The organism is Spirillospora sp. NPDC052269, from assembly GCF_040679435.1.
Classification (GTDB): Bacteria; Actinomycetota; Actinomycetes; order Streptosporangiales; family Streptosporangiaceae; genus Spirillospora.
The window spans coordinates 475,245-531,267 of the sequence record NZ_JBFAUU010000001.1 but is presented as its reverse complement, the minus strand read 5'-3'; the positions used below and the strand labels follow the sequence as shown (position 1 = coordinate 531,267).

The following is a 56,023-nucleotide window of genomic DNA, read 5'->3' as shown; positions in this document are numbered from 1 at the left end:
GGCCGCCACCACACCGGGTCGTCGGTGCGCCAGCCGTCCCGGGCCAGCGCACGTTTGAGGATCTTGTTGGACGGCGTGGCGGGCAGCTCCCGCGTCACCCGCACGTACCGCGGCGGCCATTTCGGGCCGAGGTCGTCCCGCTGTTGCAGGAACGCCGTGAAGGCGCCCGGATCGAACCCGCCGGTGTCGGTGACGAGCGCGGCCATGACCTGGTCGCCGGACGCCGCGTCCGGGACGCCGAACACCGCGAGCTGCCGGACGCCCGGGAACGCGGCGAGCACCCGCTCGACCTGGACGGCCCCGAAGTTCTCGCCGTCGACGCGGAGCCGGTCGGCGGCGCGTCCGGCGAAGAAGACGTAGCCGTCGGCGTCGCGGTAGACGTGGTCGCCGCTCCAGAACATGCCGTCGCGGAGCCGGTCGGGGGCGTCCTCCTTGTAGTAGCCGTCGAAGAGCCCGTCGCCGCTGGTGTTGACGAGTTCGCCGATCGCCTCGTCCGGGTTGGCGACGCGTCCGGCGGCGTCGAGGCGCGCGGGCGGGCACTCCTCGCCGGTCTCCGGGTCGAGGATCTTGATCCCCGGAGTGAGTTTCCCGAGCGCCCCGGACGGCCCGAACGGGTCGGGCGACAAGGAGATCGCCGTTTCCGTGGAGCCGTAGGCGTCGATGACGAAACAGCCGAAACGCTCGCTGAACGCCTTCTGCTCCAGTGGCGCGGCCTCGTTCCCGAACGCGACCTTCAGCGGGTTGTCGGCGTCGTCCGGCTTGCCCGCCGTCGCGACCACGTACGACAGGGCCTTGCCGACGTAGTGCAGGTACGTGCAGTCGTGCGCGCGCACGTCCGGCAGGAGCCCGGACGCGCTGAACCGCGACCGGACGACCAGCTCGGCCCCCGCGGCGAGCGCGGGCGCGAACGCCGCCATGATCGCGCCGGAGTGGAACAGCGGCATCGGGCAGTACACGACGTCCTCGGGCGTGAGCAGCCGCCCGGCCAGGTTCTCCCCCGGCAGGACGACCTTGCGGTGCGTCACCCGGACGGCGCGCGGCCGTCCCGACGTGCCCGAGGTGAAGATCAGCATCATCAGAGTGGCGTCGTCGATCCCGGCCGTGTCGGGCAGGTCCGCCCCGGCGTACCGGGCGATGGCACGCTCGTGCTCGGAGAGTTCGACGACCTCGCGGGTGCGGTCGGCGAACCCCTTGGTCCGGACGGCCGTCCCCTGCGCGAGGGTCGTGTACTCGGGTTGGTGGACGACCAGGTCGCAGTCCGCGCGGCACGCGTCGCCCGCGAGTTCGGCGGCGCCGCGGGTCGGGTTCAGCGCGACCAGGACGTTCCCGGACAGCGCGGCCCCGCCCAGCAGGAACACCAGTTCGGGCAGGTTGTCGAGGAGCACGCCCACGTGCAGCGGGCGCCCGCCATGGCGCCGGGCCGTCATCCACGCGGCGCGGGCGGCGGACTCGGCGACGACCTCGCGCCAGCTCCAGCGCCGCCCGTCGTCGGCGCACGAGAGTCCCGGACGGTCATCGGCGGCGCGGGCCGCGAGCAGTTCCGCGACGGTCACCGGCGTCACCTCCCGGCCGCAAAACTAGAACAGATTCTAGTCAGTGTCCATAGGTGCACTCACCCCCTCCCACCGCAGTGAGCCGCCGCCCGGAGATCGAACCGAATCGTGTTCAAGTAACACGTTCCTGTCTTGCCTGTAGGCTGGCCCGGTGAGCGCAGAACAGACCGTGAACGGCGACCAGCCGACCGAGGACCCCGCCGCCCTTCCGGGAGTGGACGACACCCCTCGCGGCGGGGCGCGGTCCCGCAGCCAGCACCAGCGGCGCCGCCGGATCGTCCAGGCCGCCGCCGCGCTCGCGTCCCGCGGCGGCGTCGAGGCGATGCAGATGCGCACGGTCGCCGAACGCGCCGGGGTCGCGCTCGGCACGCTCTACCGCTACTTCCCGTCCAAGATGGACCTGGTCGTCGCGGTCGTCAGCGAGGAGCTGGACCTGCTCGAAGGCAGCATCGAGCGCCGTCCGCCGCGCACCGAGGCCGCCCACCGGCGCGCCGTCGACGTCCTCATGCGCGCGACCCGCGGCCTCATGCGCGAGCCCGAACTCGCCGAGGCCCTGATCCGCTCGCTGCTGCTCTCGGACGTCAAGACCGACTTCGGCGACCGCATGACCGGGCTGCTGCTGCGCGCGTCCGTCGGCCGCGACGTCGCCGTCCCGCCGGGCGACCGCCGGTACGTCCTCGCGAAGGCCCTGGCCAGCGTCTGGACGATGGAGATGATCGAGATGCTGCGCGGCCACGCCACCGCCGACGAGATCCAGGCCCGCCTCGATGTCGCGGCCGCGCGCCTCCTGCACGACTTCTAGCCCATCGCGGCAGGTCTCCTAGCGGGGCAACTGCCCCGGCTTGTCCACGACCCCGGCACGGGTCCGGACGGATGCCGATATCACGGTGCCCGCCGGAAGAACGACCGTCCCGGTGTCGCGGTGCCGTGTCAGCGGCTTCTGGGCGACGCCCCGGGAGCCCAGGTAGGAGTAGGTGGACGGGTCGAGCAGGAGCTCATTGCGAACGAGTCCCCCGAAATCCCAGTTGAGCAGGAGGGCGGGCCTGCCCACCGGATCCTTCATGGCCGTGACCCTTGCGCCGGGCACTTTCTTCAGTGCCTTGTAGATCGCGCTCTGCAGCGCGGGCGGCGGCGTGCTCTCGAGGATGCCGTACAGGTACCCCAGGACCACCCCCCAGCGCACCTTGGGGGCGAGGTCGTGCGCCCCGGGCGGACGCTTTCCGGCCAACGCGATCAACGCGTCCGGGTCGGCGGGCAGCTCGGCGACCTTGTCGTAGGACCACCCCATCAGTCCCATCGGTCCCTGGCCGGTGGGAAACCGATGGATCCGCAGCTTCTTGGACGACGAGTCCCAGATGGCCTGCTGGGTGCCATCGGCCTTGAGCCAGGTCCGGGTGGTGTTCAGCAGGTCGGACTTTCCGCGGGTGAGCGTGACCTCGTCTTTGACGCCCTGTTCCTCGGTCATCACCCACTGGTCCGGGCGGGGTGCCTGGAACGGACGGCGTTCGGCGGCGAGCGCCGCCCGGTCCAGCACGGTGTTCGCGCTGACGAGCTGGACGCCTCCGCCGCTCCGGTGCCCGGACGACGGAACCGCCGCGAAGGCGGCCACAGCGGCGGCCGCTGCGCCCACCGCCACAAGCCCGAACGTCCAGCGGCGCCGTCCCCGGCGTGCGGGGCGGGCGGGCGTTTCGACCTCGGGGGCGGGGGCGGCGGTGGACGCGACGGTCATGCGGTCGATGAGGGCGGCGCGGGCGGCGGCGCGGGCCGAGGGCGACGGGGGGGCGGGGACGGGCCACGCCTCGTCGAGTGCCTTCAGGTCGTCTTGGTCGTTCATGCTGTCTCCTTGAAACTGGCGGGCAGCGCGGCGCGGACGCGGGTCCGGGCTCGGTGGAGGCGGGAGCGGATCGTCCCGGCGGGCAGGCCGAGCGCCTCGCCCACCTCCGTCGGGGTGAGGTCCGCCCAGGCGACGAGCAGCAGGACGTCCCGGTCGCCGTCGTTCAGGTCGGCCAGCGCGGCGGCGAGCGACCCCCGTGCGGCGCTCGCGTCGAGCCGGTCGGCGGCCCGCTCCTCGGGGCTCTCGGACGGCCCGTCCGGGCCGGTCCGGGAGAGCGCCCTGTACTGCCGCGCCTCGGCGCGGTGCCGGCGGGCGATGAGGTTGGACGCGATGCCGTACAGCCAGGGCCGGGCGTCCGGGCGCGCGAGGTCGTAGGTCCCGCGCCGGTCGAAGGCGATCAGGAACGTCTCGGCGGCCACGTCGTCGGCCGCGGCCGCGCCGAGCCGCCGCGCGGCGTACCCGTGGATCACGTCGTAGTAGCGGTCGAAGATCCCGGCGAAGCTCTCCGGCTCGCGCAGCGACCGCTCGATGACCGCGGCGTCCGCGTCGGATGCGGCGCCGCCCTCGGCGTCAGCGTCGGCACGCGCGTCGACCTGCGCTCGGATGGGCGTGGTGGTCACCGGGCGCGGTTCCTTGGTGCGGGGAGCATGGTCGGCCTTCCGTGGGAGAACGCGTGGACATCCTCTCTTCGCCGTCGCCGCCGTAGCGTTCGCGGGCCCACCGGAGGGCCGCGCGTTCTAGGCTGGGGGCGTCCGCGGACCGGCCTCGAAGGGGTGGCAGTGAACAACCAGGAACCGATCGTCACCGATGGCGTCATCATCGAGTTCATCGACGGCAAGGACGTCCCGGTGAACCACAAGGAGTTCGGTGAGCGTGCCGTCGTGATGCGTTCGGCCAAGGACGACGACGGCCCCGTCCTCTACTTCACCGAGGCCGAGTGGGACGCGTTCGTCGCGGGCGTCAAGGACGGCGAGTTCGACGACCTCCTGGAGGAGGAGCCCCCCGCCCAGCCCTGACCTCGGGGGATGGGTTGAACATGCGTTGAAGGGGCCGTCGTCCGGTTTGACCCGGGCGGCGGCCCTCCGCGAGGATGACGATCTCTACCGATCGCCAGGGAGAGTCGTCTCGTGACCGAACCGAACCGCGGGGGCACGGCGCACGACCACGAGTTCGCCCGGGGAGCGGCGGCGCTGCTCCGGCGGGAGCTCGCGCGCCCGAACGGCCCGGGATCCCCGGCCGACGTGACCGTCCGGACGAACACCCCCGCCGCCGCGTTCGGCGACTGGGACGCCGCCCGCACCCTGGCCGGGACGGCCGGCCGCGGGCACGCCGAGTTCAGCGCGGCCTACCGCCTGCTCTACACCGAGATCCTGGCCACCGCCGAAGCCCTGGAGCGCACGGCGGAGACCGTCCAGGACGCCGAGGACGACAACGTCGACCGGGTCGGACGCGTCCGCGAACTCCTGGACGGCGGCCCGCAGGAGACCCCATGACCGACCCCCGCCACGCTCCCATCCGCACCGGGAACCCCCCGGCCGACACCGCCGGCGGGCACGCCGACGCCGACAAGGTCCGCGACCTGCTGCGGGGCACCGACCCCGCCGACGTCGCCACCGCGGCCGCCTCCTACGAGGACGCGGCCCGCCGCCTGGCCGAGCTCCGCGACCTGCTCTTCCACCTCGTCCGGCGCCACGCGGAGGACCCGGAGGCCGCGTCGTCCCCGTCGCTGGCCGCGCTCCGCCGCCTGTTCACCGACTCCGAGCACCTGCTCGCGTCGGCCCGCGCCATGGGCGAGGCCCTGCGCGCCTACGGCGGCGAGATCCTGCCCTGGTACGTCGAGCACGCCCCCGACCACGGCACCGCCGCGGACGACGTCGACCAGTTCATGCGGCGCCTCAACGCCCGCATCGCCGAACTCTGGCACGTGTTCCCGGAGAAGATCGACGGCGCCGCCGACGCCCCGCCGCCACCCCGGCGCCGAGGCGTCCGGCTGGCCTCCGCCGATCCCGCCGCCACGCCGCCCTCCCCGGACGGCAAGGACGACAAGGACGAGAAGAAGGACGAGCACGGCGGCAACCAGTCGAACCAGACCGTCGTCCCCATGATCGGCATCCCGATGGGCGGCATGGGAGGCGGCGGACGCGGCGGCGGCCCGGGTGGCCGGGCGCGTTCCCGCAAGGGGGCGCGGCGCAAGATGGACCTCCCGCCGCCCGCGATCAAGCCCGCGCCGGGCCTCATCCCGGACCGCGAGCCCCGCATCCTGACCCCGGCGAACGACGCCAAGCCGAAGGCGGCCGCGGCGCCCCCGAAGCTCACGGCGCCGGTGAAGCCGTCCCTGCCGTCGATGCCTCCGGCTCCCGAGCCGGGCTGGGTGCCGCCGGTCTCGGTCGCCGAGTCGCTGACGCCCGAGGCGTCCAAGGCGTCCGAGTCCGCGCCGCAGGCACCGCCGCCCCCGCAGAGCCCGATCGCGGAGGCGCTCTCGGCCCCCAAGCAGAACGCCTCCAAGGACTGAGACCGAGCCACGACGCACGCGAAGGCCCCGCATCCGATCGGATGCGGGGCCTTGTCGTATGGCGCAGGTCACACGAGGAAACTGTCACGCGAGAAGGGGCGCCGGCATCTTCATGGCGAACCGTTCTTAGAGAGCCAGGGAGTACGAGATGCCTCGCGTGGATCTGTTTGGAAGCCCGGTCGCCGCCAAGGCGCTGAAGCACTTCGCGTCGGCGAGCATGGCCATTATCAAGGAGTCGACGGTTCCGGCCGCCACCCGCGACATGGTGATGCTGCGGGCCAGTCAGATCAATGGCTGCGGATACTGCACCGATGTGCATTCCAAGGACCTCGCGCACGGCGGCGAGGACGCCACGCGCATCAACCTGGTCGCGGCGTGGCGGGAGTCGAACGTCTTCACCGACGCCGAGCGCGCGGCGCTCGAGCTGGCCGAGGAGGGGACGCGGATCGCCGACGGCAAGGGCGTCCCGGACGAGGTGTGGGAGAACGCCGCCAAGCACTATGACGAGGCCGAACTCGCCGACCTGCTGGTGGTCGTCTCACTCATCAACGCCAGCAACCGGATGGGCGTCATCAACAAGCAGCTCGGGGGCGACTACAAGCCGGGGCAGTTCGGCTACTGATCCGCAGCGGGTATTGATCCGCAGCGGGACGCCCGGGCCGGGATCGGCTCGGGCGTCCGCTCAGGTCAGGGTCTCGTAGCGGTGCCGGACGGCCCGTTCCCCGGCCGGGGTGAGGGTTCCCGGGAGGCGGAGGCGGGCCAGGCCGCCGTCAGGGTGGACGTCGACCCGGGCGAAGGTCGCCTCGGCATCCGAATCGAGGCGGAAACGATGCCGCGTGTCGGGTTGGAGGCGCGTTCTCGGCAGGATCTCCCGCCATACGGAAGCGTCGGCGCTGATGGACAGGGAGACCTCGGCCGGGGCGTTGAATTTGAGGTTCGTCGTGTCGAATTCGGCGACGGCGATTCTGCCGGGCGCGGCCAGTCGCACGACGGCCCAGTCGTTTCCGCCGTCCCGGCGGCGGGCCGTTTCCCAGCCTTCGGCCTGGTTGCGGGCGAGGCCGGGGAAAAGCATGTTGTCGGGCGACGAATAGAACTCGTCGCTGCATTCGGTGACGCGCGCGCCGTTCTCCAGGGCGGCCAGGTCGACGGTGAGGCCGCTCAGGAGAGACGGGTCCGGGACCACCTCGCCGTGGACGCGCAGCCGGGCGATCCCGCCGTCCGGGAACATGTGCAGCCGGACGTGGGTGAAGCGGCGTTCGACGTCCACCGGGAACTCGTGGACCGTGTCGCCCTGCAGCGGACTCCTTGGGACGATCTCCGTCCAGTCGGCGTCCGCCAGTTCGGACGGGCCCGGGTAGCCGCCCAGCGCGCAGGCCTCGACCGAGGCGTGCGGCGGGTAGTTGCCCTTGAACCAGGCGGTGTCGATCACCACGCCGCGGATCACGCCGGGCAGGCCGAGCCGGACGACCGCCCAGTCGTGCCCGAGGTCCCCGTCCGGGCCGGGGCGGCGGCGCGCCGTCTCCCAGCCGTCGTACTCCTGGCCCTTCGCCCCGAACGTCTGCGGGGAGAACCCGGGCGGCCACGGGTTGATCAGGTTCTCCTTCGCGGTGAACGACTCGTCGCTCGCGGCGAGCACCGATCCGCCCAGCGTGCGCAGGGCGAGGTCCGGGAAGGCGGAGAAGTCGGTCACGTCACGGCTCCGTTCGACGGTCGGGGACGGCTCAGCAGGACACCCCGCGGGGAGTTCCGGGCGGCGCCGGTGACGGTCTCGCCGCGCAGCCAGGTCGCCTGGACGACCCCGGTGAGCGTGCGGTCCGCGTACGGCGTCACGGGGTGGCGGTGTTCGAGGTCGCCGGGGACGACCGTGAAGGACTCGTCGGGGGCGAAAGCGATCAGATCGGCGTCGTTGCCGACGGCGATGCGTCCCTTCCTGGACGTGAGCCCGACCAGCGCGGACGGCCCTTCGGCCATCCACCGGACGACGTCGCGCAGCGAGTGGCCGCGCTCGCGGGCGGCCGTCCAGACGGCGGGGAGGCCGAGTTGCAGGGACGAGACGCCGCCCCACGCCGTCGCGAAGTCGCCGCGTTTGAGTTCCGGCGTGCAGGGCGAGTGGTCGGTGACGACGCAGCCGATGACGCCGCCCGCCAGGCCCTCCCAGAGAGCGTCGCGGTTGGCGGCGTCGCGGATGGGCGGGCAGCACTTGTAAGACGTGGCGTCCGGGGAGGGGACGTCCGCCGCGCAGAGCGTGAGGTAGTGCGGGCAGGTCTCGGCGCTGATCGGGAGGCCGCGCGACCGGGCCTCGGCCAGCGGTTCCAGGCAGTCGGCCGCCGACAGGTGCAGGACGTGCGCGCGCACGCCCGTCCGCTCCACGAGCTGGATGACCTGCTCGACCGCTGACCGCTCGGCGGACGGCGGACGCGACGCCAGGAAGTCGGCGTACGCGCCCGAGGACGGCTCGGCCAGCACGGCCGGGTCCTCGGCGTGGACGATGACCAGGCCGTCCAGCGCGGCGATCTCACGGAACGCCTCGTCCATCCGCTCCGGCGACAGCGGCGGGAACTCCGGGACGCCCGAGTCGGCCGTGAAGCACTTGAACCCGAACACCCCGGCCGCGTGCAGGGGACGCAGGTCCGGAACGTTCCCGGGCACCGCGCCGCCCCAGAACCCGACGTCCACGTGGACGGCCCCGGAGGCCGCCGCGCGCTTCACCTCCAGCGCGGCGGCGTCGACCACCGGCGGCAGGGAGTTGAGCGGCATGTCGATCAGCGTCGTGACCCCGCCGCGCGCCGCCGCGCGGGTCGCCGTCGCGAAGCCCTCCCACTCCGTCCGGCCGGGTTCGTTGATGTGGACGTGGGTGTCGACGAGCCCGGGCAGCAGCGCGAGGTCGCCGAGGTCGACCTCCGCGCCGGCGCGCAGCGGCGCGTCGTGGGCCGCGACCGCGGTGATCCGCCCGTCCCGGACGGCGACGGCGGCGGGCCGCTCCCCGTCCGGCAGGACGGCGCGGCGCGAGCGGATCACCAGGTCATCGGGCACGTTCGCCTCTCCTCAGTCGGTCAGCCAGGCCGGGACGATCCGCTCGGCGACGAGGCGCTCGAGCAGCGGGCCGGCCTCCGCCATGCAGCGGACGGGGTCGGGTTCGATGTCGATGAGCGCGAACGCGTCCTGGATGCCGGCCTTGCGGAGCTGCTCGCCGGTCAGGGCGCGGTGCCCGGCGACGGCGATCGTGGCGACGCCCTCGCGCGCGGCGGCCCTCGCGACGCCGACCGGGGCCTTGCCGCGCAGCGACTGCCGGTCGAGCGAGCCCTCGCCCGTGACGACCAGCCGCGCGCCGCGCACCGCGTCCGTGAACCCGAGCAGGTCGAGCAGGAAGTCGATCCCGGGACGGACCGTCGCGCCGAGGAACGCCATCGCGCCGAACCCGACGCCGCCCGCCGCGCCCGCGCCCGCCCGCTCATGCACCGCGCCCTGCGGAAGAACGGACACCAGGCGCGCGAGCCCCTCCTCCAGCTCCCGGACCTGCGTCGCGGACGCGCCCTTCTGCGGGCCGAACACCATGGCGGCGCCGTCCTGGCCCAGCAGCGGGCTGTCGACGTCGCTCGCCACGATCACCTCGACGCCGGCGAGCCGGGACGGCAGCGACCCGATGTCGACCGACGCCAGCCGCCGCAGCGCGCCCCCGCCCGGAGGCAGGTCGACGCCGCGTTCGTCCAGGAACCGGACGCCCAGCGCCGCCGCCATCCCGGCTCCGCCGTCGGTGCATGCCGAGCCGCCGAGGCCGAGGACGATCCGCCGCGCGCCGCCGCGCAGCGCCGCGTCGACCAGCTGGCCCGTCCCCCGGCTGGACGCGGTGAGCGGCGCGAACTCGCCGGGCAGGCGGCGCAGCCCGGACGCCTCGGCCAGCTCGACCACGGCGGTCGTGCCGCGCACCGCGTAGGACGCGACGAGCGGTTCGCCGGTCGGCCCGGTCACCGCCGTCCGAACCCGGGAGAAACCGGACGCGACGGCGGCGTCCACGGTGCCGTCGCCGCCGTCCGCGACGGGCAGGAGGATGAACGGGATGCCCGGACGGGCGCGCCGCAGCCCGGCCGCCACGTGCCCGGCGACCTCGGCCGCCGTCAGCGACCCCTTGAACTTGTCGGGCGCGATCACGACATGGTCCCGCGTCATCGCCGTCCCTCCCTCACCAGCGGTTCTGCCTGGCGTCCCATCCTCGCCCATCGGTCACACCATGTTGTCCATCGGTCACGCCACGATGTGCTCCGGACGGACCGGCACGCGGTTCAGCCCCTTGCCGGTGGCGTCGCGGATGGCCGCGACGATGGCCGGGGTGGACGAGAGCGTCGGCGGTTCGCCCGCGCCGCGCAGCCCGTACGGCGCGGCGGGGTCGGGGTTCTCGAGGATGTCGAGCCGCATCGGCGGCATGTCGAGGATGGTCGGGATCAGGTAGTCGGTGAACGACGGGTTCCGGACGAGGCCGCCGGACACGACGATCTCCTCCATCAGCGCGAGGCCGAGCCCCTGCGCGGAGCCGCCGTGGATCTGGCCCTCCAGCGACAGCCGGTTCATGATCTTCCCGACGTCCTGGACGGCGGCCATCTCGACCACCTTGACCAGGCCGAGCTCGGTGTCGACGTCCACGACCGCGCGGTGCACGCACAGCGCGAGCTGCGTGTGGGAGTTCCCCTGGCCGGTGACCGGGTCCATCTTCTGCGTGGGCCGGTGGTGGAACTCGCGGACCTCCTCGATGACGGCGTCCCCGAGGGCCTCCTCGATGGTCGCCAGCACCCCCGCCTCCCGCGACACGACCTTCCCGCCGACCAGCGTCAGGTCGTGGTGGCCGAACCGGTCGGCGGCCCGCTCCAGCAGGACGCCCCGGACGGCCTCGCACGCGGCCTTCACCGCGCCGCCCGTCATGTACGACTGCCGGGACGCCGAGGACGACCCGGCGTCGCCGACCGCGGTGTCGGCGGGCGCGACCGTCACCCGCTGGACGCCCAGCTCCGTCCGCGCGATCTGCGTCTGGAGGGTCACCAGGCCCTGCCCGACCTCGGCGGCGGCGGTGTGGACGAGCGCGGTCGCCTCCCCGCCGATCACCTCCAGCCGGACGCGGGCGGTCGAGAGGTCGTCGAAGGCCTCGGAGAAGCAGATGTTCTTGATGCCCACGCCGTACCCGATGCCGCGCACGACGCCCTCGCCGTGCGTGGTCTGGGAGACGCCGCCCGGCAGGTTCCGGAGGTCGGAGGCGTCCGCGTCGGGCGGCAGCGGCATCCCTTCGAGTCGGGTCAGCATCTCGGCGAGCGGCGCGGGTGAGTCGATGACCTGCCCGGTCGCGAGCCTGGAGCCCTGGGAGACGGCGTTCCGGCGTCGCACCTCGAGCGGCGACAGCCCGCAGGCGGCGGCGACCTTGTCCATCATCGCCTCGTACGCGAAGCACGCCTGGACCGCGCCGAACCCGCGCATCGCCCCGCACGGCGGGTTGTTCGTGTAGACGCCGTAGGCGTCGATGCGGATGTTCGGGATCTCGTACGGCCCGACGCCGAGCGACGCCGCGTTGCCCGTGACGTTCAGCGTGGACGAGGTGTACGCGCCGCCGTCCAGGACGATCTCGACGTCGGCGTAGACGAGCGTGCCGTCCGCCGTCGCGCCGTACTCATAGCGCATCGTGGCCGGATGCCGGTGGACGTGCCCGAAGAACGACTCGTACCGGTTGTAGGACATCTTCACCGGACGGCCGGTGTGCAGCGCCAGCATGCCCGCGTGGATCTGCATCGACAGGTCCTCGCGTCCGCCGAACGCGCCGCCGACGCCCGCGAGCGTCATGTGGATCTCGTCCTCGGCGAGGCCGAGGCAGGGCGCGATCTGCTTGAGGTCGTTGTGCATCCACTGCGTGGACACGTACAGGTCGAGGCCGCCGTCCTCGGACGGCATCGCGAGGCCGGACTCCGGGCCGAGGAACGCCTGGTCCTGGATGCCGACCTCGTAGTCACCGGAGACGACGACCTCGGCCTGTGCGCGCGCCGCGTCCACGTCCCCGACGCGGACGGGCTGGTGCCGCGTGATGCCGCCGAGCGGCTGGACCTTGAGGTTCTCCGGGTCGGCGATCACCGCGCGGGCGTCGGTGATCGGCTCCAGCACCTCGAACTCGATCGCGATCGCCTTCAGGGCCCGCCGCGCCGTCTCCGGATGGTCGGCGGCGACCAGCGCGATCGGCTCGCCCTCGTGCCTGACCTGGTCGATCGCCAGGACCGGCTGGTCCTCCGCGTTGTCGATCCCGTAGAACTTGCTGCCCGGCACGTCCTCGTGGGTGAGGACGGCCCGGACGCCCGGCAGGGCCAGCGCGGGCCCGATGTCGAGCGACACGATCCGGGCGCGCGGGTGCGGGCTGCGGAGCGTCGCGCCCCACAGCATCCCGTCGATCCACAGGTCGGACGCGAACGCGAACTCGCCCGCGACCTTGAGCGTGCCGTCCGGCCGGACGGGGCTGTCTCCCACGCCTCCCTGGCCGTGGGCCGCCACGTGTCCGGGCGCTTTGACCGGCGTCGCCGTGCTCCTGGGCGGCATGGCTAGAGCACCTCCTCGGCGAGTTTCATGAGGCGGCGGTGGGCGGCGGCTCCGCGTCGTCCGACCTCGTCCTGCGGGACGGAGACGAGCGTGTCGTCGCGGACGACCGTCCGGCCGCCGACGAGCAGGCGCGCAAGCGGCGGCGTCCCGCCGTGGGCCAGCGCGACCACGGGATCCTCGACCGCCGCGTGGAAGCCGTCCACCCGCCACAGCGCGATGTCGGCGAGCTTGCCGGGTTCCAGCGACCCGATCTCGTCCTGGCGGCCGAGGCAGCGCGCGCCGCCCATGGTCGCCATCTCCAGCGCCTGCCGCGCGGTCAGCGCGGTCGGTCCGAACCTGGCGCGCTGCATGTACACGGCCTGCCGGATCTCCCCGGCCAGTGGGACCATCTCGGCCGACGCCGAGCCGTCCACGCCGAGCCCGACCGGCGCGCCCGCCTCCAGCAGCGCCGCCACCCGGGCGATGCCCGCGCCGAGCCGCGCGTTGGACGACGGGCAGTGCGCGGTGCCGGTGCCGGTCTCCGCGAGCCGTTTCACGTCGGTGTCGTGCAGGTGGACGCAGTGGGCGAGCCAGACGTCCGGGCCGAGCCAGCCGATCGCGTCCATGTACTCGGTCGGGGTCATGCCGAACTGCTCGCGGGTGTGCTCCTCCTCGTCCAGGGTCTCGGCGAGGTGGGTGTGCAGCCGGACGCCCTTCGCGCGGGCGAGTTCGGCCGACATGACCAGAAGCTCCCTGGACACCGAGAACGGCGAGCAGGGCGCGACGGCGATCCGCAGCATCGAGCCGGAGGACGCGTCGTGGTACCGGTCGATCGCGGCCTCGGTCTCGGCCATGATCGTGTCGAGGTCCTCGACGACCTCGTCCGGCGGGAGGCCGCCCCGCGAGACGCCCCGGTCCATCGAGCCCCGGCACGGATGGAAGCGGACCCCCAGCTCGCGCGCGGCCTCGATCTCGGCCGCGAACAGGTCGCCGCGTCCCTTGGGGAAGACATAGTGGTGGTCGGTGGACGTCGTGCAGCCCGACTTGGCGAGCCAGCCGAGCCCGGCGGACGCCGCGCCCGCGACGACCTCGGCGTCCATCCGCGCCCACACCGGATAGGACGCCACGAGCCACTCGAAGAGCGTGTGCTCGGGCGCGATCCCCTGGGACGCCCACTGGTACAGGTGGTGGTGGGCGTTGACCAGGCCGGGCGTCACGAGACAGCCCGTCCCATCGATCCGCTCGCCTCCGTCGACGGGCGCCGGGCCTGGGCCGACGGCGGTGATCCGGTCGTCCTCGATCACCAGGTGGCCGCCGGGGTACTCGTCCCCGGTGACGGTCACGACGTGCGCGTTCTCAATGACGATCACCGCCGCGCCTCGGCCTTCCGCCTCGCGGCCAGCCGCACCGCGTCCAGGATCTTCTCGTAGCCCGTGCAGCGGCACAGGTTCCCGGCGAGCGCCTCGCGGATCTCCGCGTCGGACGGGTCGGGCACCCGCTCCAGCAGGTCGTGCGACTGGACGACCAGGCCCGGCGTGCAGAAGCCGCACTGCACCGCGCCCGCCTCCAGGAACGCCTGCTGGACGGGGTCCAGTTCGTCCCGGTCCATTCCGTCTCGACCCGAGTCCGGCGCGAGGCCCTCGACGGTGCGGACCTCGCGGCCCTCGACCTGCCCGGCGGCGACCAGGCACGAACAGACCGGGAGGCCGTCCAGGTAGACCGTGCAGGAACCGCATTCGCCCTGCTCACAGGCGTTCTTCGAGCCCGGCAGGCCCATCCGCTCGCGCAGGACGTACAGCAGGGACTCGCCCTCCCACACGTCGTCCACGGCCTGCTCCACACCATTGACGGTGACGTTCACCCGCATCAGGACGCCTCCTCCCGGGTCGCGCGGTGGTCGTTCCAAGCCCAGGTCAGCGTGCGGCGCGCCATGACCGACAGGGCGTGCCTCCGGTAGTCGGCGGTGCCGCGGACGTCGTCGATCGGCGCGGCCGCCTCCTGGACGAGCTCCCCGAACCGCCGCGCGACCGAGATCGACAGCGGGCCTCGCCCGTCCCAGTCCAGTTCGCCGGACAGGAACTCCTCGGCGGCCGTCGCGCGGCGCGGCGTCGGCGCGGCCGACCCGACGCCCGTCCCGACCCGGCGCTCCTCCGGGTGCAGGGCGATCGCGAACGAGCAGACCGCGATCACCATCGCGTTCCGGGTGCCGATCTTGGCGAAGTACTGCGGCCCGGACGCCGGGGCGATCCGGATCGCGCGGATCAGCTCGTCCGGCTCCAGCGCGTTCCGCTTCACGCCGGTGTAGAACTCGGCGACCGGGATCAGCCGGGTGCCGCGCGCGGACGACTCGACCTCGACGACCGCGTCCGAGGCGAGCAGCGGCGGGTGGCAGTCCCCGGCGGGCGAGGCCGCGCCGAGGTTCCCGCCGGCCGTGCCCCGGTTGCGGATCTGCGGCGAGCCGACCGTCCGGGACGCCTGGGCGAGGCCGGGCAGCCGGTCCCCCAGCTCGGAGATCAGCCGGACGTACGGGACGCCCGCGCCGACGCGGAGCGTGCCGTCCGGCAGGGTCTCGTGCTCGGCCAGCTCCCGGACGGGGTTGAGGTCGAGCAGCGCGTCCGGACGGGCCGCGTCGAAGTTGATCTCGACCATGACGTCCGTGCCGCCCTGGACCGGCGTCGCACCGGGGTGCGCGGCCTGGGCGGCGAGCGCGTCCGCCCAGGTCAGAGGCCGCAAGAAGTCCATATTTCCCAGAATCTCACTTCCATGCCGTTTTCGAACCCGGAACGGCGTCGTCCAAGATCATTCCCTCGATCAACCCGTACGGGCGGTCGGCGGCGTGGAAGACCTCGTTGGGGTTGTCGAGCCCGAACGGGGAGAGATCGACGGCGAAATGGTGCTTGTTCGGCATCGCCAGCCGCACCTCGCAGACCTCCGGGCACTCGGTCAGCACGCGGCGGCCCATCGCGTACAGCGTCTGCTGGAGCGACAGCGAGTGCGTCCCGGCGAACGCCTCCAGCAGGCCCCTCCTGACCTGCCGGTGCGACTTCGCCCAGTCCGCATGGACGCCCCGGTGCCGCCACCGGGCGGTCACGGCCGTCGCGAGGATCCGGTCGTCGGTCTCGGGGAGGGTCGTGTACTCATCCTTGACGAATCCGTGGAACTCACTGCCCGTGCTGTTCAGGACGACCATGTCCTTCAGCCCCGAGACCACCGACTCCTCGGCGCCCGTCCCGTCGCTGTGCACGAGGCAGGTCCGCGTCTCGCCCCCGCTCCGGACGAACGAGTGCCGTTCGCCGGGCGGGCCGTCCACGACCGGGATGCGATCCCAGGCGTACTCGTCGATCTCGACCCGCGCGTGGTGGACCGTCGGCTGGGAGTCGACGAAGTGCCGGGCCAGCAGCAGCGCGAAGTCCTCGATCTCCCCGATGCCGTGCTTCTTGGCGAACGCGAACACCGTGTTCTTCTGCGCGTCCGTGGTGAGCACCGCCGCGTTGTCGCCGGACAGGTGGACGTCCTCCATGTCCCCGGACAGGGAGATGCTGACGTTCAGATCCTTGATCCGGTGGATCCCGCCGTCCCTGGTCACCCGGACGACGCGCACCTCCGCCTTCCCGTAGCGGTTCGGGCCGAGAACGATGGCCATCGGCTAGCTCCCTCGGTAGGTCGAGTAGGCGAACGGACTCAGCAGCAGCGGCACGTGGAAGTGCCGTCCGGGATCGTCGACCACGAACGCCACGGCGACCTCGGGATAGAAGTCGGACAGCCCTTCGGTCTCGAAGATCAGCCGGTAGGTCCCGGCGCCGATCTCCACGCCGCCCCAGTCGCGGATCCGGCCGTCGGCGTCCGTCCGGGCTTCGGCGATCTCGCGGTAGCGGCCGTCCTCGCGGCGTTCCAGCCGGACGGCGACACCCGCCGCCGGACGGCCCTTCGCGGCGTCCAGCACGTGCGTGGAGAGCGACATTCACGCCCCTTCGATCAGCTTGGCCAGCCGCAGCCCGGTGATCGCGGCGAGCTCGGCGCGGACGGCCGTCCGCTCGGTCCCGGAGTCGTTCCCCAGCCGGACGCGCAGGTCGGCGAGGATCTCCTCAGCACTCTTCCCGGTCGCGCAGATCAGGAACACGTGCCCGAACCGCTCCTCGTAGGCCCGGTTCCCCTCGACCAGGGCCCGCTTCGTGGCGTCCTCGGCGGTCGCGGCCCCGGACTGCTCGCCGCGCGACCAGCGCGCCTCGCGCTCGTCGCCCTTCGCCCGCTCGCCGATGCGCGGGTGCGCGCCCAGCGCCTCCAGGACGTCCGTCCAGGCGAGGTTCTCCAGCGCCTTCGCGGACGCGGCCATCAGCGCGGCACGACCGGCGTACGGCCGCCCGGCGGCGACCTCGGCGGCCCACCGCCGCGAGGCGCAGCAGGTCAGCAGCTCGGCCTCCGCCTCGTCCGCCGACAGCGCGTTCAACCGGTCCGGCACCCGGCCCCCCTTTTCTGTGGATCACCACGAGTACACACACCGGCACCCCGGCCGGTCGAGGCACAGGACGTCCGAAGTCCACCCCCACCTGCCGAACATTTTTCGTGGTTTGCTCCAACATCAGCCGATATCAGCCGGACGAGACCCGTGGGTTAGGTTCGCCCGTATGAGGTTGCGTTCCCTCCTGGCGATGCCGGAACTCCGGCTGGCGCTGATGACCGGCGACGACGAGCTGGACCGGGTGATCCGCTGGGTGGTGACGACCGACCTGCTGGACCCGTCCCGCTACCTGAGCGGACGGGAGCTGGTGCTGACCGGGCTGATGTGGCGGACGGCCCCGGGCGACTCGGAGGTGTTCGTCCGGGCGCTGGCCCGGGCCGGGGTGTCGGCGCTGGCGGCCTGGGACGCGGTGAAGGGGACGATCCCCGCCGACCTGGTGGAGGCCTGCGCGCGGCACCGGCTGCCGCTGTTCCGGGTGCCGGAGGACGTGGCGTTCGCGACGGTGACCGAGCAGGTCGTCCGGCGGCTGTCCGGCGCGCGGGCCGCGGACCTGACCGCCGTCCTGGACCGGCACCGGCGGCTCGTCGCGGGGGTGACCGAGGGCGCGGGGCTCGGGCCGGTGCTGGAGCTGGTCGACCGCGACCTCGGCATGCGCTGCTGGGTCCTGACCCCGACCGGACGCGTCGTCGCGGGCCCCCCGGCGCCCGCCGATCCCGAGGACCTCGCGCGGGAGTTCCTCACCGCCCCGCGCCTGCCGCACCGGCTGGCCTCGGCGGACCTGTCACTGTTCCCGGTCGCGCCGGACACGACCGCGCGGGTCGCGGACTGGTTCGTGGCCTGCGCGGGCGACCTCGCGGACTGGCCCGCCGAGCGGCGCGCGCTGGTCTCCGAGCTGACCGCGATCGTCGCGCTGGAGCGGGCCCGGCTGGACGACCGGCTGAGCGTGCCCGGACGGCTGACGCAGGAGCTCGTCCGGCTGGTGGTGTCGGGGGCGGCGGCGGACGAGGTCGGCCCGCGCCTGGAGCTGACCGGCCTGGACCCGGCGGCGACGTTCGCCGCCGTGTCGGCCGTGTCGTCCGGACGGCTGCGTCCCGGCGAGTTGCGGACCGTCCTGCGGGAGGCCCTGCCGGGCGAGCCGGGCCCGGCCGTGGGCCTCCTGGACGACGAGGCGGTCGCGCTGGTGCAGGTCGAACCGGGGCACGACGTCGCGGGCGAGGTGCACCGGGCGCTGCTCGCCCTCGCGCCCGGCCTCGGCGGCGACCGGCTCGCGGCCGGGGTGAGCGACGTCGTCGCCGCCGGGGAGCTGCGCGGGGCGGTCGAGGAGGCGCGCTATGCCCGGCGGCTGTCCGCCGGGCACAGCGACGCGGTGTCGGTCGTCGGGCACGACGAGCTGGCCACGCACGTCCTGCTGCTGGCGTCGGTGCCCGACGACGTCCGCCACATGTTCAAGGTCCGGCTGCTCGATCCGCTGCGCACCTACGACGAGGAGCACCGGGCCGACCTGGTCCTGACCCTCGAGACGTTCCTCCAGCACTCCGGGTCGTGGACGCGCTGCGCCGAGCGGCTGCATCTGCACGTCAACTCCGTCCGCTACCGGATCCAGCGGATCGAGGAGCTGACCGGCCGCGACCTGTCGCGGCTGGAGGACCGCGTCGACTTCTTCCTGGCGCTGCGCCTGGCCTAGGCGGCCGGCCTAGTTCGAGCTCTCGCGCTTGTCCTGGACCTTCGTCCGGTACAGCCAGAGGACGACCGACAGGGCGAGGACGCCGAGGGCGATGCCGAGTTCCTTGTAGCCGCCGTACCCGGTGATCGAGAACCCGGTCGCGCCGACCACGAGGACGAGCAGCAGGAACGCCGCGAGCAGCCAGGCCAGCGGGACGAAGAACCCGGGCAGGCGGATCGGGCGCGGCGCGTCCGGGCGGTCCCTGCGCAGCAGCGCGAACCCGGAGATCGCCAGGATGTGGGTGAGGATGTAGCCGAAGTTGCCGGTCACGATGATGGCCAGCGGGGTCTTCAGCACGACCAGCACGAACGCGTTGATCACGAGCGCGACGACCAGCGCCCGCGCCGGGACGCCGCGCTTGTTCAGCTTGCCGACCTGCTTGAGGGTGGTGCCCTCGGCGCCCATGTTGTAGAGCACGCGCGAACCGTCCGCGAGGCCGGTGATCATGATGAGCAGTAGCGAGGCGATGAGGAAGACGACCATCAGGTCGGCCGCGCCGCCGATCAGCTTCTGGAACGCGCTGACGTAGAACGTGGTGGGCTCCGCGCCGATCTTCTTCTCGCCCACGTAGCCGGACAGCGACAGCGGCAGCAGGACGAAGATCCCCAGGGAGAACAGCACGCCGGCGCGCAGGGCGCGGGAGGTGTCCCGGACGGTGTCCTTGTACTCGGGCGCGAACGTCGCGCAGACCTCGACGCCGAAGGAGGTCCAGGCCATCACGTACAGCCAGACCAGCGCCTCGCGCAGGCCGCCCATCCCGTGCAGGTTCCAGTGCAGGCCGGACGCGTGCCAGTCACCGGTCACGAACGGCCCGACGATGAACACGGCCAGCGGGATCAGCAGCACGCCCCCCGTCACGTACACGACCCACATGGCGGCGTGCAGGCCGACCATCGCGGCGCAGAACAGCAGCGCGATCACGGCCAGCCCGACCGTGATCGGGAAGGTCAGCTCGACCGGGCCGAGCGTCCACTTCCAGTCCTGGTCCGGGAACCACTGGGCCTGGACGAGCGAGCCGATGATCCCGGCGTAGACCGAGAGCGCCGTCGTCCAGGGGAACCAGTAGCCGATGCTGGCGATCGGCCCGACGACGGGCGCGCGCCGCCGCCACCCCTCCGCCGCGTAGTGCGCGATGCCGCCGGACGACTCGGGGAACATCGCGGCGAGCTCGGTGTAGATCCAGTTGGTCGCCGTCGCGAGGACCATCGACAGCGCCCAGATCGCCATCGCGCCCCAGGCGCCGAGGCCGCCGATGGACGCTCCGAGCGAGGCGATGAGCGCCGCGGGCATGGTCAGGGACATCGCGAACCCGTCCCACCAGCGCATCTTCTTCTGCAGCGCGGGCGGGCCCTCGGTCGTGGTCTCGGGGAGTGCCGTCATGCGGGGGTCCTTGCGTCGGGGTGGTGTGATCGGTGCCACTCGTTATAGATCCGACAAAAGAACCGCGTCAAGACTGAAGATTCAGCACAAGATCATGTTCAGAGATGTTGGATCGTGAGTCTTGACAGGAATCTTCTGCTGATTGCAGGCTGGGGAACCACCCCGAGCAGGAAGGGTCATCCCATGACGACCACCAGCAGCTTCTTCGTCGACGGCGCGTACGTGTCCGGTCAGGGCACCGGGATCGTCGAGGTGATCAGCCCGGCCACCGGCGAGCGCGCCGGCGCGATCCCCGAGGCCGTCGCCGCCGACGTGGACGCCGCCGTGGCCGCCGCCCGCGCCGCGCAGCCCGCCTGGGCCGCCACCAACGTGTGGGAACGCGCCGCGCTGTGTCACCGGATCGGCGACGAGCTGGCCAAGCGCGTGGACGAGCTGGCCCGCCTGCAGACCCTGGAGCAGGGCAAGCCGCTCGCCGAGTCGGTCGCCGACATCGAGGAGGCCGCCAAGCTCTTCCACCTGCACGCCGAGGACGCCGTCCGGCTGCACGGCGAGACGCTGCCGTCCACCGACTCCTCCAAGCGGATGTTCACCTTCCACCGGCCGGTCGGCACCTGGGGCATCATCACGCCCTGGAACTTCCCGCTGCTGATGCTCGCCGAGTTCGTCGCTCCCGGCCTCGCCACCGGCAACGCGCACGTCGTCAAGCCGCCGGAGAACACCTCCCTGACCGTCCTCGCGGCGATGGAGGCGTTCATCGCCGCGGGCGTGCCGGCCGGGCTGGTCAACGTCGTCCCGGGCGCGGGCGCCACCGGCGAGGCCCTGGTCACGCACGACGGGATCGACGCGATCGGGTTCATCGGGTCGTCCGCCACGGGAGAGAAGATCCAGAAGATGGCCGGGCTCAAGCGCTCGGTCATGGAGTGCTCGGGCAACGGCCCCGTCGTCGTCCTCGCCGACGCCGACCTCGCCGCGGCCGCCCGCGCCGCCGTCGACGGCGCATACCTCTGCGCCGGCCAGGTCTGCTGCGCCACCGAGCGCGTCATCGTCCACGCCGACGTGCACGACGCGTTCGTCGCCGAGGTCCTGCGCGCCGCCGAGAGCGTCGTCCTCGGCGACCCGTTCGACGCCTCCGTCAACCTCGGCCCGCTGAACAACGAGGGCGTCGCCGCCAAGATGGACCGGCACATGGCCGACGCCCGCGAGCGCGGCGCGAAGATCCTGCTCGGCGGCGGCCGCCGTTCCGGCATGCCGACCGACCTGTACTACGAGTTCACCGTCGTGGACGAGGTCCCCGAGGACAGCCTGCTGTCCCGCGAGGAGTCGTTCGGCCCGGTCGTCCCGATCATCACCGGCCGGGACGACGACGACCTGCTGCGCATCGCCAACGACGACGCGCTCGGCCTGCAGGGCGCGGTGTTCACCAAGGACATGACCAAGGCGTTCCGGTTCATGGAGGAGATGGCCGTCGGCCAGGTCATCGTCAACGACTCCAACTCCTGGTGGGACGTCAACATGCCGTTCGGCGGCGCGGGCGGCCGCGGCACCGGCTGGGGCCGCATCGGCGGCAAGTGGACGCTGCTCGACATGACCGACACCCGGACCGGCGTCATCTCCCTCTGACCCGTCCCGGCCGAACCCCGGACGCAGCGCCCCCGGGCGCCGAGTGCCCCGGGGTCCGGCCCGTCCCGCTTTCCGCCCGCGAAGGATTCGCATGAGCCACCGCTCCCACCTCGGCCGCACGGCCGCCGTCCCGTTCTGGCTGGACCGGGACCGTCCCGCGCCGCTCCCCCGCCTGACCTCCGACACCCGCTGCGACCTGGCGGTCGTCGGCGGCGGCTACACCGGCCTGTGGACGGCCCTGCTCGCCAAACGGCGCAGGCCCGGCCTGGACGTGCTGGTCGTCGAGCAGGAGACGTGCGGGCACGCCGCGTCCGGGCGCAACGGCGGGTTCTGCTCGCCGAGCGTCACCCACGGCCTGGCGAACGGCGCGGAGCGGTGGCCCGCCGAGATCGGCGAACTCCAGCGGCTCGGCCTGGCGAACTTCGACGCGATGGAACGCGACCTCGACGTCCTCGGCATCGACTGCGACTTCCGCCGCGCGGGCAAGGTGTCGCTCGCCGCGACGCCCTGGCAGGAGGACGGCCTGCGCTCCGCCGCCGCGCTCGCCGCCAAGCACGGCGAACGCGCCACCCTCCTCGAGGGCGACGACCTGCGGAAACACATCGACTCGCCGCTCTGGTCCCTCGGCCTCCTGGTGCACGACTACGCGACGCTCGACCCGGCCCGCCTCGTCTGGGGCCTGCGCGACGCGTGCCTGCGCGCGGGCGTCCGCATCGCGGAGCACACCGAGGTGACCGGGATGACCACCCCGCTCACCGGACGCGTCCGGCTGCGCACCCCGTACGCCGAGGTCTCGGCCGTCCAGGTGGCGCTGGCCACCAACGTGTACCGGCCCCTGCTGCGCCGCCTCGCGCTCAGCTGGATCCCCGTCTACGACTACGCCCTGGTCACCGAGCCCCTGACGGACGACCAGCTCGCCGGGATCGGCTGGACGGGCGACCACGGCCTGTCCGACGCGGGCAACCAGTTCCACTACTTCCGCAAGACCCCCGACAACCGGATCCTGTGGGGCGGCTACGACGCGATCTACCACTGGGGCAACCGCGTGGACGAGGCGCTCACCCAGCGCCCGGAGACGTTCGAGAAGCTCGCCGCGCAGTTCGCCGAGGCGTTCCCGTCCCTCTCCGGCGTCCCGTTCAGCCACGCGTGGGGCGGCGTCATCGACTCGACGACCCGGTTCTGCATGTTCGCCGGGACCGCGTCCGGCCGCCGCGTCGGCTACGCGCTCGGCTTCACCGGCCTCGGCGTCTCCGCGACCCGCTACGGCGCGGAGGTCATGCTCGACCTGCTCGCCGGCCGCGACACCGAACGCACCCGGCCCGCGATGATCCGCCGCGCGCCCGTCCCGTTCCCGCCCGAACCCGTCCGCTACCTGGGCGTCCAGGCCACCCGCTGGTCCCTGAACCGCGAGGACCGCACCGGCCGCCGCAACGCCTGGCTGCGCCTGCTGGACGGTCTCGGCCTCGGCTTCGACTCCTGACCCGGCATCATGGGTCCGCCCGGACCCCCAACGGCAGAAACGGACATCCCGGATGAGCACGGCTTCCCTGGACGACATCGACCGCCGCATCATCGCCATCCTGCAGGCCGACGGCCGCCGTCCCTACGCGCAGATCGCCGAGGAGCTCGGCATCCCGGCGTCCTCGGTCCGGTACCGGGTGCAGCGCCTGGAGGAGTCCGGGGTCCTGCAGGTCGTCGGCATCGCCAACCCGCTGAACATCGGCTTCGACCGGCTCGCCATGATCGGCATCAAGGTCGCCGCCGGCGCCGCCTCCCGCGTCTGCCGCGCCCTGCGCGACCTGCCCGAGACGTCCTACGTCATCATGACCACGGGCGGCTACGACGTGATGGCCGAGGTCATCTGCCGCGACACGGGCCACTTCACCGACCTGATCAACCACCGCCTCCACCAGATCGACGGCGTCGTCTCCACCGAGTCCTTCTTCGTCCTGGAGGTCCACAAGCTCGCCTACGGCTGGGGCGTCCCCGCCGTCGAAGCCGTCCTTTCCGCCCCCGAACCGCCCCCCGGCTCAGGCCTCGACCAACTCTGACCCACCCGGGCCGCGCAACCGGCGGCCCGGCTTCGACGTCCCATCAATGTGGACGACCTGACCGAGCCCGAACAGCGCGTCTGGGACGCCTTCCCCGAGTCCCGTCCCACCGACCTCGCCGGAGAACCCGTCCGCGCCGAGGTCGTGGCGGCCCTCGCCCTCGGCGTCCAGCCCGGCCTCCCCGGCCGCACCCCCGCCGTCCGCCTGTTCAACGCCCGCATCACGGGCGTCCTGGACCTGTCCCTGGCGACCGTCCCGCACCCCCTCGTCCTGGTCGGCTGCGAGTTCGAGCACCCCCCGATCCTGGACGGCGCCCACCTCCCCGCCCTCACCCTCGTCCGCGCCCACCTCCCGGGCCTCCAGGCCGTCCACACCCGCATCACCGGCGACCTCAGCCTTCTCGAAACCCACTGCGAAGGCACCCTCTGGCTGGACGGCACCGAGATCGGCGGCCTCCTGGATCTCTCCGGCGCCCGTCTGCGCGGCGATCCGGCCGTCCGCGCCGACCACCTCACCGTCGGCGGTGACCTCACCATGCGGAACGCGACGACCCACGGCAAGGTCACCCTGTGGAACGCGCACATCCGGCAGGCCCTCAGGCTGGATGACGCCCGGTTCGCGAACCCCGGTGGTGTCGCGTTCGACGGGGACGGCCTGGCCGCCGAGGACGGCCTGTTCGCCCGGCGCCTGGAGTCGTCCGGCGAGTTCCGCCTCCAGGACGCCCGCATCGGGCGCCGCTGCGACCTCGGGGGCGCACGGCTCACCAACCCCGGCGGCGACGCCCTCCAGGCCGACGCGCTCAAGGTCGACGGCACCCTGGAGATGTCCTCCCTCGCCACCGAAGGCCGCCTCTCGATTCGCGGCGCCGCCCTGACCGGTGGTCTTCGCATGGAGGGCGCGACGCTCTCCAACCCGGGAGCCTCGGCCGTCTACGCCGTCCAGACCGAGATCGGTGAGAGCGCGCGCCTGAGCGACGGCTTCTCCGCGGACGGCGAGCTGACCTTCGGCGGAATGCGTGTGACGGGCAACTTCTTCATGCGCGGCGCCCGTGTCTCCAACCCCGGAAAGGTCGCGCTGTCCCTGCCCGGCGTGTCGCTGAACGGCCCCCTCATGCTGGAGGACGCCAGGGTGACCGGCGAGATCCACATGATCGACGCCAGCGTGAGAGGCGGGATCACCTTCCAGAACGCGCACGTCTCCAACCCGGGTTCCGCGGCCATCACCGCCGCGCGCGTCAAGGCCGCCGGCACGGTGGACTGCTGCGAGGGGTTCAGGGCGGCGGGACGCGTCTCGTTCACGTCCGCCGAGGTCGGGCGGGACCTGTGCTTCGACGGAGCGCACATCGAGGGGGACCTGGAGCTCAAGCGTTCACGTTCTGGAATCCTGCGCCTCGGTGAGACGACGAGGATTCTGGGCAGGGCCGACCTCCGGCATGCGTCCACCAACGTCCTCGCGGACTATCCAGAGGCCTGGCCCGAATCGGTGCGTCTGGACGGGTTCACCTACGAGTCCCTGCACCGTTCGATGCCCCTGGCCGACCGCCTGCAACTGCTGACGCGGGACACCGACGGATACATACCGCAGCCCTATGAGCACCTGGCCGGCGTGTACCGGCGTATGGGGCACGATGCGGCGGCCCGGGACGTCCTGCTAGCGAAACAGCAACGGCGTCGGGGGGGCCAACAGGTTCCGCAGCGGATCTGGGGATATCTCCAGGACTGGACGGTCGGCTACGGATACCGGCCGCAACGCGCCGCTGCATGGCTGATCGCCCTGCTGGCGCTCGGGACGGTCGTGTTCGCCGGACACCACCCGCCGCCGCTGAAGAAGGACGAGGCGCCGGAGTTCAACCCGTTCCTCTATGCGCTTGACCTGCTCTTGCCCATCGTGACCTTCGGGCAGGACAGCGCATTCGCGCCGCGCGGCGCCTACCAGTGGCTCGCCGCCGCACTCACGGCCTCCGGGTGGATCCTCGCGACGACGATCATCGCGGGCGCGTCGCGGGTGTTGTCGCGGCAGTAGGTCAGGGGACGCGGGCGACGCCGCCGTACATGGAGACCTGCTCGACGGTCGGGCCGTGCTCCTGGACGGCGTCCGGGCGCCATTCGGTGACCGGGCCGACGCCGGGGTCGATGATCTCGAGGCCGTCGAAGAACTTGGCGAACTCGGCGATGGAGCGGTTGCGGAAGGGGATGCCGCTGCGCTGGTTCGCCTCGTCCACCGCGGCGCGTCCCTCGTCGGTGAGGTAGTCGGTGGTGGCGTTGGTGATGACGACGAAGCTGCCCGGGGCGAGGGCGTCGACGAGGGTCCCGACGATGCCGTACGCGTCGTCCTCGTCGACGAGGAAGTGGGTGATGGCGACCAGCATCAGCGCGACCGGCTCGGTCAGGTCGAGGGTCTTGCTCAGGGCCGGGTCGGCGAGGATGCGCTCGGGTTCGCGCAGGTCGGAGTCCAGGTAGGCGGTCGCGCCCTCGGGCGAGCTGGTCAGCAGGGCGCGCGCGTGGACGAGGACGATCGGGTCGTTGTCCACGTAGACGATGCGGCTCGCCGGGTCGATCTCCTGGGCGATCTCGTGCACGTTGCCCGCCGAGGGGAGGCCGGTGCCGATGTCCAGGAACTGCCGGATGCCCGCCTCCTCCGCGAGGTACCGGACGGCCCGCTGCATGAACCGGCGGTTCTCGATCGCGGCGTGCCGGATCGTCGGGAACCCGGACGCGACGGCCTCGCCGGAGACGCGGTCGGCCTCGAAGTTGTCCTTGCCTCCGAGCCAGTAGTTGTAGCGGCGGGCCGGATGCGGCTTGCTGGGGTCGATCCCTCGGGGGGCTCGCTCGGCGCTCACGGTGCACCTCGTTTCGAGCGGGTGATGGGTGATCAATTGTGCCGGATGTCAGGAGGTTTCACGCGTTGCGGGGTGGATCGCCAGGGAATTTCCGGCAATGATCGTCTCGCTTCGGTCGCGACGACGCGGAAGGCCCTTCCCCATGAGTGTCCGCTACAGCCCCTTCGACTTCGACGTCCAGAAGGACCCGTACCCGATCTACGCGCGCCTGCGCGAGGAGGCGCCCGTCCACCGGAACGACGAGGACGACATCTGGGTCCTGTCCAGGCACGAGGACGTCGAGGCGGCGCTGCGCGACTCGGCGCGGTTCTCCAGCGTGAACGGGCTGCGCATCGAGCCCGCGTTCTGGGGCCCCGACGCGGAGCGGTTCTTCTCGTTCGTCGCGATGGACCCGCCCAAGCACACCCGGATGCGCGGCCTGGTGTCCCGCGCGTTCACGGCCAAGCGCGTCGCCGCGCTGGAGCCGCGCCTGCGCGAGATCGCGCGCGGCCACCTCGCGCCGCTGCTGGAGGCGGGCGAGTTCGACCTGATGAGCGACTTCGCCGCGCGGTTCCCGACCGACGTGATCTCCGAGCTGGTCGGCGTCCCGGAGTCCGACCGGGACCGGGTCCGCGACCTCGGCTCGGCGATCATGCACCGGCCGGAGGACGTGCCGGGCCCGGTGACCGACCTGCCGCCCGAGGCGCTGCAGGCGATCGGCGAGCTGGTCGGCTACTACACGCAGCTGACGATCGAGCGCGCCAAGGAGCGCCGCGACGACCTGCTCTCCGGCCTGCTGGACGCGGCGGAGGGCGAGGACCGGCTCACCCCCGAGGAGATCGTCGGGGTGCTGATCCTGCTGGTCGGGGCCGGGATCGAGACGTCCATGCTGCTGATCGGCAACTGCTGGCACGCCGCCTGGGCGCACCCGGACGCCCGCGCCGCCGCGCTGCGCGGAGGCCGGGTGGACGCGTGGATCGACGAGACCCTGCGGTACGACCCGTCCACGCAGACGCTCGCCCGGACCGCGACCGAGGACGTCGAGCTGCACGGCGTCACCATCCCGAAGGGCGGCCGCGTCCTGTCCCTGGTGGGCTCGGCCAACCGCGACCCGCGCGTGTTCGACGACCCCGACGCCTTCGACCTCGACCGCGACACGGGCAAGGCGCTGTCGTTCGGCATCGGCCGCCACCACTGCCTCGGCTCGGCGCTCGGACGGCTCGAGGCGCGCATCGCGCTGACCGAGATCGCCGCCGCGGTCGCCGACTTCGAGGTGGACGAGCCGGGCGTGAAGCGCATCTACTCGTCCAACGACCGCGGCTTCGTCGCCCTCCCGACCCGCATCACCGCACGTCACTGACCCCCGGCGCGGCCCGCGTCCCACCCGGACGCGGGCTCGGCACCGTCGGAGCCGCGAGGGCTCAGTGGTCGGGGTGCAGCGCGCCGCCGATGTAGGACGCGGCAAGCAGCGTGAAGATGTACGCCTGCAGGACCTGCACGAAGATCTCGAACGCGGTCAGCACCACCGACATCAGCACCCCGACCAGGCCCAGCCCGAACCCCGCGACCGTGGGCCTCTCCAGGAGGAACCACCAGGCCACGGTCGCGAAGAAGGCCAGCAGGATGTGCCCGGCGAACATGTTCGCGAACAGCCGCACCGACTGCGTGAACGGCCGCAGGACCAGGTGCTGGAGCAGCTCGATCGGCGCGTAGAACACGTACACCCAGACCGGCAGTCCGGGCGGGAACATGATGTTCCGGAGGTATCCGATGACTCCCTGTTCGCGCACGCTGATGACCAGGTAGAGCGCGTAGCAGACGAGCGCGAGCAGCAGCGGCATCGCGAAGTGCGAGGTCGCGGGCAGCTGCAGGACGGGCACGTCCCCCATGAGGTTCATGGCGAGGACGAACAGGAACAGCGGCAGCAGGAACGGCATCCAGCGGTCGCCGTCCTTGCCGATCATCGGCCGCGCGATCTGGTCGCGGACGAACAGGTAGCCGATCTCGCCGACGTTCTGGATCCCGCGCGGGACGAGGGCCGGACGGCCGAACGCGCGCCCGGCGAACACGATGACCGCCACGGCCGAGAGCACGATCAGCAGCACCGGCTTGGTGATCTGGTCGGGCAGGACGCCCGGCCAGAGCGGCCCCCACTGGAACAGCTCCCCGCCGGGGGCGTGGAACTCCCCGGACGACGCTACGGACGCCGATGCGTTGGCTGCTACGGACAGTGCGGACGACGCGGTCGGCATTCGACCCTCCCGGGGCATGATGATACGCCTGTACCACTAAGAGATGGTACAGGCGTATCACTAACGCCGGAACAGCCGGTCCAGGTGGTAGACGAGGATCGCGCGGGCCTCCGGGCCGTCCCGGTGCCCGGCCATCACGCCGGAGCCGAGGCCCTGCGCCATCGTGAAGAGACCGGCGGCCGTGGTCAGCGCGTCCAGCTCGGGGTCGATCTGCCCGGCCTCCTGCGCGCGCGTGATGTGCTCGGCGAGGAGACGGTCGGTCGCACTGTGGTGAGGCGCACCGACCCGCGCGGCAAAGTCGGGGTCGTCCAGCATGAGGATGAAGTAGGCGTTGTAGGCGCGCCAGATCCGCCGGCCCTCGTCGTCCAGCGGCATGGCCGCGGTGAGAACGCCCTCCAGTACCGCGCGCGGGGGCGGCGGGGACACTCCGGCGCTCTCCTCCCCGATCCGCGCGACCATGCGCGCCGACATCTGCTCCCCCAGGAACGGCACCGCGCCGAGGAGCAACTCGAGTTTGCTCTCGAAGTAGTACTGGACGAGCCGGACCGACACCCCGGCCTCGGCCGCGACCTCGCGCATCGTGGCCGCCTGGAGCCCGCGCGCGCCCGCGATCCGCAGCAGCGCCTCGGCGATCTGCCTGCGCCGCTGCTCGTGATCGACCCTCTTCGGCACGCGTCGTGCCCTCCGTCCTAGGGGAATCAGATCCGGCCAGAGTACGGCCGGGTCGGGTACGGTCGGCGGCATGTCCGGGTCAAACACGGGTTCGAGAACCCCGCGTCAACCACGCCGGCCGCGCCTCCCGCAGGGGCTCTCCCCCGCAGGACGCGACGACGCCGAACTCGTCCACGACGCCAAGTTCCTGTCCATGGACTACAGCGCGCTCGACCTGTTCACCCCCGAGGACGACCCGGAGGACGTGACGTTCGAGCGCTGCCGCTTCACCGACACGCGGTTCGCCGGGCTCACCCTGCACCGCGCGGGCTTCGCCGACGTGGCGTTCCAGGGCTGCGACCTGGCGAACCTGCGCCTGTTCGACTCGCGGCTGTTCAACACCGCGGTCACGACCTGCCGGATGACGGGCACGCAGTTCAACACGACCGGCCTTCGCGACGTGACGTTCGAGGGCTGCCGCGCCGACCTGGCCGGATTCCGCTTCGCGGTGCTCCGGAACGTGGTGTTCCGCGACTGCAACCTCACCGAGGCGAACTTCCAGAGCGCCGAACTGCGCGACGTCCGGTTCGAGGGCTGCGCGCTGGTCGCCGCCCAGTTCAGCCAGGCGACCGCGCGGAACGTCCGCTTCGACGGCTGCGACCTCTCCGGCCTGGCCGGCGTGGACGGCCTGGACGGCGCCACGGTCGGGCCGTCCGACGCGGCCTCACTCCTGCCCTCCTTCGCCGCCGCGCTGGGCGTCACGATCGAGGACTGACGCTCCTCCCGTCAGGAACGACCCGCCGGTTCCGGCGGTGGCCTCGCGGACGACGAGGCGTCCTAAGCGGCGTCCGAGCTCCTCGTCGAGCGGGGCATGGTCGAGCATGATCCGGTACCAGAGGACGCCGTAGACGATGTCGGCCAGCAGTTCGAGGTCGGTGTCCGGTGCGACCTCGCCGCGGGCGATGGCGCGTTCGAGGATCGAGCGGAACACGGCACGGCGGGTGAACACGAACCGCTCCCGGAACTGGACCGCGAACGCCGGGTCGAGCAGCGCCTCGGCCATCAGCCCGACCAGGACGGCGCGCTGCCCGCGCTGGTGGAAGGTCGCGGCGAGGAAGACGTCCAGGTCGGCATCGAGCGAGCCCTCGTCGGGGACGGCGACCAGCTCGTCCGCCAGCCCGGTCATGGCCTCGAGCACGACGTCCGCCTTGGACGACCACCAGCGGTAGACGGTCTGCTTCCCCACGCCCGCGCGGGCCGCGATGCCCTGCATGGTCAGCGCGGCGTACCCGCGCTCCTGGAGTGCCGCCATGGCCGCGTCGAGGATCGCCCGCCGTGCCGTCTCGCTGCGTGGTCGGCCTGGGCCGCGTTGTCCGGTCATGCCCGCCAATTTACAAGACGCTGCGTCTCGGATAATATCGAGACGTTGCGTCTAGTTAAGGGAGTGCGCAGATGCGCGTCGTCATCATGGGTGGTACCTCCGGGATCGGCCGCGCGGCGGCCGAGCGGCTTGCCGAGCAGGGTGCCGAGGTGATCGTCACCGGGCGGGACCCAGAGAAGCTCGCCGAGATCAAGGCGACCGTCAGCTCCGCCGAGCAGGTCGACGGCACCGACGAGACCCAGGTCCGCGAGTTCTTCGAGCGGACGGGCGAGTTCGACCACCTGGTGCTCGCCTTCAGCCCCGGCGGGATCGCGATGGGCCCGATCGCCGAGGTCGGCGCCGACGCCGTCCGGCAGATGTTCGAGGGCAAGCTGTTCGCCTACCTGTCGGTGATCAGGTTGGCGCAGGGAAAGGTGAAGGGTTCGATCACCATGCTGTCGGCCGCGTCGGCGCGCGCGGCGAACCCGGGCACGGCCGTGCTCGCGGCGGTGAACGGCGCGATCGAGCGGACCGTCCCGCCGCTGGCCGCCGAGCTTTCGCCGGTCCGGGTGAACGTGGTCTCCCCCGGCCTGATCGACACGCCGTGGTGGTCGTTCATCCCGGAGGACCAGCGTTCCGCCACGTTCGGCCAGTTCACCGGCGCGCTGCCGGTGCCGCGCGCCGGGCGTCCCGAGGAGGTCGCGGACGCGATCGCCTACCTGATCTCGTCCGAGTACGTCACCGGGACGATCCTCCCGGTCGACGGCGGCGCCACCATTTCCTAACCCCTCCGCTTCGGCCCCGGGACGCGATGCGCGTCCCGGGGCCTCCGCGTGTCCGGTGCGGCGGGCCGTCCGGCCGAGCGGAACCGGGTGTCAGGACCAGTTCCGGTCAGGCGGAACCGGGCGTCAAGACCAGTTCCGGTCGGGCGGAACCGGGCGTCAAGACCAGCGTTCGCGGCGGACGAGGTCCTCGATCGACTTGCGCCGCTCGCGGAACCGGGCGCGGTCGGCGGGCTTGCCCTTCGGGGGCTCGGCCGAGTGGCCGAGGGTCATGACGCCGACGATCGCGACGTCCTCGGGCAGGCCGAGGAGCTCCTTCAGGTCGTCCGTCCGCTGGACGATGGCGAAGCCGGTGCCGAGGCCCGCGTCGATGGCGGCGAGCTGGAGCATCATCATCAACGCGCCCGAGTCCACCCACCAGTACGGGGTGGGCCAGTTCATCTCCTCGCCCTCGTCGTTCACCTTGTCGGGACGCTGGTAGCGCTCGTGGTAGGAGTCCTCGTGGACGCCGAGCACCAGCAGGACGGGCGCCTCCGACAGCCACGGCCCCCAACCGCGCTCCAGGTACCAGCGCTCCCCGGCGATCTCCGCGATGCGCTTGCGGGTGTCGGCGTCGGTGACGGCCACGACACGGTGGCCCTGGCTGAACCCGGCGCTCGGAGCGCGCCGGACGACACGGAGGATCCCGTCCAGCGCGTCCTCGGCCACGGGCTCCGCCGTGTACGACCGAACCATCCGGCGACGGGACATCACGTCACGAAATTCCATTGGTTCACCTTCCACGTGGGACGAGCGGATAGCCGTAGGCGGGGAGCATCGGCAGCGCGACGGCGGTCGCGAGCGTCCGGTCCCGCGGTGGCTGCGTGCCGAGCCAGCGGTCGTCCCGGCGGATCCGCACCGGGCCGCGCCGCAGCCTGTCCGGATTGCCCGTCACGGTGTGATTGACGTGCAGGATCGCCTCGCCGCCCGCGTCGACCGGCGGCTCGCCGGTGAGGCCCGCCATCCGCATGGCGCGCGCCAGCGCCGCCCGCGGTTCGCGGGTGAAGTCCTCGTAGCGGACGCGCAGGTAGCGGTCGGGGAAGGCCCGCCCGATCAGCTCGGACGCGAGGTTGAACCCGACCCAGTAGCCGGTGCTGCGCACCGGCGGCATGGGCGGAATGTACTCCTTGGCCGTCCGCCACGACTCGGCCGTCGCGCGCGGGTCCCGGACGACGTGCAGAACGCGCGCGTCCACACCGCGCGCTCCGCACAGCGCGGCGGCCTCGGCGGGGAACTTGCCGCTGTCCACGATCACCGACGCGCCGGACTCCTCCGCGATCGCCTCGTACAGCCTCACCATGTCGTCCACCGCCGGGGGGACGGCGAGGGAACGGGCGCGCGCGGCGGTCAGGCGGGCGCGCGTGTGCCGGGTGCGCAGCGACGCGTCCTGCCGGCGGACGGCCCGCTCGGCATGCTCGCGCCGCCTCGCCGGGTCACCGCCCGCGACGCGGGTGAGGACCGCCGACCAGAGCGCGCACCGCTCGATCTCGTCCCCGCAGCCGCACGACCGGTTCGTCCCGGTGCCGAGGACACCGTTCGACCAGAGGTAGCGCAGCTCGCCGACGTGCGCCACGCCGTCCAGCTCGGCGAGCAGGTTGCCGATCAGGGTCGTCCCGCTGCGGCACCAGCCCGTCACATAGACGACCTTGATCACGCGCCCCTCCCTCCCCAGGCGGACAGGACCTTGTCGACGGCCTGGACGAGCTGGTCGCAGTCCCCCTCATCGAGGTTCGCCGACAGCGGGATGTCGATCGCCTCGTCCAGCCGGGCGGCGGTGACGGGGAACTCGGCGCGCGCCTTCTCGGCCTCGGGGAACAGGAACCGCCAGTTCCAGAAGGCCCGCACGTTGGTGTCGCCGGGGTCTCCGAGGGCCCGCGCGGCGATGCCCTCGGCCCGCAGCGCCGCCGCGATCCACGCGCTCTGCGCCGAACTCGCGCCGGGCACCCGGAACACCATCGCCTCGCCCAGGTAGGCGTGGTCGGCGACGGGACGCCGCAACGCCACGTCCGGGAGGTCCGCGAGCCCCGCCGCCACATGGTCGTAGTTCCGGTGGTGCGCCTCCAGCCGCTCGGGCAGGCGGCGCAGGAGACCGCGGGCGAGGGCCGCGCGGATCTCGTCCATCCGGAGCCCGAAGATCGGCATGGCGAGGTCGTCGACGGGCGGCGGGGGCCCGTCGAAGTGCCGCGACATCCGTCCCTCGTACGCGCCCGAGTACACGATCGCGCGCGCGTGCAGGGCCGGGTCGCGGGTGAGGAGGAAACCGCCCTCGCCCGTGTTCAGCGACTTGTCGGACTGCGTGCTGAACGCCCCGACGTCGCCGAACGTGCCCAGGGGCCGTCCGCGCAGCCGCGCGCCCAGAGCCGGGACGGCGTCCTCGACGACCGGCACGCCGAACTCGCGCGCGACCTCCAGCACCGCGTCCATGTCGGAGGCGAAGCCGCGCATGTGCACGACGACGATCGCCTTGATCTCGGGAGTCATGCGGCGGCGCAGGTCCGCCACGTCCAGGTGCAGGTCGTCGTCGCACTCCACCAGCACGGGCCGGTGCCCGGCGAGCCGGATCGCGCTGGGCGTCGCGGCGAACGTGAAGGCGGGGCAGGCGACGGCCGAGCCGGGTGGAAGGTCCAGCGCGAGCAGCCCCAGCGCGATCGCGGTCGTGCCGCTCGCGCAGGCCAGCGCGTGCTCGACCCCGAAGAACGCGGCGAGATCCCGTTCCAGGCCGCCGGTCTGTGTCAGCCCGTGGGGCCGATGGTCGTAGCGGAAGTACAGGCGGGCCCGGATCGTCTCCAGCACGAGATCGAGATCCTCGTCGTCGATGAAGACATCGCCCTTGTCATAGGTCGGCCAGGGAGCCGTGCGCACGGGGTGTGCGCCGTCGATGGCGAGCTGGGCCGGCTCAACGTCCACGGACATCTGGGGTCCTCCAGGGAAGGTGCGGGTCTAGGCGGGGCAGCGAGGCGGCGCGAGCGCCGGAAGGTCGGGCACGAGGTCCGGACAGGCCCGCCGGAGCATCCCGAACCCGATCCCGGCGATCCCGGCGAACAACCCGGGAGCGGGCGCGGGCGCCGCCGTCCGCCATCCCCGGAGTTCCGCCTCCACGGGGACCTCGGGGCGGACGGGCAGGGGAAGCCCGAGACGCGAGAACGTGCCGTGGCAGAGCGAGTCGTCACCAGGCGTCCTCTCCTGAACAGCGAGAAGGGCGAGCTCCAACATCCGCCCAACCCCACCGCCGATCCCCCGGCCGTCCCCCAGCGCCCGGCCGCCGCCCAGCACTCCCATCGGAACGTCGCGGGAGTCGCGGACGTCGCGGGAGTCGCGGATGTCGCGGGTATCGCGGGTATCGCGGATGTCGCGGGTATCGCGGATGTCGCGGGTATCGCGGACGTCGCGGGTATCGCGGACGTCGCGGGCATCGCGGACGTCGCGGGCATCGCGGACGTCGCGGGCATCGCGGACGTCGCGGGTATCGCGGGGGTCGAGAGCGTCGGCGAAGGCGACGAGGGCGGTGGCGGTGCCTTCGGCGCCCCGGCACCAGCCGACGCCGTCCTCGGGGCTCACGGACAGCAGGAGCCGTTCCGCCCGGTCGAGGAATCGAGGGTCGGGAACGAGCCGGTGCAACCGCGCCAACGCGACGGCCGCCCCCGGGGCGCCGTATCCAAACCCGGGTCCGGACGGGGCGTCCTGGAGCAGCCTGTCGCCCGCGACCCTGGCCATGTCGAGGATCTCGTCGTCGGGCAGGACGGCGTGGAGCGCCAGCGCTGAGATCACCGTGCCCGCCGTCCCGTCCAGGACATCGCTCTGCGACGTGTGCCCCTTCTGCCGCAGCAGCACGCCGCGAGCACATTCGGCCAGGTCAGAGCGCTGGTGGACGGCCGCCGCGTGCGCCAGGTAATAGACCGCGCCGAGCCCGTGCGGGTGGAAGCGATGGTCTCGGGCGGGCAGTTCGGCCGCGAGTTCGAGACGTCGCGCGACTTCGTACCCAACGTTCTGGGCCAGTCGCTCGTTGTTACCAGTGAGAGCCGAGAAGTAGGAGAGGAACAACCCGATGCCAGGCAACCCGCCGTACAGGTCGAGCCCGGCCGCCGCGCACCGACGCGTCGTCCCGTCCACGGGCTCGGTGGTCACCCACCCGATCCGCCCACCCCCGTCCCGAACCGCACCGCGCTCCAGCTCCGCAACGACCGAGGCCGCCACCCGAACCCCCGCGCCCATGTCCACGGCGAATCCCGTGGACAAACCCCCCACCGATCCGAAAGCCACCGAACCCGGCAACGAACTCGGTCTCGGGCTCGAGGTCGGAATCAGGCTCGGAGTCGACGTCGACGTCGGGCTCGGGCTCGGAGTCGAGGTCGACCTCGGGGTCGAAATCGAGGTCGACGTCGGGGTCGAGGTCGGGGTCGAGGTCGACGTCGGGGTCGAGGTCAAGGCCGAGGTCGACGTCGGAATCGGGCCCGGAGTCAACGTCGACGTCGAGGCCGAGTTCGGAGTCGACCTCGAAGCCGGGATCGGGATCGGGGTCGAGGTCGACGTCGAGGCCGGGTTCGGAATCGAGGCCGGGGTCGGGATCGGGGTCGAGGTCGGGATCGTGCCGAGGGCGGTGTCGATGACGCTGGCCTGGAAGAGAAGGTCGTCCTCGTCCAGGCCGTCGAGCCGGTCGGTGATCTCAGCGAGCGGCGTGCTCGGGAGGACGTCCCGGAGCATCGTGCCGTCCTCGAGCCAGAGGTGGCGATGCCCCGGCCGGAGCTCGAACACGGGAACCTCGCCGCGCCAGAGCGCGTCCCGCTCAACGCCGATCAGCCGCGCGCGCTCCAGAACACCGGGCCAGCCCGCGTCCAGCCGGGCGAGCCCGCGGGCCCGCTCATCCGCATGGCGCATGGCCTCCGGACGCCAACTCTCCAGCAGCAACCGCATGTAGAGGAAGGTCGAAAGTTGAACGAGCCGAATCGCTACATCGGCGCACCCCGCGAGCGGGCCGTCCTGCCCGTCCCTGCCGGTCAGCAGCGACGAGCCCGCCTCCGCGAGTTGCCGGTAGGCGAAGCGATGCCCGTCGTGCAGCGCGTCCCGGTACGGACGCGGGTCGAGCGGGGCGCCGTCCTCGTCGCGGGCCCGCCCGGGAGACGCGGGCACGGTCCGGTAGCCGCGCCCGATCCGCATCCGGTCGGTGCCGGGGTCGTCGACCCGCGGAACGGGGATCAGCGTCCGCCGCTCGGCGGGCCCGAACGGACTGATGTCCACGCCGAACGGAAGCTCGGTGAACACGTCCGGCATGACAAGCGGCCCCGGCAGCAGCCCGGTCCGCAGCACGGACGTGGCAAGCCGGTCCGCCGCCGGGTCACCCAGCCTCGCGCGCCGGACGAGCGGCTGCGTGAGCTCGGTGTGGAACAGCGCCTCCAGGTCGATGACGACCGGGTCCGCGCCGTCCGAGATGACGTTCTCCGCGTGCAGGTCGAAGCCGCCGACCGCGTGCATGAGCGCGAGCAGCGCCCCCGTGCGCCACAGCAACGCGGGTGCGTCCCCCGCACCGGTGGGCGCGGCCTGGACGAACTCGCACCAGCCGTGGTCCCCCCGGTCGAGCACCCTCAGCCGCCGCAGCGGAAACTTCGGCCCGCGCTCGTTGAACCAGCCAAGGAGCCGGTCGAAGACGAGGTCGATGCCCAGCCCGCGCGGCTTGTACACCACGGTCGCGTCGGCGAACCGCACCAACGCCACCGTCCGTCCACCCCGGTGCGTCTCCGCCGACCCGAACATCACCTGCAGGAGGTCACCCAGTTCAGGACCGAACGCCTCACGAAGCGCGGGCAGATCGGCCACCAGATCCCGCGCGAACGCACGCCGGGCCCTCACCCACCCGTCCAGCACATCCACGACCTGCCGGGCGAGCACCGGATACCGCGCCCAGACCGCGAGCCCCCGCCCGGGCTCGCCCAACGAGCGCACGAACCCGCGATACCCGTCCTCCCCCGCCCCACCAGCGCCCTCACCGTCCGCATCAGCCCCAGCCCGACACTCATCAGGCCCGGCCCGCTCGGCGGAAACAGCAGCAGGCTCAGCCGGCGAACCGAGCGGCTCGAGGCCGCCGGTGACGAACGTGTCGGATGCGGGCGCGGTCGACGAGGTGTCGGCGACGGCGCGGAGCTCCTCGGCGAGAGACGGCTCGACGGCCATGGTGAGCCAACCGAGCGGCAGGTCGGCGGTCAGCGTCTCCACGAGTTCGGTGGGCAGGTCGGCGGCGAGGTCTCGGCGCGCCGCGGCCAGCAGCGGGCGAGCCACTTCGAGAAACCCCAGGTCAGCGGGCAACCCACTCATAGGCGCAGGATCCTCGTGCGCCGTGCGGAACCTACGGTGCCAGTCGGGCTCCACCGCGTCGTCCTCGCCGGGGCGCAGCGCGTCCCGCCAAGAAATCCCCCGCCCCGTCGCGCCTGCGGCCGCACCGCCGCCACCCCCGCTCGCGCTCCCCCTGCCCGCTCCTGCGGGCGAGGGCATGGCTGGGGACTGGGAGGGGGTGGTACTCCGGCCGGGGATGTCCGCGGGTTCCGCTCGGGGGGAAGTGGGACGAAGCGGGCAGGCGGGCGCCTGATAGCAAGCGAGGCGGGGGCCCGTGCCCACGAGGGGGTCAAGCACCGGGTCCGCGTAGCGGGCCAGGCGGGGATCCGTGCCCGCGAGGGAGTCGAGCACCGGGTTCGGGCGGCGCGCTGTGCGGGGGCCCGTGCCCGCGAAGGTGTCCAGCACCGGGCCCGCTTGGCGGGTGGCGTCCGTGTCCAAGGGCGGAGGCGTGGGCCGAGGCCCACCCGTGCCCGGTAGCGAAGGAGCGGGCCCCCGCTCGGACGTACCCGCGTCGGACGTACCCGGGTCGGACGTACCCGGGTCGGACGTACCCGCCTCGGACGCGCCCGGGACGGACGTGGCCAGGTCGGACGTCGCCGGGTCGGACGTACCCGCCTCGGACGCGCCCGGGACGGACGTGGCCAGGTCGGACGTCGCCGGGTCGGACGCGCCCGCCTCGGGCGTACCCGCCTCGGACGCGCCCGGGACGGACGTGGCCGCGACGGACGTGGCCGCGTCAGACGTGGCCGCGTCAGACGTGGCCGGGACAGAGGTGGCTGGGACGGCGGGGCCCGGGTCGGACGTGGACGGAGGGGGAGGCGCTCGGTGGGGGCCGGGCCTGTCTGGAGGCGGGGGTGTGGGGGAGGCGATGGAGTTGCGGGCCGCGGAAGTGATGTGCTGGTCCCGCGGTGAATGGTGACGTTCCGCGTTCACTTCGTCGTTGAATTGCGGCACGTCATCACCTCGAAGCTTCCGAGACCAATCCGCCGGGCCCGTTCTATCACGGTGAATATTTCTCCAACAAGATCGGGCCGTCCCCTTTTCATTTCCGCTCTGATTGCTTAGTCTCCGAACTGGCGCAGACAAGATCGAATGCGTCGCAACGGCCGGGCCGCGATCCGGAACGGCCGGCAACGGCTTCACACGATGGGAGTTCGTCGTGCTGGACTACCTCATCGACGATCCGGCCCTCCGCAGCCGCACTGTGGGCGAGGAGTTCGCGCTCGCCGTGGCCCGTGCGGGCAGCGGGGACGCGGTCGTGCGGGTGCGGACGCCCTTGACCACGCTGTTCCCGCTCGCCTCCACCCGCCCGCGGCCGACCGTCCGAGAGCAGACCAAGGGCGGCACCGTCGCCGACCAGGCCCTTCACTACGTGCGCGAACTCCGCGACGACGGGGCAGGGGAACGGTCCGAAACCGCCTACACCGCCACACCCGAGGCCGTGTTCCGGCCATCGGTCGCGAAGGCCGAGCTGACCGAACTGTCCGTGCGCGTGCCCGTCCCGGCCGACCTGTGCGCCGACCCCGCGCTCCTGGCGCGGTTCGTCGAGCACCGGGTCGTGGTCCGGCTGTGCACGGTCGAGAACGAGGTGCTACTGCGCGGCTCCGCGGACGGCGCGATCCCCGGGCTCCTCTCGGCGCCGGGGGTGCGGCGGCGCTCGGCCGAGTCGAAACCCCTGCTAGACGCACTGATGGACGGCTGCGCCGATGTCGAGGAGATGGGCGGCTCGTGCGACGGGCTGGTCATGCACCCGGCGAACTACTGGCGGCTGGTCGGGTCCGGCGCGCTCACCGCGCTGGACGCGGCGGGCCTGCGCATCACCCGAACCCGCATGATCGAGCGCGACCTGGTCCTGCTCGGCGACTTCCGCGCCGGGATCACCCTGCTGGACGGCGACGAGTCCACGCTCGCGCTGCGCCGCTCCAGCGGGCCCGACAGCGCCGCGATCGTCGCGACGATGCGCCTCGGCCTGGCACTGCACCTGCCCCAGCACTTCCTACTGCTCAGTCTCTGACACCTCTCGGCCTCTCCTCCGCTCCCCGACCGTCTCGCTCCCCGACCCGCTCCCCGCCTCGACCCCGGCCCGACCGCTTCCCGGCCTGCCCTTGCCACGCCCCTTGCCAGCTCCCTTCCCACTCCTCCCGGAGATCGCCGGGACCACCCATGAGGAATTGGAGGTGATCGACGTGCGCACCCCTCCGTGGTAACCCATCCGGGATGTTTCTTTCGGCGATGTGCCGCGTGTCGCCGAAACAATTCGACATCCCCGGAAAACCAATCATCCGAATATCGCGGCATGGTCTTCAGGAAAGGAGGGGCCGCCATGCGCACGCCTCCGTGGTAAAGAATCGGGCCGGCGTCGACCGGGCCGCCGCGGGCTAGGGTTCGCCCCACGTCCGGACGGACGCCCCGGTCAAGGCACGCCGTCAGCGGCGCGGCCGCCTCCTTGGGCCGCGTCCCGGCGCCCGCCATCCCACTCGGGGTGGCGGGCGCCACGCATGCCGCCCGCGGCCGCGCCGACGAGCGCGGTGAGCAGGAGGGACATTGCCATCCCCGCCCACACTGCCCGGAATCCGGCGTCGGACGAGCCGTGCAGGAGCGCGGTGAGTCCACCGACGCCGATCGCGGCGCCCGCCGACCGCGCGAGCATGATGAGCGCGCTGCCGTTGCCGGACCGTCCCGCCGGGAGGTCCGCCATGGCCACCGTCTGCAAGGCGATCGTCAACACGGCCGTCCCGGCGGTGCCGACGATCAGCGCCGGCAGCAGGACCAGCGCGTACGCCCCGTCCGCCCCGATGATCGCGGGCCAGGACCAGCCCGCCGTGCCCACGAGCCCGCCGGCGACGAGGATCGCGGTCGTCCCCGCGCGCCGCAGCAGCCGCCCGCTCAGCCAGGACGACACGGCCGACGCCAGCGGCGCCGGGGTCAGCGCGAGCCCGACGTCCAGCGTCGAGTAGTGCCAGCGCATGGTGAGGGCCATCGCCGCGGCCGGCGGAACCGCGAACGACACCACACTCGCCAGCACCATCCCACCGTTCCCGAGCGCGGCGGACCGGACCCTGAGCAGCGTGAAGTCCGCCGCCGGACGCGGATGGCGCAGCGACGCGAGCACGCCGAGCACCGTGACCAGCGTCCCGGCCGAGGCGGACCCGAGCACCCGTCCGGACGTCCAGCCCCAGTCGGGCCCGCGGACGAGGCCGAGCACGATCCCGGAGACGCCGACCGCGAGCAGCGCCGCGCCCAGCAGGTCGGGCAGGCCGCGCGTCCCGTCCGCCCGCCGGACGGCCGGGACCCCGTACGCGCCGCAGCCGAGGGCCAGCAGACCGAGCGGCAGGTTGACGAGAAAGATCCAGCGCCATCCGCCGACCGCGAGCAACGCCGAGCCGAGCGCCGGACCGGCCGCGGCCGCGACGCCGGACACCGCGCCGAACAGCGCGAACGCCTGCGCGCGGCGCCCGGGGAACGCGTCCACTCCGATCGACATCGCGAGCGCCACGACCGCCCCGCCGCCGCCGGCCTGGAGCAGCCGCGCCGCGACCAGCGTCGCCGGCCCGGACGCGAACGCGCACGCCAGCGACCCGGCCGTGAACACCACGAGCCCCGCCAGGTACATCCGGCGCGGCCCGTACCGGTCCGCCAGCCCGCCCGCCGGAAGCAGCACCGCGGCGAACACGACCGTGTACCCGGTGATCGTCCAGGACAGCCCCGCGAAAGTACTGCCCCGGAAGTCGCGCAGCAGCTTCGGTATCGCGACGCTGACGACGTTGTAGTCCACGACCGCCATCACCTGCGCGACGATCACCGACGTCAGCGCGAGCACCCGTCGCCCCCCGCGACTCGACGGAAGCCCGCCCTCCGCCGAAGCGGACGCCCCGCCCCCTAACGAGATCGCACCACCCACCGACGACGTCACGCCAGACGTCGATGACGTCGCACCATCCGACAGCGGCCCACCGTCCGGCGGCGTCTCGCCGCCCGATGGCGGCGTCTCGCTGGATGACGGCGGCGTCACACCGTCCGTCAACGGCGTCGGGCCGCCCGACGGCGGCGGCGGGTTGGGCGTTGGCGGGCCGGACGGCGGCGGGCCAGGCGGCGAGTCGGACGGCGTTGGGCCGTCCGACGGCGGCGGGCGGCTAGATGGCGGTGGGTTGGGCGGGGGTGGGGCGGGTGCTGGGGAGCGGAGGTGGGTGAGGAGTCTTCGGGCGCCTGTGGAGCCGCGGCGGACGGTCACGAGGTGGGGTCGGCCGCGGCCCGGCGGGCGAGGTCCTCCTCGATGTCGCGTTTGCGGATCTTTCCGGTCGGGGTCTTCGGGAGCTCTCCGACCAGTTCCAGCCGGTCGGGCGCGAAGTCGCGGGTGAGGCCGGCGGCGCGGGCCGTCTCGCGCAGGGCGTCCAGTGTCGGCGGCTCGCCGCGCGGGACGACGACGGCGACGACGCGTTCGCCGAGCACCGGGTCCGGTTCGCCGACGACCGCGATCTCGGCGACGTTCGGGTGCTCGCGCAGGGCGCCCTCGACGGCGACGCCGGGGACGTGGACGCCGCCCCGGTTGACCATGTCCTTCACCCGTCCGACGATCTTGATGCCGCCGCGCCCGTCCGGCCGGGCGAGGTCGCCGGTCGCGAACCAGCCGTCGTGGAGGAACCCCGCGAACAGCTCCTCGTCGTCCTGGTAGCCGAGGCACATGTTGGCGCCGCGGACCTCCAGCCGTCCGGGCTCGCCGTCCGGTACGGGGGCGCCGTCATCCCCGACGAGGCGCACCTCCATCCAGTCGACGGGCCGTCCGTCGCTGTGCACGGCGATGTCCGCGGGGTCGCCTGGACGGCCGATCGTGACGCCGCCGTTCTCGGTCATCCCCCACAGCGGCAGCAGCGGCAGGCCGAACACCTCGTGGACGCGCCGCGCCATCGCGGGCGGGATCGGCAGCGACCCCGACACCAGATACCGCAGCCGCACGTCACGCGGCCGCGCGTCCTGCTCCTCGATGAAGTCGCCGAGGATGGACGGGGTGATGTAGCCGACCGTGATCCCGTACTCGCGGGAGAGTTCGAGCAGGTCGGCGGCGTCGAACGCGTCCGCCCACACGGCCGTCGCGCCCGCGAGCAGCGGCGCGAGCATCCCGTAGAGCCAGCCGCCCTGCCCGCCGACGATGCACGGCGTGGTCAGGACGTCCTCGCCGGTGAGCCCGAGCGGGTCAACATAGCCGCGCGCCATCGCGTAGAGCGTGTTGAACGAGTGCCGGACGCCCTTGGGCCTCCCGGTCGTGCCCGAGGTGTACATGATCTGGAACAGGTCGTCCGGCCCGGGCGCCTCGAGGTCGAGTCCCGCGAGGCCGGTGGACGGTGCGAGCAGGGCGTCCTCGAAGCGCAACGCGCCCTCCGGGACCTTCTCCCCGACGACCACCAGATGCCGCAGATCGGGCAGCCGGTCACGCATTCCGGTGACGGCGGCGGCGGGTTCGAGCCCGCGGACCTCGTCGATCACCACCGCGACCCGCGCGCCGCTGCGCCGCAGGATCCACTCGGTGTCGGACACCCCGGTCGCGATGAAGTACGGCACGACCACCGCGCCGAGGCGTCCGCAGCCGAGGGCGAGGACGGTCACCTGCCACTGGTTGACCAGCTGCATCGCGACCCGGTCGCCGCGCCGGACACCGAGTTCGCGCAGTCCGGCGGCGCAGCGGTCGACGGCGTCCTTCAGCTCCGCGTAGGTGAGGAGCCGGTCGGGCCCGCGCGCGGTCTCCCAGGTGTGCCCGACGACGGCGAGCCGGTCGGGCGCCTCGCGGGCCCACCGGTCCAGGTCGTCCAGGAACGTCCCGTCCCGCCACCAGCCGCGCTCGTGGTAGCGGCGCCGCTCCGGATTGATCACTTCAGGTTCGCCGGTCATCGTCGACCCCTCCCTCGGTGTCCTCCAGCAGGGCAACACGGACGCATCCCCACGGACAACGGCCGATCATGACAAAAAGATGATCTTGCTCCGTGCAAATTCGTTCGCGTGCGCCGCCACCCCCGGCGTACTCTCCGCCCTCGTGCTGATCAACGACGTGCAGGCGTTCCTGCGGAGCATCCCGGACGACCGCCGACTCCGGATCGGGCCGTTCACCGCCAAGATCGATCCGGACGACCCCGACTGGCCGTTCAACTTCGCCGTCCCCGACGACGACGCCGACCCGACCGAGGACGAGGTCAAGGCCCTGGTCACGGCCTTCCGGGAACGGTCCCGCGTCCCCCGCCTGGAGTACATCCCGCGCGCCGCGCCCAAGGTCGAGGCCACGCTGCTGGCCGCCGGGTTCACCCCCGAGGGCCGTTTCCCGCTGCTGGTCCGCCCGCCGTCCGAGGTCGTGGACGCGCCGGTCGACCCGGGCGTCCGGACCGAACTCGTCCCCGCGTCCGCGACGGACGACCTGTGGGCCGTCGCCCGCGTCACCAACGCCGCCTTCGACGCGCCCCCGCCCGCCGAACACGACATCGCCCGCATGCTCCGCATCCTCTCCGGAAACGGCCTGGTCGCCGCCGCCCGCGACGCTGCGACGGGCGAGATCGTCGGAGCCGGCCTGCTCCTAGCCCCGAAGTCAGGCGTCGCCGAGGTCGCGGGCATCGCCACCGCTCCGTCCCACCGCCGCCGTGGTGTCGGAGGCGCCATCACCGCGCTCCTCACCCGCGCGGGCGCGCGAGCCGGACTCACCACCCTCTTCCTCACCCCCGCCAACGACCAGGCGGCCAACGTCTACGCCCGGGTCGGCTACCAGAAGCAGGGCGAGGCCCTCTTCATCTCCCTCCGCCCCTGACCCCCTCCACGCGCGCGCATGAGGGGACGCGAACGTTTGTTTCGAACCCTCAAGGACCCCCTGCACGCACGCGCGCATGAGGCGCCCCAGGCGGTCCGTACCCATCCGCGCGGATCGATCCGCGCACGCGCGCGCATGAGCAGGCCCTCCTCGGCGCACCGCGCCGCCGGTCGATCTGCGCACGCGCGCATGAACCCGGCGGCGGTCCTCGCCGCTGCCAAGGTGCTGGTCGATCCGTGCACGCGCGCGCATGGGGCGCCCCCCCCGTTGGTCCGCCTCATGCGCGCCGCTGATGGTCACGAGCCCGCCGGGCCCTCGACCCCCATGTGCACGCGTGTGTGCGAAGGCGTGTCGATCTGGTCGAGCACGGCGATGGCGAAGTCGGGCAGCGAGATGCGGCTGGTCGGGGAGCCGGGCGCCTCGTGGTACTCCCCCGTCCGTCCGGCCTCGTGGTCGAAGTCGCCGGACGGGCTCAGGATCAGCCAGTCCAGGCCGTCCCCGCCCTTGCGCAGGACGTCCACGCCCGCGAGGTGTCCCTCGCAGAACGGCCGGAACTGCGCCGGGAAGTCGGGCAGGTCCATCCAGGTCGGACCGCTGGCCGCTTCCAGGTACGACCCCAGGCCGACCGCGATGACACGCGGAGCCTTGGACGCGAGCAGCGCCCGGTTGGCCGCCGGGAAGTGCTCGCCCGGATCGGCGCTCAGGTCGGCGGCGGCGTTGACCACCGCGTGCTTCCCTTGGGTGAGGCGCGCGACGGCGTCCGCATCGGTGATGTCGCCCGCCACGAAGGAGACGGCACCGGCGGTGTTGGAGTTATCCACAGTCTGGGTCTGGACTTTCGCGTCCGTCCCGGCGTCGGCCACGCTGGTGTGAGCGGACGGGTCGCGGACGACGGCGGTGACGCGGTGGCCACGGGCGAGGGCCTCGCGGACGACCGCGCGTCCGACTCGTCCACCGGCCCCGAAAACGATGATCTCGGTCATGAGAGGACGGTAACCAGGAGGGAGGTATCCACTTGGATACTGTGATCGCATGCACGACCACCTCAAGGCGGACATGTTCGACGAGCTCTGCCCGAACCCCCTGACCCCCATCCGCGTGGGCGACAAGTGGGCGGGCATGATCATCCGCTGCCTCGAGGACGGCCCCCGCCGCTTCTCCGAGCTGCGCGTCCCCCTCCGCGACATCACCCCGAAGTCGCTCACGCACTCCCTGCGCACCCTCGAGCAGGGCGGTCTCATCTCCCGCCACGAGCAGAACCGCTCCGTCGAGTACGCCCTCACCCCCCTGGGCCGCAGCATGCTCGAACCCATGAACGCCGCCTGCGCCTGGGCCGAAGAACACTGGGACGAGCTGGTGGACGCCAACGAAGCCACCTTCCAGGCGTCCCGCCACCCTGCCTGACCCGCACACCACCCGCCAGGCGTCCCCCATGCGAGACGCCCAACAAAGCGTGCGCGAACACGACCACCAAGCCCAAGCACACGCCCTGGTAACGCCACAACACCCACCTGGCGCCCTCCTCATGTGAGGCGCTCATCAGCGCTCACGGCCCCTTCACGCCCATCACTTCCAGCCACCGCGTGTACGTGAGTGCAATCACCACCAGGCGCGAACACATGCCCCGGTGAGACCGTCTGCTCCCGGTTCAGCCGGACTCGCGGCAACCCACAGCGCGTGCGCAAGTGCGGTCACCGCCGGACGCGAATGCGGTCACCAGTGGACGTGAGTGCACGCGGTGGGCTGTTGGTCATCGGCTGCGTGTGGGTGCGGCCGTGAGGTGAGCGCGCATGGTGTGCGCGTGCATGGCGGGGAGGGGTTCAGGGGGTTGGTGGGTGGTTCTGGGAAGGGTGTTCGGAGCCCCAGTTCCAGAGGGCTTGGAGGACGGGGCCGAGGGCGCGGCCCTGGTCGGTGAGGGCGTAGCGCGTGGTCGGGGGCCAGGCGGCCGTGCGGTGGCGGGTGAGGACGCCGGTGTCGGCGAGGTGCGCGAGGCGGTCGGAAAGGACCTTGTCCGACAGCGCGGGGAGGGCTTGGCGGAGCTCGCTGTAGGTGCGGTCTCCGCGCAGGAGTTCGCGGATCACCAGGGTCGTCCAGCGTCCGCGCAGGGCGTCGAGGGTGATCTCGACCGGGCAGGCCGGCGTCGGTTCGGTGACGTGCGCGTGCGGGTGGTCCGGCAGGCCCGGACGATCCGACAGGTCCGGCAGGTCCGGCAGGTCCGGCAGGTCCGGCAGGTTCGGTAGACCCGGAGGATCCAGCAGGTCCAGGCGATCCCGCAGGCCCGGGCGGGCCGGGTGACGAACCGTTTGGTGAGCCACGAGAGCGCCTCCTAGCGTCCGTTCCATGCAGTCTCCCAGGCAGAAGGTGGTGCATGAGATGCGGAGTCTCGCCGAGCGTCCCGAGGACGTGCCGCTGGTGTTCGCCGAGCGGTTCAACAGCGGTGACCTGGACGCGCTGGCGGAGGTGTACGAGGACGGCGCGGTGTTCGTCCCCGAACCGGGCACCCCGCTGACCGGAGAACAGGCGCTGGCGGCGAACGCCCGGTTCGTCGGCCTCGGCCTTCCGATCAGCGTCCGGCCGCGGCATGTCTACGCGACGGGCGATCTCGCCCTGCTCGTCGTGGACTGGGCCATCGACGGCACCGGCCCCGACGGCGAAGCGACCCATATCGAGGGCACCGCCACCGACGTCGCGCGCCGAGGAGCCGACGGCCGATGGCGCTACATCATCGACAACCCCTTCGGCACGGCCGCCGGAGCGGGTGCCGCTCCAAATAACGAGTAGGTCCGTGTCCGTGCGGTGGCACCGGGGGTTCACGCCTCCGGTGATCCGTCCCGACCCCGGTGCGGATCACCAGGTGGCGGCGTTCTTGAAGGTCGTGGGGGTGGGGGTGTAGCCCAGGGCCCTCTGAGCTGCGGTGATGTCGTAGGTGCGGTCCTGGGCCAGGTGGCTGATGGCGTAGCGGGTCAGGCGGGGTGGGCGCGGGCTGTGGGCCAGGAGGAAGGCGGCTTCGGCGAGGGTGGCCAGGGCCTTGGCCGGACGGTGCGGAAGGTAGACCGGGCGGGCTCGGACGCCTCGTTCGGCGAGGAGGGAGCGGAGCGCGGTGTCGAGGAGGACGGGGGCGGCGTCGGTGATGTTGTAGACGCCGGGTGGGCCGGTCAGGGCCTGGCGGCAGGCGTGGACGAGGTTGCCGATCGAGGTGAGGCTGATGCGCTGGCGGCCGGTGCCGACGGCGGGGAGGACGGGCCCCCGGACGGCGGACAGGACACGGGGCAGGAGGGTCGTGTCGCCAGGGCCGTAGACCGCGTGCGGACGCAGGATGACGGCGTCGGGATGCCGTTGGACGACCCGTTCGGCGGCGGCCTTGGACGCCCCGTAGGCGTTGAGGTGGCGGACGGCCGGGCCGTCGGACTCGGGAGTCAGGACGTGCGGGACGTGCGGGTCGTAGACGCTGGCCGTGCTGACGTGGACGAAGCGGGCGTCCGGCCAGGTGGCGAGGGCGTGGCGGGTACCCAGGAGGTTGACGGCGAAGAGGTCGGCGGCGGGTCCCCAGTCGGTGACACTGCCCGCGCAGTGGATCACGGCGTCGACCGGGGGCGGGGTGCGGAGGGGGCCGTGGGTGAGGTCCCAGAAGCGGTATCCGGGGCGGCGTCCGAAGGCGAGGACGTCGTGCTCGTCGGCGAGGGCGCGGGCGACGGCCCCGCCGACGAAGCCGGACGCCCCGGTGACGGCGATCCTCATCGGACGGCCTCCCGCAGCAGGTCGCGGTCGAGTTTGCGGGTCCGGCCGGAGCGCGGCAGGGACGGCAGGACGACGATCCGGTCGGGCAGGGCGTCGTGGTCGATGAGCTGCGGGAGGCGGCGGCGCAGGACGTCGGGGGTGGCCGTCCCGGTGACGGCCAGGACGACCTGCTCGTCGCCGGTCTCGGGGTCGGGGACGCCGACGATGGCGGCCTCGTCCACGCCGTCCAGGGTGGTGATCGCGGGTTCGTAGAGTCCCGGGTACAAGTTGAACTTGCCGCGGATGAGCATGTCCTTCTTGCGCCCGATGAGTACCAGCCGGTCACTTTCCATGCGGACGAGGTCGCCGGTGGGGAGTTCGGTGAGCGGGGCCTCGCCAAGGTATCCCCGGCACAGATTCGGGCCGGACAGCCGGAGTTCGCCGTCCGACGCTACGCGCGTGCGCACGAGCGGGGTGCCGAGGAGGTCGCCGCCGCCGGTGTGGGCGAGCTTCTCCTGGGCGGACGCGATGGCGACGGGCAGGATCTCGGTCATCGCATAGACGGAGAGCACCTCGGCGTGCGGTGCGGCCTCGATCGCGCGTCTCAGCACACCGGCCGGGGCGGGCGCGGCCCCCAGCAGGACGTACCGCAGCGTTTCGGGCAGCGACGGCTCGACGTCCAGAATCTCGGCCAGGTGCACCGGAACACAGAACGTGTGCGTCGCACCGCGTTCGCGGAGCTGCAGCGCGAACCGCCTCGGGGACGCGAACAGCGGCGGCATGGACCAGCGCGCGCCCGACACCAGCGTCGGAAGCCCCAGCATCAGCTGGTCCGTATGCACGACATCGCCCGGCCCCAGCGGCATCCGCTCCCGGAACAGGTCGAGCGCGGCGGCGAGCGACGCCTGCGTGTGGACGACCGCGCGCGGCTTCTCCGTGGTTCCGGACGTGAAGATGATGGCCGCGGGCGCGTCCGGATCCAGGTCGAAATCAGCGCCAATCGGGGCAGTGAGCAGAGTGTCCAAGCTGAGGGAGTCCCGGGGGACCCCGGGGAGGCGACGCCCAGTGTGGATATGACGGAGCGGGAGGTCCGCGAGATGGGGAAGGAGGAGGCCGCGACGGCGGGCCAGGGCCCGGACAAATCGGAGACGGCTCGCCGCGTACAGCACGGATTCGGCCGCCGACCAGCGCGGGGACGCGAGGCGGAGGCGGGCGGCGAACATCTCCGGGCCCGCGCCCGGGTCGGCGAACACGACCACTCCCCCGGCTGCGACGACGCCGAGCGCCAGCACGAGGCTGTCCGGCGACGGACGCACCGAGAAGAGAACACCGTCCCCGGCCTGCATCCCGTGCGCCCGCAACCCGCTGCGGACGGCCAGGACCCGGCGGCGCAGCTCGCCGTAGGTCAGTTCCGTCCCGTCCCCCGCGACGAGCGCGACGGCGGACGGGGTGCGCGCCGCCTGGTCCAGAAGGCGTCGGATCAGCGTCATCGGGAGCTCTCCTCCCCTCCGCGCCGGACGCGGAGGTGGTGGTAGGTCGGAATCAGCACGCCCCGGGAAGCGCTCCGGTGCGTGATCGTCAGTGGGCCGGCGGCGAGCAGCGTCCGCATGACGGCGCGGATCTCGGCCATGGCGAGCGGGTAGCCGAGGCAGAAGTGCGGCCCGGCCCCGAACCACAGTCTCCGCAGCTCAGGAGGCATGGGCCGGGACGGGTCGAACGGCCCGTACGCGCGGCAGCAGTTGTGCGTCGCGATGAGGACGCGGTCGCCGGGCCACACCTGCACATCCGCGATGCGGGCCTCGGCGTGCACGCTGCGCAGCATCACCGGCGTCGGCGTGGTCACCCGCATCGCCTCGGCGATCGCCCGATCCAGGAAGTCGGTCCCCCGCGTCAGCGAGTCGGTCGCCTCGTCCAGGGTGCCGGTGTCGTGCAGGAGGGCCAGCAGGCGCGGGACGAGGGTGGCGACGGTTTCGGTCCCGGTAAGGAAGAAGGCCCCGGCCGCGCCGCGCGCTTCTCCCTCGGTGAGGCCGAGGTTGCGCATGCGTCCCATCACCGTGGACGGGTCCCCGTCGGCGTACGACCTGGCGGCGATGTCGCCGAGGGGATCGAGGACGGCTCGTGCGCGCGCGATCTGGGACGGTGAAAGGCGGCGGGTCCGGAGGGACACCATCGACACGATCTGCTCGCCCGCTTCGAAGAGGGCGCGGTAGTCGTGCTCGGACGCCGTCTCCAGGCCGATGACCCGGCTGATCACCGCGCCCGCCATCACGCGCATCATGGCGACGACGTCGATCGGCTCGCCGTACGCCAGACGTCCCGAGACGTCCCGCAGCGGGGCGGCCAGGACGTCGTCCACCAGGGCTTCGGTGTAGCCGGGCGCGAAGAGGTCGGTGAGGCGGCGGCGCAGCACCCGGTGCGCGTCGCCCTCCATGTTGAGCAGCACGGACGGCCCGAGCACCGGGGTCCACAGCTCGCCCGGCGAGCCCGGTCCGTCCTTGCGGAACGTCGAACCGTCCATCAGGACGGAACGGGCGTGGGACGCGTCGTTCACCACGACCCCGACGCCCGGCACGCGCACCACCGGCCCGAGCCGCGCCAGCCCGCGCAGCAGCGGGTACGCCACCGGATGCGCCGCCAGGTACAGCCGCGCCTCCCAGTCCAGAGTCCCCGAGATTCCCATGTCGTCCCCTTCAGCGGATGTCGACGACCGGCGGCCGGTAGCGGTGGTCGGCGTACCAGCCGAGGGTGCGGAGCAGGCCGAAGGCGCGGAGGCGGCGGACGGAGCCGTAGACGACGACGTCCGGGCGCAGGCCGTAGCGGTCGGTCAGGTAGCGGACGCGGTTGACCAGGGCGCGGTCCTCGTGGACCTCCTCGATGCGGGTGCGCGGGAAGCCGCCGGAGCGCAGGTACAGGTCGGCGGTGATCGCGACGTTGCAGCCCGGCATCATCACGTACGGGCCGAGGAACAGCGGGTCCTGGTTGCCGGGGCGGAAGCGCCCGAACAGGGCGGCGACGGAGATCACGGACGGCAGCAGCCGCCGTTCCCAGAACCTCAGCGGGAACTCGTCGGTGCGCGGACGCAGCGGTCCGCTGACCATGTCGAGCCCGTCGTCGAAGGCGCGCCGCACGGCCGCGACCCATCCGCGTCCGGGCAGGCAGTCGGCGTCGGTGCGGGCGACGTGCGTGGCCCCGGCGGAGATCGCGTGCCGGACGCCGGTGTCGGCGGCCGCGCCGGTGCCCTTCACCGACTCGTGGACGATCCGGATCTCGGGCTCGGGGTGCTCGGCGGCGAAGGCGCGGACGACGTCGGCCGTCCGGTCGGTGCTCGCGTTGTCCACGACGACCACGGTGAACCCGGGGTCGGTCTGCTCGGCGAGCCGGCGGAGCGTCGCGCCGATCGAGCGCTCCTCGTTGTAGGCGGGGACGACGACCCAGAGGTCCATCACAGCTCCATGAAGGTCACGCCGAGGCTGACGCCGCCCGCCAGCCCGATCATCGCCACCCGGTCGCCGGGACCGCAGCGGCCGTCCGCGAGGGCGGCGGCGAGCTGCGCGGGGAGCGTCGCCGACGCCATGTTCCCGTGCTCCGGCAGCGTCAGGACGAGCCGGTCCGCCGGGATCCCGAGCAAGGACCGCAGCACCTCCAGATAGGGAAGTGTCACCTGGTGGACGGCCACGACGGCGAAGTCGTCCCAGGTCAGGCCGTTCTTCTCCAGCGCGGTCAGGAAGATCTCAGGCCCGGCGGCGAGGAACGCCTCCTTGAGCCTGCGCCCGTCCCCGCTGAAGTACGTCGCGTCCGGGTCGCGCGGACGCATCGACCCGCCGCCCGGCAGCGTCCCGATCGACCAGGCCGACGACACGGCGGCGAAGTCGCGGTAGAAGATGCCCCGGCCGTCCGGGTCGGCCTCCACCAGGACGGCCGCGCCCGCGTCCGACAGGGTGTACCCGGCGAACGCGTCGACGAACTGGGCCCGGTCGCGCACCCGCCACCGGACGGCCCGCGACGGCGCCTCGCCCGTGCAGACCAGCACCCGCTCGGCCTGCCCGGTCCGGATCAGCGCGTCCGCCGTCTGCAGCCCGTTGAGGAAGCTGTTGCAGGCGTTCTTGACGTCGAAGACCGGGCAGGACGCGCCGAGCTTGGCGGCGACGATGTGCGCGGTCGCGGGCTCGACGAGGTCCTGCGAGGCGGACCCGAAGACCAGCAGGTCCAGGCCCGCCGGATCGACGCCGAGCCGCCGGACGGCCTCGACCGCCAGGTCCGACGCCTGCTGGTCGGGCCGCATGACGTGCCGGGCGCGGATGCCGGTCATCCGCTCCACGATGGTCGGGTGCGGCCGGTACCCCTCGATCCGCGCCTCCACCTCCGCGCTGGTCAGCACGGTCTCGGGCAGGTAGGCGGCGGCACCGGCGATGCGCGCTCTGATCACGGTCGTCCCCCGGGTCTCGGTTCCTGGTCTCTCCCCACCAGGGTCGTCCGGCGGAAGGTGCTCCCATCAGGGACGTCGTACGTGATGAGGGTGTGCATGACACTCATCCCGGACTGAGTACCTTCGCCCATCCGCCGCCGTACCCCGGCCACGAGGATCAAGACGTGCTGACCAGACCTGAGGCCCGGTTGATGTGGGCCGCCAATCCGTGGTTGTACGCGATGCTCTGCGCCTTCCGGCACACCGGACCCGTGATCCGGGTGCCGCGCGTGGGCTGGGTGGTGACCGATCCCGTCCTGGCCCGGCGGGTGCTCAACGACCACGCCTCCTTCACGATGGGCGGCGAGGGCGGCGTCGGGCACCTGTGGGCGCAGCTGTTCGGGCCGGAGATGGGCCGCTTCTTCGACGGCCCGCACCACGCGGAGCTGCGCACGTCCGTCCGCGACCTGTTCACCGAGGACGCCGCCCATGCCCTGATCGCCCGCACGCAGGGCCCGCACCACGCGCGCCTCGCCGACGCCCTGGCGGACGGCGCGACCGTCGACCTCGCCGACACGGCCCGCGTCCTGGCCGGACGCATGGTCTGTGACCTGCTCGGACTCCCCGCGCAGGACTACCGCCGCCTGTTCGCGCTCGGTGAGCGCCTCGCGTCGCTCGCCCTCGGCACGACGTCGTCCACGGAGCTGCCCGGCGGCGTTCTGTCGGAGGCGCATGCCATCGTGGACGAGCTGACCGCCGCCGTCCCGTCCGCCTACCGCTCGTCCGGGCCGTCCACCCTGCTGGGCCGCTGCCGCATGCTCGGGCTGCCCGAGGACGTGGCGCGCGGCCTGTCGACGCTGCTCGTCGTCGCGGGCACCGAGACCGGCGTGTCCGGGACGCTGCGCACGGTCGCGCTCCTGCACGACGCGAACCAGCAACGCCTCCTCCTGGACGACCCGGACCTGCTCCCCGACGCCGTCCGGGAGGGCCTGCGCGTCGCCACCCCGGCCCCGCTCATCGGCCGCCACGTCGCCCGCGACGTCGACCTCACCCCGCGCAGGAGGATGCGGGCGGGCGACCGCGTCCTGCTGCTCACGCACCTCGCGAACAACGCGGTCGGCCCGTTCGACATCAGGCGCCCCTACGTCCCCGAGACCCGGCAGCTGTGGTTCGGGGCCGGCCGCCACCTGTGCCTCGGAGCCGCCGTCGCCCGCGCCCAGGTGGCGGCGACCCTCCAGGCCCTGCACAGGTCAGGCCGTCCCTACCGGATCATCCAGCGCGCCGAGGCCCGCCGCGCGCTCGTCCCCACGTACGCCCGGCTCATCGTCACGCTCGACGCCGCTTGACCTTGACGCGGCGTCAGGGTTTTCCATGGGGGCATGCGAATCGGAGAACTGGCCGCGCTGGTCGGAGTGAGCACCCGGACCGTCCGGCACTACCACCGGGTCGGGGTGCTCCCCGAACCGGCGCGGCGCGCGAACGGGTACCGGGAGTACGACCTGCGGGACGCGGCGGTGCTGGCCCGCGTCCGGCGGCTGGCCGAGCTCGGGTTGTCGCTGGAGGAGATCCACGACGTCCTCGCGGACGAGGAGGGGCACGACCTGCGGGAGATCCTCGCCGGGCTGGACGCCGACCTGGCCGCGCAGGAGAAGGAGATCGCGACCCGCCGCGTCCGCCTCGCCGGGCTCCTCGCCGACCCGGACCTGGGGCCCGACTCGACCGTGTCGCCCGAGATCGCACGGGTGCTGAACGTCCTTCCGCGGGGCGGCTCGCGGTTCGCCGAGTTCGACCGCGAGATGCTCACGCTCGTGGACGCCGTCGCGGACGACGCGGACCGCGACCGCGTCGCCGCGACGCTGCGTCCGCTGACCGAACCCGGCGCGGCGGAGAAGGCCGAGGCCCTCTACGCCCGCCTGGACGACCTCGCGGGCGCCGACCGGGAGGACCCCCGCGTGGCGGCCCTCGCCCGCGACCTCGCCGAGCACCTCCCGGACGAGGCGTCGGCGATGATGTGCGAGCAGCCGGACGACGTGTCGTGGCTGGACGCCGTCCCCGGCGGACTCGGCCCCGCCCAGGAGCGAGCGCTCAGTCTCATGATCGGGATCGTCCGGGAGGGGAGATGCTGAGGACGGCGCGGCGCTTCCTGCTCTTCACCCTGAAGGGCCTGGTCAGCGTCGGTCTCTGGGTCGCGCGGCGCCACCACGGTGTGCCACGGGGAGCCGTCACCGTTCCCTATTCGGGGGCACAGACTCCGATGGCGAGCGTCCTGCTCTTCACGGCCGTCCTCGAGTTGGCGTGCGTGGAGGTGCTGCTCCGCGCGTTCGGGACTCCCGCGCTGGTCAGGGTGCCGCTGCTGGTGGCCGGGATCTACAGCGTGGTGCTCGTGCTGATGTTGATGGCGGCGTGCGCGACGCGTCCGCACGTCCTGTCGGACGACGCGCTGCGCGTCCGCCACGGCACGTCGCTGGATCTGCGGCTGCCACGTGAACGGATCAGGGCCGTCCGCCGGGTGCGCGACCTCGACGCGGGCCCCCGGATCACAGTGGCGGACGGCGTTCTGACCGTCCCGATGGCGTCGCAGGTCAACGTCGAGATCGAGCTGGACGGGCCGGTGCGGTTCGCCCGGCCGTCCGGGGAGGTCGCGGAGGCGCACACCGTCCGGTTCTACGCGGACGATCCGGGTCAGGTGCCGATGACCTGGCGGCAGCCGCCGTCGAAGGTCGGCGGCTTGGACATGTCGTAGGGATTCTCGACCTGGGAGGTGCCGCCGCCGCCCGGATCGCCCGGGAAGGTCGGACGGATCCAGCCGTCGGCGGACGAGCACGGCGCGGGCGCGGCGCTCCGTCCCATCTGGCTGATCCACACGCGTACGTCGCCGCCCTCGCGCGTCACCGTGAAGACCACCGAGCGCCGCACGACCACGCGTTGCACCACGTCAGAGCGCAAGTGCGGATGGACGGCGTAGACGAAGTTGTGGTCGGTCCGCACGCTCAGCCCGTCCTTGCCGGCCGACCGCGTGACCGTGCCGTGGACCTTCACGGTCGGCGTCACGGCCTCGACCGAGCCCGGGGCGAACGCGTTCATCCAGACCCGCCGCGACGAGAGCCCCTTGGCCTGCTCGGGGTCGAGCGCACGCGCGAGCGGCTTGACGTCGCCGTGGTAGACGGTCGCCGGGTCGAGGTCGGCGGCGACGAGGATCCGCTTCACCCGCGCGTAGGC

52 protein-coding genes (2 of these 52 only partly in view) are annotated in these 56,023 nt (G+C 72.7%); 20 read left to right on the top strand and 32 right to left on the bottom strand.

Going from position 1 to position 56,023, the window contains the following annotated elements:
- Positions 1-1,553, bottom strand: the 5' portion of a protein-coding gene (locus AB0L06_RS02540) for an AMP-binding protein (RefSeq protein ID WP_500229119.1). The gene continues 106 nt to the left of window position 1, outside the view; only the first 1,553 of its 1,659 coding nucleotides appear in the window; the start codon lies at positions 1,551-1,553; the stop codon falls past the left edge of the window.
- 214 nt (positions 1,554-1,767) lie between these two features.
- On the opposite strand from AB0L06_RS02540, the gene AB0L06_RS02535 reads away from it, so the two are divergent.
- A complete protein-coding gene (locus AB0L06_RS02535; protein ID WP_500229304.1) occupies positions 1,768-2,355 on the top strand; it encodes a TetR family transcriptional regulator in 588 nt (195 codons plus the stop codon).
- 18 nt (positions 2,356-2,373) lie between these two features.
- On the opposite strand, the gene AB0L06_RS02530 is transcribed toward AB0L06_RS02535, so the two are convergent.
- Positions 2,374-3,387 (bottom strand): CU044_5270 family protein, encoded by a 1,014-nt coding sequence (locus AB0L06_RS02530; RefSeq protein WP_500229118.1) that lies wholly within the window; start codon positions 3,385-3,387, stop codon positions 2,374-2,376.
- The gene (locus AB0L06_RS02525; protein ID WP_500229117.1) at positions 3,384-4,007 is read right to left on the bottom strand and encodes an RNA polymerase sigma factor; all 624 of its coding nucleotides are present in this window, start codon (positions 4,005-4,007) and stop codon (positions 3,384-3,386) included. The genes AB0L06_RS02530 and AB0L06_RS02525 overlap by 4 nt, the downstream gene beginning before the upstream one ends.
- 159 nt (positions 4,008-4,166) lie before the next feature.
- Between AB0L06_RS02525 and AB0L06_RS02520 the strand changes: the two genes are divergently transcribed.
- The 4 genes from AB0L06_RS02520 (at position 4,167) to AB0L06_RS02505 (ending at position 6,521) form a co-directional block, all read left to right on the top strand.
- Positions 4,167-4,403, top strand: coding sequence for a DUF397 domain-containing protein (locus tag AB0L06_RS02520; protein ID WP_500229116.1), 237 nt, complete (start codon positions 4,167-4,169; stop codon positions 4,401-4,403).
- Positions 4,404-4,514: 111 nt separating this feature from the next.
- Entirely contained in the window at positions 4,515-4,880 is a 366-nt protein-coding gene (locus AB0L06_RS02515; protein WP_500229115.1) for a hypothetical protein, read from the top strand.
- A complete protein-coding gene (locus AB0L06_RS02510; RefSeq protein WP_500229114.1) occupies positions 4,877-5,899 on the top strand; it encodes a hypothetical protein in 1,023 nt (340 codons plus the stop codon). Before AB0L06_RS02515 ends, AB0L06_RS02510 begins: the two co-directional genes overlap by 4 nt.
- A gap of 148 nt (positions 5,900-6,047) precedes the next feature.
- The gene (locus tag AB0L06_RS02505) at positions 6,048-6,521 is read left to right on the top strand and encodes a carboxymuconolactone decarboxylase family protein (RefSeq protein ID WP_500229113.1); all 474 of its coding nucleotides are present in this window, start codon (positions 6,048-6,050) and stop codon (positions 6,519-6,521) included.
- Between the two features lie 60 nt (positions 6,522-6,581).
- Here the strand turns inward: AB0L06_RS02505 and alc are convergent, their stop codons facing one another.
- The 10 genes from alc to uraD form a co-directional block, all read right to left on the bottom strand.
- On the bottom strand, positions 6,582-7,589 hold the full coding sequence (gene alc, locus AB0L06_RS02500; RefSeq protein WP_500229112.1) for an allantoicase: 1,008 nt from the start codon (positions 7,587-7,589) through the stop codon (positions 6,582-6,584).
- Positions 7,586-8,932 carry an allantoinase AllB gene (allB, locus tag AB0L06_RS02495; RefSeq protein ID WP_500229111.1) on the bottom strand — a complete coding sequence of 449 codons (1,347 nt, stop codon included), beginning with the start codon at positions 8,930-8,932 and terminating at the stop codon, positions 7,586-7,588. The genes alc and allB overlap by 4 nt, the downstream gene beginning before the upstream one ends.
- A gap of 12 nt (positions 8,933-8,944) precedes the next feature.
- Entirely contained in the window at positions 8,945-10,066 is a 1,122-nt protein-coding gene (locus AB0L06_RS02490; protein ID WP_500229110.1) for a glycerate kinase, read from the bottom strand.
- Positions 10,067-10,141: 75 nt separating this feature from the next.
- Positions 10,142-12,460, bottom strand: a complete 2,319-nt coding sequence (pucD, locus tag AB0L06_RS02485; RefSeq protein ID WP_500229109.1) for a xanthine dehydrogenase subunit D — start codon at positions 12,458-12,460, stop codon at positions 10,142-10,144.
- A gap of 2 nt (positions 12,461-12,462) precedes the next feature.
- Positions 12,463-13,809, bottom strand: coding sequence for an 8-oxoguanine deaminase (locus AB0L06_RS02480; RefSeq protein WP_500229108.1), 1,347 nt, complete (start codon positions 13,807-13,809; stop codon positions 12,463-12,465).
- A complete protein-coding gene (locus tag AB0L06_RS02475; protein WP_500229107.1) occupies positions 13,806-14,306 on the bottom strand; it encodes a (2Fe-2S)-binding protein in 501 nt (166 codons plus the stop codon). Before AB0L06_RS02475 ends, AB0L06_RS02480 begins: the two co-directional genes overlap by 4 nt.
- Positions 14,306-15,181: an FAD binding domain-containing protein gene (locus tag AB0L06_RS02470; RefSeq protein WP_500229106.1), complete on the bottom strand. Its 876-nt coding sequence runs from the start codon at positions 15,179-15,181 to the stop codon at positions 14,306-14,308. Before AB0L06_RS02470 ends, AB0L06_RS02475 begins: the two co-directional genes overlap by 1 nt.
- A gap of 13 nt (positions 15,182-15,194) precedes the next feature.
- Positions 15,195-16,082, bottom strand: coding sequence for a factor-independent urate hydroxylase (gene pucL / locus AB0L06_RS02465; RefSeq protein ID WP_500229105.1), 888 nt, complete (start codon positions 16,080-16,082; stop codon positions 15,195-15,197).
- A 3-nt stretch (positions 16,083-16,085) separates the two neighbouring features.
- Positions 16,086-16,400, bottom strand: coding sequence for a hydroxyisourate hydrolase (gene uraH, locus AB0L06_RS02460; protein ID WP_500229104.1), 315 nt, complete (start codon positions 16,398-16,400; stop codon positions 16,086-16,088).
- Positions 16,401-16,898 (bottom strand): 2-oxo-4-hydroxy-4-carboxy-5-ureidoimidazoline decarboxylase, encoded by a 498-nt coding sequence (uraD, locus tag AB0L06_RS02455; RefSeq protein WP_500229103.1) that lies wholly within the window; start codon positions 16,896-16,898, stop codon positions 16,401-16,403.
- Between the two features lie 166 nt (positions 16,899-17,064).
- Here uraD and AB0L06_RS02450 point away from each other — a divergent pair, with 166 nt between their 5' ends.
- Positions 17,065-18,582 (top strand): PucR family transcriptional regulator, encoded by a 1,518-nt coding sequence (locus tag AB0L06_RS02450; protein WP_500229102.1) that lies wholly within the window; start codon positions 17,065-17,067, stop codon positions 18,580-18,582.
- 9 nt (positions 18,583-18,591) lie between these two features.
- Here the strand turns inward: AB0L06_RS02450 and AB0L06_RS02445 are convergent, their stop codons facing one another.
- Positions 18,592-20,001: an APC family permease gene (locus AB0L06_RS02445; protein WP_500229101.1), complete on the bottom strand. Its 1,410-nt coding sequence runs from the start codon at positions 19,999-20,001 to the stop codon at positions 18,592-18,594.
- 183 nt (positions 20,002-20,184) lie between these two features.
- On the opposite strand from AB0L06_RS02445, the gene AB0L06_RS02440 reads away from it, so the two are divergent.
- The 4 genes from AB0L06_RS02440 to AB0L06_RS02425 all read left to right on the top strand — a co-directional run bounded on the left by AB0L06_RS02440 (position 20,185) and on the right by AB0L06_RS02425 (position 25,694).
- A complete protein-coding gene (locus AB0L06_RS02440; protein ID WP_500229100.1) occupies positions 20,185-21,621 on the top strand; it encodes an aldehyde dehydrogenase family protein in 1,437 nt (478 codons plus the stop codon).
- Positions 21,622-21,712: 91 nt separating this feature from the next.
- Positions 21,713-23,101: an NAD(P)/FAD-dependent oxidoreductase gene (locus AB0L06_RS02435; RefSeq protein ID WP_500229099.1), complete on the top strand. Its 1,389-nt coding sequence runs from the start codon at positions 21,713-21,715 to the stop codon at positions 23,099-23,101.
- A gap of 52 nt (positions 23,102-23,153) precedes the next feature.
- The gene (locus AB0L06_RS02430; protein ID WP_500229098.1) at positions 23,154-23,672 is read left to right on the top strand and encodes an Lrp/AsnC family transcriptional regulator; all 519 of its coding nucleotides are present in this window, start codon (positions 23,154-23,156) and stop codon (positions 23,670-23,672) included.
- Positions 23,673-23,720: 48 nt separating this feature from the next.
- The gene (locus AB0L06_RS02425) at positions 23,721-25,694 is read left to right on the top strand and encodes a hypothetical protein (protein WP_500229097.1); all 1,974 of its coding nucleotides are present in this window, start codon (positions 23,721-23,723) and stop codon (positions 25,692-25,694) included.
- A 1-nt stretch (position 25,695) separates the two neighbouring features.
- Here the strand turns inward: AB0L06_RS02425 and AB0L06_RS02420 are convergent, their stop codons facing one another.
- A complete protein-coding gene (locus tag AB0L06_RS02420; RefSeq protein ID WP_500229096.1) occupies positions 25,696-26,511 on the bottom strand; it encodes an SAM-dependent methyltransferase in 816 nt (271 codons plus the stop codon).
- A gap of 142 nt (positions 26,512-26,653) precedes the next feature.
- Between AB0L06_RS02420 and AB0L06_RS02415 the strand changes: the two genes are divergently transcribed.
- The gene (locus AB0L06_RS02415; RefSeq protein WP_500229095.1) at positions 26,654-27,850 is read left to right on the top strand and encodes a cytochrome P450; all 1,197 of its coding nucleotides are present in this window, start codon (positions 26,654-26,656) and stop codon (positions 27,848-27,850) included.
- Between the two features lie 61 nt (positions 27,851-27,911).
- Here the strand turns inward: AB0L06_RS02415 and atpB are convergent, their stop codons facing one another.
- Positions 27,912-28,742, bottom strand: coding sequence for a F0F1 ATP synthase subunit A (gene atpB / locus AB0L06_RS02410; RefSeq protein ID WP_500229094.1), 831 nt, complete (start codon positions 28,740-28,742; stop codon positions 27,912-27,914).
- A gap of 60 nt (positions 28,743-28,802) precedes the next feature.
- Positions 28,803-29,414 (bottom strand): TetR/AcrR family transcriptional regulator, encoded by a 612-nt coding sequence (locus AB0L06_RS02405; protein ID WP_500229093.1) that lies wholly within the window; start codon positions 29,412-29,414, stop codon positions 28,803-28,805.
- A gap of 70 nt (positions 29,415-29,484) precedes the next feature.
- On the opposite strand from AB0L06_RS02405, the gene AB0L06_RS02400 reads away from it, so the two are divergent.
- On the top strand, positions 29,485-30,168 hold the full coding sequence (locus tag AB0L06_RS02400) for a pentapeptide repeat-containing protein (RefSeq protein WP_500229092.1): 684 nt from the start codon (positions 29,485-29,487) through the stop codon (positions 30,166-30,168).
- Here AB0L06_RS02400 and AB0L06_RS02395 read toward each other — a convergent pair.
- Entirely contained in the window at positions 30,118-30,774 is a 657-nt protein-coding gene (locus AB0L06_RS02395) for a TetR/AcrR family transcriptional regulator (RefSeq protein ID WP_500229091.1), read from the bottom strand. The two genes, AB0L06_RS02400 and AB0L06_RS02395, sit on opposite strands and share 51 nt — an antisense overlap.
- 71 nt (positions 30,775-30,845) lie before the next feature.
- On the opposite strand from AB0L06_RS02395, the gene AB0L06_RS02390 reads away from it, so the two are divergent.
- Positions 30,846-31,538 (top strand): SDR family oxidoreductase, encoded by a 693-nt coding sequence (locus tag AB0L06_RS02390; RefSeq protein ID WP_500229090.1) that lies wholly within the window; start codon positions 30,846-30,848, stop codon positions 31,536-31,538.
- Between the two features lie 156 nt (positions 31,539-31,694).
- Here the strand turns inward: AB0L06_RS02390 and AB0L06_RS02385 are convergent, their stop codons facing one another.
- The 4 genes from AB0L06_RS02385 to AB0L06_RS02370 are packed head-to-tail and all read right to left on the bottom strand — an operon-like array spanning position 31,695 to position 37,880.
- A complete protein-coding gene (locus AB0L06_RS02385) occupies positions 31,695-32,303 on the bottom strand; it encodes a nitroreductase family protein (RefSeq protein WP_500229089.1) in 609 nt (202 codons plus the stop codon).
- Between the two features lie 4 nt (positions 32,304-32,307).
- Positions 32,308-33,228: a sulfotransferase gene (locus AB0L06_RS02380; RefSeq protein ID WP_500229088.1), complete on the bottom strand. Its 921-nt coding sequence runs from the start codon at positions 33,226-33,228 to the stop codon at positions 32,308-32,310.
- A complete protein-coding gene (locus AB0L06_RS02375) occupies positions 33,225-34,487 on the bottom strand; it encodes a DegT/DnrJ/EryC1/StrS family aminotransferase (RefSeq protein WP_500229087.1) in 1,263 nt (420 codons plus the stop codon). Before AB0L06_RS02375 ends, AB0L06_RS02380 begins: the two co-directional genes overlap by 4 nt.
- Positions 34,488-34,514: 27 nt before the next feature.
- Positions 34,515-37,880, bottom strand: a complete 3,366-nt coding sequence (locus tag AB0L06_RS02370; protein WP_500229086.1) for a DUF4135 domain-containing protein — start codon at positions 37,878-37,880, stop codon at positions 34,515-34,517.
- A gap of 1,177 nt (positions 37,881-39,057) precedes the next feature.
- Here AB0L06_RS02370 and AB0L06_RS02365 point away from each other — a divergent pair.
- Positions 39,058-39,912: a family 3 encapsulin nanocompartment shell protein gene (locus tag AB0L06_RS02365; RefSeq protein ID WP_500229085.1), complete on the top strand. Its 855-nt coding sequence runs from the start codon at positions 39,058-39,060 to the stop codon at positions 39,910-39,912.
- Positions 39,913-40,311: 399 nt separating this feature from the next.
- Here the strand turns inward: AB0L06_RS02365 and AB0L06_RS02360 are convergent, their stop codons facing one another.
- Both AB0L06_RS02360 and AB0L06_RS02355 read right to left on the bottom strand, forming a co-directional pair.
- Positions 40,312-41,718, bottom strand: coding sequence for an MFS transporter (locus tag AB0L06_RS02360; protein WP_500229084.1), 1,407 nt, complete (start codon positions 41,716-41,718; stop codon positions 40,312-40,314).
- A 407-nt stretch (positions 41,719-42,125) separates the two neighbouring features.
- Positions 42,126-43,781: an AMP-binding protein gene (locus tag AB0L06_RS02355; protein WP_500229083.1), complete on the bottom strand. Its 1,656-nt coding sequence runs from the start codon at positions 43,779-43,781 to the stop codon at positions 42,126-42,128.
- Between the two features lie 142 nt (positions 43,782-43,923).
- Between AB0L06_RS02355 and AB0L06_RS02350 the strand changes: the two genes are divergently transcribed.
- On the top strand, positions 43,924-44,682 hold the full coding sequence (locus AB0L06_RS02350; protein WP_500229082.1) for a GNAT family N-acetyltransferase: 759 nt from the start codon (positions 43,924-43,926) through the stop codon (positions 44,680-44,682).
- A 296-nt stretch (positions 44,683-44,978) separates the two neighbouring features.
- Here the strand turns inward: AB0L06_RS02350 and AB0L06_RS02345 are convergent, their stop codons facing one another.
- Positions 44,979-45,665, bottom strand: coding sequence for an NAD(P)-dependent oxidoreductase (locus AB0L06_RS02345; RefSeq protein WP_500229081.1), 687 nt, complete (start codon positions 45,663-45,665; stop codon positions 44,979-44,981).
- Positions 45,666-45,714: 49 nt separating this feature from the next.
- On the opposite strand from AB0L06_RS02345, the gene AB0L06_RS02340 reads away from it, so the two are divergent.
- Positions 45,715-46,086: a winged helix-turn-helix transcriptional regulator gene (locus AB0L06_RS02340; RefSeq protein WP_500229080.1), complete on the top strand. Its 372-nt coding sequence runs from the start codon at positions 45,715-45,717 to the stop codon at positions 46,084-46,086.
- A 416-nt stretch (positions 46,087-46,502) separates the two neighbouring features.
- Here AB0L06_RS02340 and AB0L06_RS02335 read toward each other — a convergent pair whose 3' ends face one another.
- On the bottom strand, positions 46,503-46,997 hold the full coding sequence (locus AB0L06_RS02335; RefSeq protein WP_500229079.1) for a winged helix-turn-helix transcriptional regulator: 495 nt from the start codon (positions 46,995-46,997) through the stop codon (positions 46,503-46,505).
- A 25-nt stretch (positions 46,998-47,022) separates the two neighbouring features.
- On the opposite strand from AB0L06_RS02335, the gene AB0L06_RS02330 reads away from it, so the two are divergent.
- A complete protein-coding gene (locus AB0L06_RS02330; RefSeq protein WP_500229078.1) occupies positions 47,023-47,463 on the top strand; it encodes a YybH family protein in 441 nt (146 codons plus the stop codon).
- Positions 47,464-47,529: 66 nt separating this feature from the next.
- Here AB0L06_RS02330 and AB0L06_RS02325 read toward each other — a convergent pair whose 3' ends face one another.
- The 5 genes from AB0L06_RS02325 to AB0L06_RS02305 are packed head-to-tail and all read right to left on the bottom strand — an operon-like array spanning position 47,530 to position 52,825.
- A complete protein-coding gene (locus AB0L06_RS02325) occupies positions 47,530-48,420 on the bottom strand; it encodes an NAD-dependent epimerase/dehydratase family protein (RefSeq protein WP_500229077.1) in 891 nt (296 codons plus the stop codon).
- Positions 48,417-49,889: a class I adenylate-forming enzyme family protein gene (locus AB0L06_RS02320; protein WP_500229076.1), complete on the bottom strand. Its 1,473-nt coding sequence runs from the start codon at positions 49,887-49,889 to the stop codon at positions 48,417-48,419. Before AB0L06_RS02320 ends, AB0L06_RS02325 begins: the two co-directional genes overlap by 4 nt.
- A complete protein-coding gene (locus tag AB0L06_RS02315; protein ID WP_500229075.1) occupies positions 49,886-51,079 on the bottom strand; it encodes a cytochrome P450 in 1,194 nt (397 codons plus the stop codon). Before AB0L06_RS02315 ends, AB0L06_RS02320 begins: the two co-directional genes overlap by 4 nt.
- Positions 51,080-51,089: 10 nt before the next feature.
- Positions 51,090-51,842: a glycosyltransferase family 2 protein gene (locus tag AB0L06_RS02310; RefSeq protein ID WP_500229074.1), complete on the bottom strand. Its 753-nt coding sequence runs from the start codon at positions 51,840-51,842 to the stop codon at positions 51,090-51,092.
- Positions 51,842-52,825, bottom strand: a complete 984-nt coding sequence (locus tag AB0L06_RS02305) for a 3-oxoacyl-ACP synthase III family protein (RefSeq protein WP_500229073.1) — start codon at positions 52,823-52,825, stop codon at positions 51,842-51,844. The genes AB0L06_RS02310 and AB0L06_RS02305 overlap by 1 nt, the downstream gene beginning before the upstream one ends.
- 164 nt (positions 52,826-52,989) lie before the next feature.
- On the opposite strand from AB0L06_RS02305, the gene AB0L06_RS02300 reads away from it, so the two are divergent.
- From AB0L06_RS02300 to AB0L06_RS02290, 3 genes are read left to right on the top strand one after another with little or no spacing between them, the layout of a single operon-like run.
- Positions 52,990-54,150 (top strand): cytochrome P450, encoded by a 1,161-nt coding sequence (locus tag AB0L06_RS02300; RefSeq protein ID WP_500229072.1) that lies wholly within the window; start codon positions 52,990-52,992, stop codon positions 54,148-54,150.
- Between the two features lie 33 nt (positions 54,151-54,183).
- The gene (locus tag AB0L06_RS02295) at positions 54,184-54,930 is read left to right on the top strand and encodes a helix-turn-helix domain-containing protein (RefSeq protein WP_500229071.1); all 747 of its coding nucleotides are present in this window, start codon (positions 54,184-54,186) and stop codon (positions 54,928-54,930) included.
- Positions 54,924-55,547 carry a hypothetical protein gene (locus tag AB0L06_RS02290; RefSeq protein WP_500229070.1) on the top strand — a complete coding sequence of 208 codons (624 nt, stop codon included), beginning with the start codon at positions 54,924-54,926 and terminating at the stop codon, positions 55,545-55,547. Before AB0L06_RS02295 ends, AB0L06_RS02290 begins: the two co-directional genes overlap by 7 nt.
- Here AB0L06_RS02290 and AB0L06_RS02285 read toward each other — a convergent pair.
- Positions 55,487-56,023: the 3' portion of a hypothetical protein gene (locus AB0L06_RS02285; RefSeq protein ID WP_500229069.1), read on the bottom strand. 426 nt of this gene lie beyond the right edge of the window; only the last 537 of its 963 coding nucleotides appear in the window; its start codon lies beyond the right edge, outside the window — the gene reads right to left on this strand; the stop codon is at positions 55,487-55,489. The genes AB0L06_RS02290 and AB0L06_RS02285 overlap by 61 nt on opposite strands.

What these genes read in the sequence shown, in the direction of transcription:
- AB0L06_RS02475 (WP_500229107.1), bottom strand. Translation starts at nt 14,306, where the DNA reads ATGCGGGTGAACGTCACCGTCAATGGTGTGGAGCAGGCCGTGGACGAC.
- AB0L06_RS02510 (WP_500229114.1), top strand. Translation starts at nt 4,877, where the DNA reads ATGACCGACCCCCGCCACGCTCCCATCCGCACCGGGAACCCCCCGGCC.
- AB0L06_RS02290 (WP_500229070.1), top strand. Translation starts at nt 54,924, where the DNA reads ATGCTGAGGACGGCGCGGCGCTTCCTGCTCTTCACCCTGAAGGGCCTG.
- AB0L06_RS02340 (WP_500229080.1), top strand. Translation starts at nt 45,715, where the DNA reads ATGCACGACCACCTCAAGGCGGACATGTTCGACGAGCTCTGCCCGAAC.
- pucL (WP_500229105.1), bottom strand. Translation starts at nt 16,082, where the DNA reads ATGGCCATCGTTCTCGGCCCGAACCGCTACGGGAAGGCGGAGGTGCGC.
- AB0L06_RS02415 (WP_500229095.1), top strand. Translation starts at nt 26,654, where the DNA reads ATGAGTGTCCGCTACAGCCCCTTCGACTTCGACGTCCAGAAGGACCCG.
- AB0L06_RS02345 (WP_500229081.1), bottom strand. Translation starts at nt 45,665, where the DNA reads ATGACCGAGATCATCGTTTTCGGGGCCGGTGGACGAGTCGGACGCGCG.
- AB0L06_RS02530 (WP_500229118.1), bottom strand. Translation starts at nt 3,387, where the DNA reads ATGAACGACCAAGACGACCTGAAGGCACTCGACGAGGCGTGGCCCGTC.
- AB0L06_RS02295 (WP_500229071.1), top strand. Translation starts at nt 54,184, where the DNA reads ATGCGAATCGGAGAACTGGCCGCGCTGGTCGGAGTGAGCACCCGGACC.
- AB0L06_RS02370 (WP_500229086.1), bottom strand. Translation starts at nt 37,880, where the DNA reads ATGAGTGGGTTGCCCGCTGACCTGGGGTTTCTCGAAGTGGCTCGCCCG.
- pucD (WP_500229109.1), bottom strand. Translation starts at nt 12,460, where the DNA reads ATGCCGCCCAGGAGCACGGCGACGCCGGTCAAAGCGCCCGGACACGTG.
- atpB (WP_500229094.1), bottom strand. Translation starts at nt 28,742, where the DNA reads ATGCCGACCGCGTCGTCCGCACTGTCCGTAGCAGCCAACGCATCGGCG.
- AB0L06_RS02310 (WP_500229074.1), bottom strand. Translation starts at nt 51,842, where the DNA reads ATGGACCTCTGGGTCGTCGTCCCCGCCTACAACGAGGAGCGCTCGATC.
- AB0L06_RS02320 (WP_500229076.1), bottom strand. Translation starts at nt 49,889, where the DNA reads ATGACGCTGATCCGACGCCTTCTGGACCAGGCGGCGCGCACCCCGTCC.
- AB0L06_RS02445 (WP_500229101.1), bottom strand. Translation starts at nt 20,001, where the DNA reads ATGACGGCACTCCCCGAGACCACGACCGAGGGCCCGCCCGCGCTGCAG.
- AB0L06_RS02325 (WP_500229077.1), bottom strand. Translation starts at nt 48,420, where the DNA reads ATGAGGATCGCCGTCACCGGGGCGTCCGGCTTCGTCGGCGGGGCCGTC.
- AB0L06_RS02435 (WP_500229099.1), top strand. Translation starts at nt 21,713, where the DNA reads ATGAGCCACCGCTCCCACCTCGGCCGCACGGCCGCCGTCCCGTTCTGG.
- AB0L06_RS02330 (WP_500229078.1), top strand. Translation starts at nt 47,023, where the DNA reads ATGCAGTCTCCCAGGCAGAAGGTGGTGCATGAGATGCGGAGTCTCGCC.
- uraH (WP_500229104.1), bottom strand. Translation starts at nt 16,400, where the DNA reads ATGTCGCTCTCCACGCACGTGCTGGACGCCGCGAAGGGCCGTCCGGCG.
- AB0L06_RS02440 (WP_500229100.1), top strand. Translation starts at nt 20,185, where the DNA reads ATGACGACCACCAGCAGCTTCTTCGTCGACGGCGCGTACGTGTCCGGT.
- AB0L06_RS02315 (WP_500229075.1), bottom strand. Translation starts at nt 51,079, where the DNA reads ATGGGAATCTCGGGGACTCTGGACTGGGAGGCGCGGCTGTACCTGGCG.
- AB0L06_RS02490 (WP_500229110.1), bottom strand. Translation starts at nt 10,066, where the DNA reads ATGACGCGGGACCATGTCGTGATCGCGCCCGACAAGTTCAAGGGGTCG.
- AB0L06_RS02430 (WP_500229098.1), top strand. Translation starts at nt 23,154, where the DNA reads ATGAGCACGGCTTCCCTGGACGACATCGACCGCCGCATCATCGCCATC.
- AB0L06_RS02390 (WP_500229090.1), top strand. Translation starts at nt 30,846, where the DNA reads ATGCGCGTCGTCATCATGGGTGGTACCTCCGGGATCGGCCGCGCGGCG.
- AB0L06_RS02400 (WP_500229092.1), top strand. Translation starts at nt 29,485, where the DNA reads ATGTCCGGGTCAAACACGGGTTCGAGAACCCCGCGTCAACCACGCCGG.
- AB0L06_RS02395 (WP_500229091.1), bottom strand. Translation starts at nt 30,774, where the DNA reads ATGACCGGACAACGCGGCCCAGGCCGACCACGCAGCGAGACGGCACGG.
- AB0L06_RS02385 (WP_500229089.1), bottom strand. Translation starts at nt 32,303, where the DNA reads ATGGAATTTCGTGACGTGATGTCCCGTCGCCGGATGGTTCGGTCGTAC.
- AB0L06_RS02505 (WP_500229113.1), top strand. Translation starts at nt 6,048, where the DNA reads ATGCCTCGCGTGGATCTGTTTGGAAGCCCGGTCGCCGCCAAGGCGCTG.
- AB0L06_RS02375 (WP_500229087.1), bottom strand. Translation starts at nt 34,487, where the DNA reads ATGTCCGTGGACGTTGAGCCGGCCCAGCTCGCCATCGACGGCGCACAC.
- AB0L06_RS02470 (WP_500229106.1), bottom strand. Translation starts at nt 15,181, where the DNA reads ATGGACTTCTTGCGGCCTCTGACCTGGGCGGACGCGCTCGCCGCCCAG.
- AB0L06_RS02355 (WP_500229083.1), bottom strand. Translation starts at nt 43,781, where the DNA reads ATGACCGGCGAACCTGAAGTGATCAATCCGGAGCGGCGCCGCTACCAC.
- AB0L06_RS02450 (WP_500229102.1), top strand. Translation starts at nt 17,065, where the DNA reads ATGAGGTTGCGTTCCCTCCTGGCGATGCCGGAACTCCGGCTGGCGCTG.